The following is a 57,671-nucleotide window of genomic DNA, read 5'->3' on the forward strand; positions in this document are numbered from 1 at the left end:
ACATAGGGGTCATTCCACGCCTCTCGGCAACCGAAACTGCAAGATCGCGGGGGCGCGGGGCGAAGCGCGGGCCGGCCGGGCTCCCTCGCGGGGGAGCCCGGCCGGTGCGGTCGAGGCCGTCGGCGGGCTGTCCGGCCGGCAGTCGGGGGGTGCTGCGGCGGGAGAGGTACGGACGGCGCGACCGCGCTCCGCGCGGTGGTTCACCTGCTCAGCTCGGCAGGCGGCCCCGCGTGGAGACGAAGTGGTACGACATGACGGCGAACCCGGGGTCACGCAGCAGCCGCCGGAACGCGTTCAGTTGCTGGGGCGACAGCCCGGCGGCCAGCAGGTCCGGTTCCAACTGGCGGGAGTTGGTCTCGTACAGCGACGTTCCGGTCGACCCGCCGGCCCAGCTCTGCGAGTGGGTGATGGTGTCCAGGTCGGTCAGACCGGCGAGGGCCATCTCGGTGTGCACGTCCTGCGCCCAACCCAGGTCGGCGCCGTGCTCCTCCAGGACACCCATCATGGCGTCCATGACCTGCGCGAAGAGCTTCGCGGCGTCGTCGGTCGGTGCGGTGAGCACCCGCTGCGGTGCGGTGCAGTCGAACTCCTCGACCACCAGCCACCCGCCCGGCGCCAGCGCGCCGGTGAGGGTGCGCAGGACCCGGCGGCGATCGGGGAGGTGCAGCAGCACCAGCCGGGCGTGGATCAGGTCGAACGCGTCACCGGGTGGCGGTTCGGTGCGCACGTCATGCCGGCGTACCCGCAGGTTGCCCTCGGCCACCAGGTGGGTGGGGTCGATGTCGGTGGCCAGCACGTGACCGTCGTCGCCGACCGCGCGGGCGATCCGTCGGGCCATCGAGCCGCCGCCCGCCCCGACCTCCCAGCACCTCGCGCCCTGTCGCAGCACCGGGCCGGCCAGCCGGCGCGTGGTGATCGGATCCAGGAAGGACTCCAGCGCGTGCATCTGCGCGACGGCGTCCGGTGCGCCGTTGTCGAACGTGTACGTGTCATCGCTCGTGACGGTTGTCATCGGTGTCCATCTCTCCGAGAAGGGTCGGGTGACTCGAGCACTGTCGGGTGCCTACGGGGTGTCGGCCCACAGCCGAGGGGTCGGTCGGTTGGGTGGGGGCGGCGCGACGGCGGCGATGCTCACCATCGCCGCCAGCGGGGCCGGATCGCGGCGGGCCTCCACTGTCGGCCGGTCGTAGACCATCCGGCCGTACTCCAGCACCGCCACCCGGTCGGCGATCTCGATGGCGTGTTGGAGTTGCTGCTCCACCAGCAGCACGGTCAGGCCGTCGGCGGCGAGATTGTTGACCAGCTCGCGGACCCGCGCCGCCAGATCGGGCGAGAGGCCCTCGCACGGTTCGTCGAGCAGCAGCACCCGGGGCTGGCCGAGCAGCGCACGGGCTATCGCCAGCATCTGCTGCTCGCCGCCGGAGAGTTCGCAGCCGCGGTGTCGCAGCCGCGCCGCCAGCCTCGGCAGGAGGTCCAGGGTCCGGGCGACCGTCCAGCCCTCGCCGCCGGAGGTGCGGGCCCGCCACGGCGCGGCCGCCAGGTGCAGGTGCTCGGCCACCGTCAACCGGGAGAAGACCCGCCGGCCCTGCGGTACGAGACCGACGCCGGCCTGGGCGATGCGGTGCGGTTGCCGGCCGGCGACGTGCACCCCGCCGACCTCGATGCGACCGCTGGACGGGCGGACCAGCCCGGCGATGGTGTGCACGAGCGTGCTCTTGCCCGCCCCGTTGCGGCCCACCACGGCCTGGATGCTGCCCTGGCGCACCCGCAGGGTGACCTCGTGCAGGACGGTTCCCCCGCCGTAGCCGGCGCAGAGACGATCCACAGTGAGCATCACGCCACCCCGTCCGCGTAGGCCTGCCGCACCAGCGGCGAGGTACGGATCTCGTCAGGTGTGCCGGCGGCCAGGGTCCGACCGTCGCGCAGCACCGTGACCGTGTCGGAGAGGGCGTACACCAGGTCCAGTCGATGTTCGACGAGCAGCACGGCGACGGCCCGGGGCAACGCCTGGAGCAGCTCGACCAGTCGGCCGACCTCGACGGCGGACAACCCGGCCGCCGGTTCGTCGAGGAGCAGCAGGCGGGGGCGACCGGCCAGGGCCATGGCGATCTCCAACTGGCGTCGTTGCCCGTGCGCGAGGTGCCCGGCGGGCACCGCCGCGACGGCGGTGAGCCCCATCTGTTCCAGCAGCGGACCGGCCAGCTGCTGCGCGGCGCGCCGACGTCCGGCCGGCCACCACCGGCGGCGGGGGATGACCCGTGGCAGCGCGGCCACCACCACGTTCTCCGCCGCGGTCAGCGTCGCGAAGACCGCCGGTCGTTGGTGGATGCGGTTGATGCCCCGCCGCGCCCGGCCCGCCGGGCCGAGCCGACCGATGTCCCGTCCGGCGAACCGCACCGTGCCGCGCTGCGGCCGCGTGGACCCACCGAGCACGTCGAGCAGGGTGCTCTTGCCGGCCCCGTTCGGGCCGATCAGCGCGTGCCGCTGACCGTCGTGGACGCACAGGTCCACGCCGTCGAGCGCGGCGAGTGAGCCGTACCGCACGCTCACCTCCTGGGCGTCGAGCAGGCCGGTCATCGGCCCACCTCCCCGACGGTGGCCCGCTCCTGGGCGGCGGGCGGGTCCGGCTGTGGCGCAGCGGCCTCCGACAGCCGAGACCGGGCCCGGTTGACCCCGGTGGGCAGCAGGTAGACAGTCGCCACGAACAGTGCGCCCAGCACCAGTGGCGCGTGGCCGGGCAGCACCCCGAACAACCAGTCCCGGACGGCGATGACCAGCGCCGCGCCCACCAGGGCGCCGCCCACCGAGGCGGTGCCCCCGATGACCACACCGAGCAGCAGCAGCGCCGACGTGTCGAAGCCGAAATCGGCGGGGGAGATGTACTGCTGGGCGACGACCAGGACCGACCCGGCGGCTCCGGCGATCGCCCCGGCCGCGATGTGCGCGCCGGACAGGTGCACCGCCACCCGGTGACCGCTGGCGCGCAACCGCGTCTCGTCGTCGCGGCCGGCCCGCAGTACCAGCCCGGCGCGGGTACGCAGCAGCACCAGCACCGCGCCGACAAGCGTGGCCACGACGACCAGGGCGTACAGGTAGCGACCCTGGTCGCTGGCGAGCGCCGGGAGCCCCCAGAACGGGCGGACCGCGGGGACACCGGCCAGCCCGTCCGTGCCACCGGTCACCGACCGCCAGCGCCCGAGGACGACGACCACGAGTTCGCCGATGGCCAGGGTGATCATCAGGACGATCACCCCCCGGGCGTGCACGACGAGCGGCACGATGAGCGCGGCCAACAGCGCCCCGGCGCCCGCCGCGACGACGAGCTGCACCACGCCGACGTCGGAGACCCGGCTGCCGACCACGGCGCAGGCGTAGGCGCCCGCCGCGTACGGTGCGGTCTGCCCGAGGGTGGGCATGCCGGCGACGCCGGTGAGCAGCGCCACGCTCACCCCGACCAGGGCCAGCGCCAGCGTCCGGGCGAGCAGCGCCGTGGTGTAGTCGTCGACCACCCAGGGCGCCACGACCAGGCCCACCAGGACGAGCGCCGCGACGGCACCGCGTGCCCGTCGGATCACCTCGCCGCTCATGCCGTCCGCCACCTGACGGCCAGGCCGCGCGCCCGCGCCGCCAGCACCGCCGCCATGGCGGCGAACAGCAGGAACGGTGCGGCGGCCGGCAGCAACGCCACGCCCAGCGTCTGGATCTCGCCGATCGCGAGCGCGGCCAGCAGGGTGCCGGCCATCGACCCGAGACCACCGAGGACGACGACCACCAGGGAGAGCAGCAGCACGGTGTCGGCGGTGTCCGTGCCGGGGCCGATGATGGGCGCGCCGAGGACCCCGGCCGCGCCGGCCAGCGCACCGGCGGCGGCGAGCACACCGGCCCGGATCCGCGCCGGGCTCACGCCCAGACAGGCGACCATCTCCGGGTCGTCGACGGCCGCCCGGACCAGCATCCCGGCCCTGGTGCGTCGCACCACCAGGTAGAGCGCGGCGGCGAGCACCGCCGCGACGACGATGAACACCAACCGGTACGCGGCGTAGCGGTGACCGGCGACCATCACCGACCCCTCCAGCGTGGCGGGCACCTGGACCTGCGGGTCGTCGGGCCCGAAGCCGGCGACGAGCAGGCTGCCGCCGGCCAGCGCCACCCCGAACGTCAGCAGCGCCTGACTCAGGTGACTGCCGGTGGCGACCGGTGTGAGCAGACCGGCCAACAGAACCCCCGCCGCGGCGGCGGCCAGCACCCCGACCGCCAACGCCAACGCCAGGCTCGCCCAACCACCGTCGAGCAGCGCCGCGGCGGTGTACCCGCCGATCGCGTAGAGCAGGCCGTGCGCCAGGTTGAGGATGTTGGCGACGCCGAAACAGAGGACCAGGCCCGACGCCGCGACGAAGACCAGCAGCCCGTAGGCGACTCCGTCCAACGCCGGGATCAGGTACGGGTCGATCCGGTTCGTGCCGACCGCCACCGCTGTCACCGGCCGACGGTCGCGAGGTCACCCACGACGGTGTTGGACAGCGCCCGGCCGTCCTGGCGGACCTGCCGCAGGTACCACTTCTGCACCGGGGAGTGCGTGGTGGTGGAGAACTGCCAGGTGCCGCGCGGGCTGGCGATCTGGCCGAGTTGGCCGATGGCCGTGTTGATGGCCTCGGGGGTCGGGTCGCTTCCGGCCGCGCCGATCGCCCGGTCCAGCACCGCCGCCGCGTCGTACGAGGCGAGCGCGTAGGTCGTCGGTGAACCGTCGTGCTTCGCCTTCCACGCCGCCACGAAGGCGCGGTTCTCCGCGTTGTCCAGGTCCGGCGAGTAGTTGAGCACCGAGTAGATGTCCCGGGCGGCGTCGCCCTGCGCGTTGAGCACCCCGCCCTCGGTGAGGAACCCGGCCGCGTACAACGGGATGTCCTTGATCTCGGACTGCGCGTACTGCTTGACGAAGTCGACGGCGGCGCTGCCGGCGTAGAAGGTGTAGACGGCCGCCGCGCCGGAGGCCTTGATGCGGGCGAAGTACGGGAGGAAGTTCGTGGTGGCCGGGAACGGCGTGAAGGTCGTCTTGCCGTCGGCGTTCGCGAGCTTCCCGCCGATCTTGCTGAACGCGTCGGTGAAACCGCGCAGCTCGTCCCAACCACCCTGGTAGTCCGGGCCGATCGCGTACACGGAGCCCTTCACGTTGTCGCGGACGTGCTGGGCGATCGCCGCCCCGGGCTCGTCGGACAGGTACGAGGTGTGCCAGATGCGGGAGACGTCCTTGAGTTCCGGCCGACCGTTCGAGCCGACCAGTGGCACCTTGGTCTCGTTGAGCACCGGGGTGACTCCGGCGACCGAGCCGCCGCCGACGATGCCGGTGAGCGCCGACACCCGGTCCTGCTTGAGCAGCTTGGTCGCCGCCGGGACGGCCGTCTGGGCGCCGTTGCCCTCGTCGGCGACGATGAGGTCGACCTGCCGGCCGCCCAACTTGCCGTCGTGGGTGTCCAGGTAGAGCTGGAAGCCGTCGCGGATCTCCGTACCGACGGCCTGGTACGTCCCGGACAGCGACGCGAGCAGGCCGATCTTTATCGAGCCGCCGGCGCTCGGGCCCGGCGCGTCGTCGCCGCAGGCCGTACCGGTGGTCAGCACGGCCGCGAGCAGCGCGGCGGTGAGGGCACGGCTGCGCCAAGGCGTGGTGAGAGGCATGTCTGACTCCAGAGGAAGGGGAAGGGTCTCCGGCGTGGGGGTGCCGGGGTGGTCAGCGAGTGCGGGCGAGCGCCGCTCGGGCAGCCGGGGTCAGTGCGTCCCCGATCCGGTTGGCCAGCTCGGTCATCTCGTAGGAGACCTTGCCCACGTCGCACTCGGGGGCGGCGAGCACCAGCAGCGAGGCGCCGTCGTTGAAAGCCATCGAGAACATGAACCCGCCCTCGAGCTGCGTGACGTTGGAGATCACCGCGCCGGCGTCGAAGAAGGCCGCCGCCCCGCGCAGCAGGCTGACCAGCCCGCTACCCGTGGCGGCCAACTGGTCGGCCCGGTCCGGTGGCAGGTCGCGGGTGGCGGCCACCATCAGGCCGTCGCTGGAAATGGCGATCGCGTGGCTGACCTCGGCCGCGCGCGCCGCGAAGTTGTCCAGCAGCCAGCCGAGATCCTGTTGGTCGCTCACGTGCTCTCCTGTCGCGTCATGAGTTGCCGCTGTTGATCGGGGTGCGCCGTCGGTTCGCCACGCCCCGCGCGTACGCGGCCATCGCTGTCGCCACCTGCGCCGGGTCGCGGTACTCGGACCGTTGCTGCTGCTGGGGCACTGTCACACCGCCGGGCACGAGGTGCCGTTGCGGCTGCCGTTTGGGCAGGCCGGAGTTGGTGGTGGTGGCGACCTCGGGGGTCTGCGCCTGGGCGGCGGTACGCCAGGCGTCGTCGGCGGGGCTGGACCACTGCCGGCCGTTCTGACCGTTCGGGACGTCGACGACGTCGCTCTGGAACCAGTGGTTGACCTGTTCGAAGATGAGGAGCTCCTCGGTGGGTGCGTCACCCCGGTCCGGCGGTGGGGGAGTCGACCGGAACACCGGCGCCGCCGGCAGGGTCCGCTCCGCCGCCGGGCGTCCGGCGGTGGGTTCGGGGCGCGGCTGGTACGGCGGCGGCGGGTTGGCCGTGCGCGCCGCTCGCCGCGACAGGCGTCCGGGTGCGAGCAGGTACTCCTCCGGTGGCAGGGACCGGATGATCGCCGCGGGCAGTGTCGCCTCGGCGAGGACGCCGCGTCGGGGACCGCGTCGCAGTTGGACGGTGGCGCCCAGCCGGGCCGCGAGCTGACCCACCACGACCAGCCCCATCGCCCGTACGGCGGCGACGTCGATGGCCGGTGGGTGGGCCAGCAGCTCGTTGAGTTGCTGCATCCGCTGTGCGGACAGCCCCACGCCCTCGTCGCTGATCTGGACGATGACGCGGTCGCCCAGGCTCCGACCGCTCACCCAGGTCTCACTGCCCGGTGGCGAGTACGTCGTGGCGTTGTCCATGAGTTCGGCGAGCAGGTGCACGACCTCGTCGACGGTCTTGGCGGCCACCGCGACGTCCCCGTCGATCATGCCGAGCCGGACCCGCGCGTAGTGCTCGATCTGGGACAGCGCCGCCTGGAGCACCTGTTGCAGCGGGACGTCGCGCTGGCGTACACGACCCACGCCGACACCGCCGAGCACCAGCAGGCTGGCGTTGATCCGGCCCATCCGGGTCGCCAGGTTGTCCAGCGTGTACAGCTGGTCGAGCCGGTCGGGGTCGGTCTCGTCCCGCTCCACCAGGTCGACCTGGGCCAGGACGGCGTCGACCAGCCGCTGTTCGCGGCGGCTCAGGTGGATGAAGATGTCGGCGGTGTTGGCGCGCATGACGGCCTGTTCGGCGGCGGTCCGCACAGCCGCCTGGTGCACGGCGTTGAAGGCCTGGCCCAGCTCGCCGATCTCGTCGTCGCTGGACGGTTCGAGGGCGGCACTGGACTGCTGGTGGGCCAGCTTCTGCGGGTCGACGGTGGCGCTGCCGGGCTGTTGGAGCTGGGCCACCACGGCGGGAAGCTGTTCGAACGCCACGGCGTTTGCCGCGTCCCGTAGGCGGCGTAGCCGTCGGGTGATCTGCCGGGCGACGGCCCAGGTCACCAACGCGGTCAGGATCAGGGCCAGGATGACGCCGGCCGCCTCGGCCACGGCCCGACGGCGCTGGTCGGCGTGCGCGGCCCGGACGTCGTCGCGGACCGCGTCGTCGACCCGGGCGCGCAGGTCGGCCAGGCGGGTGGCGCGCGTCTGGGTGGTGGACACCCAGTCGTCGGTCTCCAGTTTCAGCTGCGAACCCGGCTGTGCCCGGGACACCTCGTCCTGCATCCGTTGCAGGGCGAGCGCCTCCTTGCCGGTGCCGGCCTGCTCCCACCAGAGGCTCCACTCGGGTGGGGCCAGCGCCAGAAACGACAGGCTCGACTCGGTGTAGCTGGTGCGGGCCGCGGTGATGTCCTGCTGCATGGCCGGGGTCAGCTCGCCGCCCGCGACGGCGCGCAGCACCGCCACCTGCTGCTGACCGATGGCCTCGGCCGTCTTCGACAGTGCTGCCGAGGCGCGGATCCCGTCGGCGAGTTGGGCGTCCACCACGCCGTGGGAGACGTTCTCCCGCAGGTTGATGAGGTCGGCGATGGCGATGCGGTAGCTGAAGGTCATCGCGGACACCGACGCGTGGGTGGCGGTGCGGACCTGGGTGCGCAGCGGGGCGAGGCCGTTCAGCGCCGCGTCGATGCGCCGCATCAGCTCGGGGTTGGCGTCGTTGTCGGCGGACAGCCGGCCTCGCTGCGCGCGGTAGCGGGCGACGGCTTCGTCGGTGGCGGCCACCTCCGCGACGAAGGCGTCCTGCTGCTCCGGCCGGGCGTAGGTGAGCAGGTCGGCGGCGGCGATGCGTTCGCGTTGCAGCCGGTGGGCCAGGTCGCCGGCCTCGGCACCGACCTGTGTCAGGAGCTGGAGGTCGCTGGCACGGGCCGTCTGGCGTGCGCTCTCGGTCAGTGCGAGACCGGCGAAGCCGATCACCGCGATGAGCGGGGCTGCCACGATGAGGCGCATCCGACCGGCTATCTTCCAGCCGCGTCGGCGCGTCGGGTAGGGTCTGGCCGCGTGGGACCGGGTGCTCGACGCCAAGATTGACTCCCACGACTCGTCGATGACGGTCTATCCGCACGTTGCCGAATGCAAGTCCCATTCGGCCGGAAGCCGCGCTCGTAGACCAGACCTGGCCGTGGTACAAACTGCCCGTACCAGCATCTGTACCCAACGTCAGCGACCGGTGACGCCGCGCGGTCGTGGCGGATCCGCCGGGTCAGCGCTGGTTGTCGGGGGGCCCGACCGGTGGGTGCCGCCGCTGCGGGTCGTCCGGTTCGGGTTGGCCGTTGAGCACCTGGCCGATCAGTTCGCGCAACTCGTCGATCGCGTCCACGACGGCCTCCGGGTCCCGCGCGTCGCGCCGCCCACGCTGACGCGGCACCCGCCGATCCAGCCGGGCCGGCTCCGGCCCGCGCGGGCCCCGGCGACCGTCGGCTGCCAACTGCTCGGCCGCGACCTGCGGCCAGAGCGCGGCCAGTCGTCCGCCGGTGCCGAGCACGTCGTCGCAGCGCAGCGCGAACTCGTGGCTGCCGAACCGGCGACCTGACTCGACCGCGGCGACCGTCTCCCGGCTGAACCGCACCAGATCCGCCAGGGCCCGTTGGGTCAGGCCCCGTTTGACGCGACAGTTGCGCAACTCCCACCGGAACCGTTGACTGGCCGCGGAGTGAGCCGAGCTCGACGGGGACGTGTGCTCCATGCGCTCACCTTCGTGGAACGGACATTCAGCGACCGATGAGGGATCGAGGCCGGCCAATGAGCGGGACATTCGCAGAGAGCAATTCTTAACCCATGATGCGGTGGGTGTGAAGACGTTCACCGGCATGGATCGTCGGGCAAAGCGCGAACGGCGCGGGCCGGACCGGTGCCGGCACGGAGATGCGCCGGGCGGAGCGGACAACCCTCGCACGTCCCCACCCCTCGACCCGTCGGTAGGTCGACATCGCCGGCGCTCAGCCGGCGCGCACTTCGGCCGTCGCGCCACCGCGTGCCACCGGCTCGTCCGAGGACGCCGGGATATCGATTGTCGCGAGCAGTCTGCGGTGCGCACGAAACGCGACATTGGGTTTGTATGAACGATGTTGCTCCGGCGACAGTCGGAGGCCGGGAATGGTTTGGGCGAGTCGGCTGATGGCGATGCCGGCCTCAAGTCGTGCCAATCCCGCGCCGATGCAGAAATGTGGACCGTGACCGAACGACAGGTGGTTGCCCACATCGGGTCGGTGTGGGTCGAACCGGTCCGGGTCCTGGAATGCCGCCGGGTCCCGGTTCGCCGCGCCGATCAACAGCAGGCAGCGTGCCCCGGCGGGGATCGTCACCGCACCCACTGTGACGTCGCGGGTGGTCACCCGGAGCCAGCCGTCGATGGCCGGCGCGAACCGGAGCGTCTCGGCCACGAAGGCGGGGACGAGCCCCGGATCCGCGGCGATCGCCGACCACCGCCGGGGATCGGACAGGGCTTGGTCGAGAGCGTGAGCGAGCAACCCGGCGGTGGTCTCGTGCCCCGCGACCAGGAGGTTGAAGGCAAGGCTCGCCACCTCGGGCACCGTCAGGACGCTGTCGTCGTCGTCGCGGTAGGTCAGGGCCCGGCTGATGAAGTCGTCGCCCTGCTGTCCACTGTCCACCCGTCGGCGGACCAGCTCTTCGCAGTAGTGCCAGAACTCCAGCAGGCCCTGCGCCAGGCGTACCTGCTCGGCCGGGTCGGGCTGCCCCCAGATGAGGGCGATCTGACCGTCCGCCCAGCTCCGGATCCGCCCGATGTCCGCGTCGGGCACCCCGAGGATGTCCAGGACCACCAGCAGGGGAAGCTCGGTCGCGAAGTCCGGGACCAGGTCGACCTGCTCGCCCTGGCGGGCGGCGAGACGGGACACCAGCTGCTCGACCCTTCGCCGGACGATCGCCCCGTACTCGGCCTCGACCCGCTCGGCGGTGTTCGCGAAGGTCGCCCGCAGGGCCCGGCGGGTGCGTGGGTGCGTCGGTGGGTCCGCGGCGGCCGTCGTGGGTGGCGCGTCGATCTGCATGATCACGCTCAGTGCCGCCGGGCAGACCTCGTAGACCGGAACGAGGGTGAGGGCATTGGCGAATGTCGCGGCGTCGGCGAGGGCCCGCCGGACGTGTGCGTGTCTGCTGATCAACCACAGGTCCAGATCTTCGGCGTAGTGCGCGCCGCCGGGATCGTCGAGAATGCGCCGCCACACGCCAGCCGGGTCGGTGAGATAGACCCTACTGAAGGGATTCAGACGCATGGAAAGCCTCCTGACGCACGCGGCGCGAAACCGGCAGCGCCCCCATTTGGCGATCCACTTCGGCGATGCCGATAATGGCGCTCATCTGCCTCTGGCCCTTTACGGTGCGCTGGCCAGGCGTACAAGTCAAGATTGGTTTTCGTCTATTTATTGCTCGGCCTGATTGCGTGTTGCAACAGCCGGGCGAACCTGGCGGGATGCAACTTGCGGCACGGCCCTTGCCCGGAATAGCCGACCCGGTCGGACGGTGCAATCGACTCGCCGATTCCCCTCATGACCGGGGAAACGACCCCCGGGACGACGAGTGACGCCGCCGGGCCGGTGACAACGGTGCGGGGGGTTCCAGCCCAGGCCGGACCCCCCGCACGTCGGGTCGTGACGACCCGGTCAGGGCGCCCATGGAGCGGCGATGCTCCAGGTGCTGTCGGCGGTCCACAACGTCGGCGTGTTGTACGCGTCGCCGCCGGTGCCGTTGCTGAGCCAGACCTCCGCGTTGTAGTGCCGCAGGTACTTACCTCGGAAGTTGTACGACTCCAGCGACACACCGGTGCCGGTCAGCCCGGTACGGGCGCACCAGGTGGCGTCGGCGCGCAGCAACGCGGAGCCGTCGTCCGGCGAGTTGCGGACCCGGGAGTTCTGGTGGCGCAGGTACTGCCCGGGGAAGTTGACCGACTCGAACGAGTAGCAACCCGTGCCGGCCAGGCCGGGGCGGATGGTGTACGTGGCGTCGGCCTTGAGCAGGCTGGGGCTCGCGGCGTCGACCACCTCGGTGTAGGCCAGGCCGTCCTGGTGGCGCAGGTATCGGTTGGTGAAGCCGGGCGTGGTCACCTGCAACGATCGGCGGGTGTTGGTCGGCAGGGCGACGGGCCCCGAACTGCCGATGGTCTTCGAGGCGTTGATCAGTGCGGTGTTGGCGGCGCGCACCCGCGCCTGGTCCATCTTGATCACCCGCCGGTCGTAGGTGAGGAAGCCGTTCAGCTCACCCTCCAGGTCGGTGATCTCGGTGTAGATGGAGGCGCTGAGCCCCTTGCCGAGCATCAGGTTCTGGCTGCCCTGCACCAGCCCCACGTAGCGGTCCGTGAGCGCTGTCGAGTTGGCCTGCCACTCGTAGGCGAAGAACTGACCGTTCGGGCTGTACTCGTGCCCCGGCGTGTGCAGGCCCAGGCCGCCGAACTCACCGAGCACGGCGATCCGGGTGCTCGACGGTACGGGGGAGTCCGGCCCGAGGTAGACGTGCCAGTCGTCGATGTCGCCGTTGCCGGGGTTGCCGAGGGACTGGCAGCAGTTGTGGCCGCTGTGCGGGTTGACCAGACGCGTCGGGTCCTGGTTCTTGATGTTCTGCGCGACCCGCCGGGTGTCGGCGAGGGACCGCTCGCCCCAGCCCTCGTTGTACGGCGTGTACGCGATCACGGCGGGTGAGCTGCGGTGCTCGTCGACGATCTCGCGCGCCTCGGCCTCGAACTGCGCCTGCTGCGCGTCGGTGGGGTCGACGTCCTGTGCGGTCAGCGACGGGATGTCCTGCCAGACCAGCAGGCCGAGCCGGTCGGCGTGGTAGAACCAGCGCTGCGGTTCGACCTTGATGTGCTTGCGCACCATGTTGAAGCCCAGGTCCTTGTGCTTCTGCAGGTCGAAGGCGAGCGCGGCGTCGGTCGGCGCGGTGTAGAGCCCGTCCGGCCAGAAGCCCTGGTCGAGGGTGCCGACCTGGAACACGAACTGGCCGTTGAGCTTGGGGCGCAGCACCCCGTTGACGAGACCGGTGGTGATCTCCCGCATGCCGAAGTAGTGCGTGGTCCGGTCCACCACGGCGCCGGCGGCGTTGCGCACCGTCACCCGGAGGTTGTAGAGGAACGGGTCATCGGGTGACCAGCGGCGCGCGTTGGGCACGGGCACGGTGAACTCGGTGAAGCCGCCGGTGGCCGAGCCGACCACAGTGGCGCCGTTCAGCGCCTCGGCGAGCACGCTGTGGCCGCTCACGTCGCCCCTGGTGAAGACCCGGACCCGCACGGTGTTGGTGCTCAGGTTCGGGTAGAGGTCCACGCTGCTGATCGAGGCGGCGGGCACCGGCTCCATCCACACCGTCTGCCAGATGCCGGAGCTGGGGGTGTAGAAGATCCCGCCGGGTGTCTTGGTCTGCTTGCCGATGGCGGGCAGGCTGCCGTTCTGCCGGGTGTCGGTGGGGTCCCAGACCTTCACGACGATCTCGTTCGCCCCGGCGGTGAGCTGGGCAGTCACGTCGAAGGTGAAGGCGTCGTAGCCACCGGTGTGCGCACCGACCCGGACACCGTTGACCCAGACGGTGCTCTGCCAGTCGACGGCGCCGAAGTGCAGCAGGGTCCGCCGGCCCGACCAGTTGGCCGGGATGGTGACGGTGCGTCGGTAGAACAGGTAGTTGCGGTTGTCGTTGGCGGCCCGTTGGATGCCGGACAGGGCGCTCTCCACCGGGAACGGCACGTTGACCCGCTCGGGCAGGTTGGTGCCGAACTGCGGGGCGTCGTCGGTGGTCGACTGGCGTAGCTGCCACTCGCCGTTGAGGTTGAGCCAGTCCGGCCGCGTCATCTGCGGTCGCGGGTACTCGGGCAGTGGGGTGCCGGCGAGGGCCTGGCTGGTCCAGGGGGTGGTCAGTGGCGGCGTCTTGGCCGGTGCGGCGGACGCCGACGAGGAGGGCGCGGCGAGAAAGCCGGCCACCACCGCGAGGACGAGCAGCAGGGGCAGGGCGGGGCGGATGGGGACGTGACGTGTCATGCCGTCTCCGAGGGGGGCGGGTTGCCACGGGCGGTGCAGCCAGGCCCGAAGCGCGTGGGTGGTGGGCATCGGGTGGTCATTGACGGGGGACGGGCGTCAGCGACGGACGTCGGGTGGGATCTCCACCCGCCGACGGTGGTCGGCATATTGACATCTGTCTTCGCCTGTATAACGTTATAGAGCCGCGCTGGGCGTCCCGTCAATGCTTGTTCGTCGATGCCCGGCCGGCCCGCCGGTCGACGTCGCGAAAGGGTGGTGGATGGGCGTCAGCCTGAAGGACATCGCCCAGCGCGCCGGTGTCTCGCTGGCTACTGTCTCGAACGTGGTGAACGGGTACCGCCCGGTGGGGGAGCGGACCCGACAACGGGTGCAGCAGGCGATCGACGAACTCGGTTACAGCCCCAACCTCGGTGCCCGGCACCTGCGCCGCGGTCGCACCGGCCTGATCGCCCTGGCTGTCCCGGAGCTGACCAACCCCTACTTCGCCGAACTCGCCGAGATCGCCATCTCCGAGGCCGCCGGGCTCGGCTACACCCTCGTCATGGAGAACACCGCCGCCGACCGGGAGGCGGAGCTGGCGCTCCTCGACGGCACCCGGCAGCGCGTCATCGACGGCCTGATCCTCAGCCCGGTGCGCATCGGCCGGGAGGAGGTGCTGGCCCGCACCGCCGGCGGGCCGCTCGTGCTGATCGGTGAGGGCGTCTACGACGTGCCGCACGACCACATCGCCATCGACAACGTCGCGGCCAGCCACGCGGCGATCCGGCATCTCGTGGCGATCGGCCGTCGCCGGATCGCGTTCATCGGCGCCACCGCTGGCGGCGACCGGCAGTCGGCCCACCTGCGGGTCCGGGGCTACCGGGAGGCCCTGGCGGCGGCCGGCCTGCCGTACCGACCGCTGTTGGTCGCCCGCACCGACGCGTTCGGCCGGCTCGACGGCAGGCGGGCCATGCACGACCTCCTCGCTCGCGGTGACCGGCCGGACGCGGTGTTCGCCTACAACGACCTGGTCGCCATCGGCGCGCTGCGGGCGCTGGCCGAGGCCGGCCACCGGGTTCCCGAGGACGTCGCGGTGGTCGGCATCGACGACATCGAGGACGGGCGGTTCAGCGCACCGACCCTCACCACCATCGCCCCGGACAAGAGGGAGATCGGCCGTCTCGCGGTACGCCGTCTCGTCGCCCGCATCGAGGGCGCGGAGGTCGCGGGGCCGCTGAGCGTGCAGACACCGTTCCGCCTCATCCGCCGGGAGAGCACGGGCACCCCGGGCGGCTGACAACCGGTCGCACCGGCGCACCGGGCGAGATCCATAACGCCGGTGGTACGACCCAGAGAGGATGACCCGCGAGATCCATAACTCTCAATATGATGACCGCTATCTCGACTGCGGTGCGCTCACGAGGCGCGCCACCCTGATGCGGAGGAATGCATGGTTCGCTGGCGTACCCTCACTGGCCTGCTGGCCACCGCGTTGGCCGCGGTGACCGCGGCCAGCCTCACCCTCACCGCGCCGGCCGCCGCGGCCGACAGCCCCGTGACGCCGACCGTCGTCGGCGGCACCCGCGCCGCGCAGGGCGAGTTCCCGTTCATGGTGCGTCTCTCGATGGGCTGCGGCGGGGCGCTGTACAGCCCCCGGCTGGTGCTCACCGCGGCGCACTGCGTGGGCTCGACCGGCACCAACACCAGCATCACCGCGACGCTCGGGACGGTCGACCTCCAGTCGTCCAGCCGGATCACCGTCCGGTCCAACTACGTCTACCGGGCCCCCGGCTACAACGGCGCGGGCCGTGACTGGGCGCTGATCCGCCTGGCCAGCCCCGTCACCGGGCTGAGCACGCTGCCGATCGCCACCACCACCGCGTACGACAGCGGCACCTTCACCGTCGCCGGCTGGGGTGCCGCGCGGGAGGGCGGCGGCCAGCAGCGGTACCTGCTCAAGGCGACGGTGCCGTTCGTCAGCGACTCCGTGTGCAACGCCAACTACGGCGGCGACCTCATCCCCGCCCAGGAGATCTGCGCCGGCTACGCCAGCGGCGGCACCGACACCTGCCAGGGCGACTCGGGTGGTCCGATGTTCCGCCGCGACGCCAACAACGCCTGGATCCAGGTCGGCATCGTCAGTTGGGGCAACGGCTGCGCCCGGCCCAACTACCCCGGCGTCTACACCCAGGTGAGCTACTTCGCCTCGTCGATCGCCTCGGCCGCGGCCAGCCTCGGCGGCTGACCGTACGACCGCGGCCAGCCTCGGCGGCTGACCGTACGACCGCGGTCAGCCTCGGCGGCTGACCGCACGCCCACTCGGGCGGTCCGGACGGCACGGTCCGGGCCGCCCGTTCGCGTCGTGCCCACGGGCGGGCGGCGAGTGGGCCACCCGACAGAAACGGCGGGCCGTCAGTGCGACGCCGGCCGCAGCGGCGATGATGGGCCGGTGAAGATCCTGTCCATCCAGTCGTCGGTCGCCTACGGCCACGTCGGCAACTCGGCGGCGGCCTTTCCGCTGCAACGCCTCGGGCACGAGGTCTGGCCGGTCCTGACCGTGCACTTCTCCAACCACACCGGGTACGGCGCGTGGCGGGGCCCGACGCTCCCCGCGGCGGACGTGGCGGAGGTGATCGCCGGAATCGGGGACCGCGGGGTCCTCGGCGACGCCGACGCGGTGCTCTCCGGCTACCAGGGCGACCCGGCGGTGGGCGCGGTGATCCTGGACGCGGTGGCGACGGTGAAGGCCGCCAACCCGGACGCCGTGTACTGCTGCGACCCGGTGATGGGCGACGCCGGCCGGGGCATGTTCGTCCGGCCCGGAATTCCGGAGTACCTCCGCGACACCGTCGTGCCCCGTGCGGACATCATCACGCCGAACCACTTCGAGCTGGACTTCCTCGCCGGCCGCACGACGACATCGCTGGCCGAGGTGCTCGACGCTGTCGACGTGGTGCGCGCGAACGGGCCACGGCACGTCCTGGTGACCAGCGTGCTGCACGGCGACCTGCCGCCGGACTCGCTGGAGGTGGTGGCGGTCTCCGACGAGGGCGCCTGGGCGGTGACCACACCGCTGCTGCCGATCAACCCGAACGGTGGGGGCGACGTCACCGCGGCGCTGTACCTCGCGCACCTGTGCACGACCGGCTCACCCGCGACCGCGCTGGAACGCACCATCGCCTCCGTCTACGCCGTGCTCGAGGCGACTGTCGCGGCCGGCACCCGGGAGATCCAGCTGATCGCGGCGCAGGACGTGATCGCCGACCCGCCGACCCGCTTCGCCGCCCGCCGGCTGCGCTGACGGCGGGTCGGGCCGCACGGGTCGGCGACGGTCAGCGGCCCTCGGGGACGGCCATCTCACCGAGCAGCGACCAGTCCTCCTGCGGCACCGTGGCGTTCACGATGCGCGGGGTCTCGGCGAGGTGCGGCGGAAGGGTCTCCTGGGCCGCGCGGAAATGGGCGGACTGCACGTGGGCCGCACCGGCCTGGTCGTCGCGGAACGCCTCGACCAGCACGTACTCGGTCGGGTCGTCCACACTGCGGGACCAGTCGAACCACAGGCAGCCCGGCTCGGCGCGGGTCGCCTCGGTGAACTCGGCGGCGATCTGCGGCCACCGGTCGGCGTGCTCGGGCCGGATCCGGAACTTGGCGGTAATGAAGATCATGGCCTCAGGCTACCCAGCCGGGCGGGCCCGGGCGACGACCTCCTCGGGGGTCAACGGCGCCTTCGGGTGGTGGGTCAGGCACAGCGGGGTGCGGACCTTGACGAACGAGAATCCCTCCCCGGCGGCGTAGAACTCACCGCTGTTGAGCAGGCCGATGTCCGGCAGCCGTCCACCCTTGGCCTCGGCGAGCTGCCGGGCCGCGTCGATCTGCGCCGGCGCGTTGAGCAGCCCGAAGAACTGCGTGGTCGCGTTGCCGGAGATCTGGTTGTGCAGACCCTTGGGCGCCTGCGTGGCGAAGACCAACCCGAGCCCGTACTTGCGGGCCTGCGAGGCCAGCGCGATCGTGCTGGCGGTGCAGGCCGTGGTGGCGGTCGAGGGCGCGAGCGTCTGCGCCTCGTCCATCACGAACAACCCACCCAGCGGTCGGTCACCGGCGGGGTGCCGTTTGATCCACGCGAAGAGCGCCATCTGCAACTGGTTGACGAAGCTCTGCCGCTCCTGATCGGAGGTGAGGCCGACGAAGCTGATCACCGACACCCGGGCCCGTCGCCCGGCCGACGGTGTCAGCAGCAGCCCTGGATCGGCAGGTGCGCCCACCCCGCCGAAGAGGGGATCGGTGACCATCGCCGCCTTGAGCGCCTCGGCCAACTCCTCGGCGAGCTTCCCGGCGCGGGCCAGCCGACTGACCCCGTCGGGCAGGTCGGTGAGGAACTCGGTGAAGCCGGGCAGGCCCACCATCCCGCTTCGCGCGTACGCCTGGAGGGCCTCGGTGAGGACGGCCTTGCCCTGCTGGGCGAGCCGGCTGGAGCGGTCCACGCCGGCCCGAGGCGCGAGCGCTTCCACGGCGGAGCGGACGGCCTGGTCGAACTCGTCCGGCCAGTCCCGCAGGGAGGTGAAGTCGGGCAGCGGTTGGAAGCTCAGCGGCCGACCGGCGGTGACCCGGGGCGTCCAGACCACCACCTCGGTGTGCGCGAGGTAGTCGGTGGCCCGTTCGGCGTCGCCGGGGCCCCAGCCGTCGGGCGGGTCGGGCCAGGCGTCACCGAGCCGGGCCAGGTCGTTGTTGGGGTCGAGAACGATCGCGGAGACACCCGCGCGGGCGCACTCCTCGACCAGCCGACGGATGAGCACGGTCTTGCCCGAGCCCGAGCCGGCGAACACCACGGCGTGCCGGCGCAGCGACTCCAGGGGCACCGTGAACGGGTGACCACCGTCGACGGTCCGCCCCAGCCCGACGGCCCGACCGTCCTCGTCGACAGCGGGGTCGACCGGGTCCGCGGGCGCCGAGCTGCTCGACTGACCGGCTGCCACCTCGCCGACCGGCGTGTCCGCGGCGTCGGGACCGGGGCCACCCGACGGTGGCTCGCCGTCGTCGGGCGTCGTCGACCCGGCCGCACCGCGCGTCCCGTCGGGCCCGGGCAGGACCGTCCGGAACAGCTCGGTGCCGCTGGCCGGACGGCGGGCCACCAGCCACTCCTGCAACGCCGTGGACGGCTCGGCCGCCATCACCCGCAGTGCCGCGAAGACCCGCAGGTCCGCCTCCGGCACGGCGCACCGCAGACCGCCGGCCGCGTCGAAACCGGTCAACACCTCGGTCGTACGCTTCCCGGTCGGCCACGGACCGTTGCGCAGCAGGACCAACCGCCGTTGGGGCAGGTCCCGGTCCAACCCGGCCAGGGTGCACGCCGCCTTGACCCGGGCGGTCACGGCGATGGCATTCGGGTGCGCGATGGCCCGGAAGCACCAGTGCGCCTCGTTCTCGGTGGCCTCGTCGAGCACCTCGATCAGCCGCCCGTGCAGCGCGGGCTTGCGACCGGGCGGCGGATCGTACTTGTAGGTGGCGCCGGTCGGCGCCTGCTCGGCGATCCACGCGGCCAGGCCGGCGGCGAGCAGCGGCGGCATGTGCACGTCCTCGCCGGCCGGGTCGACGGCGGCCGACACGTCCGCGGCCGCGACCAGATCGGCGAACCGTGCGTCCAACTCGTGCAGGCGGCGCTCGTCAGTCGTCGGGTCACCGGAAGCGGCACGGACGGCGCTCACCGCCGGCGTGGACTCGGCGCCGTCGATGAGCCGGTCCAGCTCGACCACCTCGTCGCGGTCCCGGCACCAGGCGAGGTGGCGGTCCACCCGGCGAAGCAGCGCGCGTGGGGTCAGGGTGGGTGCGTCGGCGAAGGCGGCGGGTGCGATCGGCCAGGTGGGGTGCGGTGGCACGAAGCGTGGGCCGGCGAAGGCGGCGGCGAGACGCTTCGCCACGATCGCCTGCCCGATCTCCGGGGTGGGGATCCGGTCCGGCAGGGTCGCCGTGCGGAAGCGGTCGCCGACCGGGGTGGGCGCGGTGCGGGTCATCAGCACCCAGGTGTCCGGCAGGCACGAGACCACGACAAGCGTGCGGCGGGTGATGTCGCGGAGCTTGAGCAGGCCGTCGGCAATCGGGCCGAGCATCTTGGCCTGGCCGTCCTCCAGCCCCTGGTGCTGGTTGAGCAGTGACGTGCTGGTCTGGGCGAACAGCGTGTCGAGCTGGTCCACGGCGATGACCGTCGGGTCCAGGGTCAGCGCCATCAGCCGGGAGATGTCCTGCACGACCTGCTGCGGCGTGCGGATCGCGGCGCTCAAGCCCCACGCCGCCCGCGCCGCCGGGTCACCCGGTTCGGAGATCAGGTGGGCGTAACCGACGTCCTGCGCCTCGAAGTCGACAGCACCGTGCAGGACGAGCGCCCGAGCGGTGTCCTGGGCGTCCCGCCCGACCTCCCGATCGCGCTCACGCAGCGCCCAGATGAAGGTGTCGAGCTGGGCGCGGGTCACCGGCCGGGCCCCGGCGACCGCGTCGCGGACCTCCACCGGCAGGCCGAGCTGCGGGGTGAGCCGACGGAGGAAGGTCTTCAGCTGGGTGCCCCAGCCGACATGGGCGCGGCCCATCCCCTCCACCAGGGCCAGGGCCACACTTTCCCAGAACGTCTTGCCACTGACCATGTCGACCAGGAAGAAGTAGCCACCGTCGCGCTGGATCCGTTCGCGCACCGCCCCGAGCAGGTGCGTCTTGCCGGCGCCCGCGCGGCCCTGCATGGCCACCCCGAGCGGCATGCTCGTGTCGTCGGTGCGGGCCCGCGCCACCCCGCGCAGGATCTCGGCCGCCACCTTCTCGTGCAGCTCCGGCACGTTGTGCGGGCTGGGTCGCCAGACGTCGTCCGGGGTGACCGCCGGGTTGAGACTCACCGCTTCCAGCGCGGCCCGCTGGTCGTCGGAGATCATGCCGGGCCGATCGCCAGGGCGTGGTTGTCCTCGTTCCCGATGCGGACGGCCGCGGCCCGGTCCCGTGCGGTCAGCGACTTGGTGTTCGCCACCGGAATGATGCGGACGTCCTCCCGACCGACCATCGCCCGCAGCGCGGCGTCCAGGGCATCCCGGTCGGTGTCGGCGAGCTGCTCGCGGACGTCGGCGAGGCCGACCCAGGCGCCCGGGGCGGTGGCCAGATCACGGTACGCCGACCGGACCAGCGCCTCGACCTCCGCTGCGGGCACCGGTGTGACCGCAGCGGGGGCCGGTGCCTCGTGCCGAGGCTCACTGGCCGCCAGCGCCGGTGCCCCGGTCTGCTTGAAGAAGTCGCCGTGGCTGACCCGCAGCCGGTCCAGCGAACGGTGCAGGTTGGACAGCACGACGAAGAGCGACCGCGTGGTCGAGCCGCCCTGCTTGGGCGGCGCGGAGCTGTGCAGCTGACGGGCCACCCGCCAGCCCTCGTCGGTCAGCTCGTGGGCGAACGGTCGGTGCGTCCGATCGGTGTCGACCAGGCCCAGGTCGACGAGCTTCGTGTTGTCCTTACCGGTCAGCGTGAAACCGGCCAGCTCTTTCAGCTCGACGTTGGTGAGTCGGCGCGCCTCGACCATCAGCACCACGAGGGCGTTGATCTGGTTCGGCGTCAGGTGCGGGACGTCCGCCGGGCTCGTCATGATGTCTCATCTCCGTGGGGGTGCGTGCCGCCCGCGCGTCGCCGGGCCAGCAGCCGACGGATCCCGTCGACCACCGCCGGCGCGTCGGTGAGGACCTGCTCGTTGGTGAAGCGGAGCACGTCCAGCCCGAGGAGTTGCAGCTGCACGTCCCTCCGCCGATCGTTGGCGAAAGCGATTCGCCCACGATGCTCCGGGCCGTCCACCTCGACCGCAAGACCCTCCGTGGGCCAAAACAGATCCAGTCGGTACGCCGTACCCAGGACATGCCACTCGTAGGTCTGGTTCCACCGCCGGCCGCGGGCCCAGTCGTGCGGTGCGAGCGCGCGTTCCAACGCCTGCTCGGCGGCGCTGTCGCCGCGCGGCACGCCCGCGATCGGCGGCCAGGCCAACACCGTCGACCCCGGCTCGGCGGGGGTGGCCGGAAGCCGTTCGATAGTGCTGGTCAGCTCGGCGAATCGTGGCGGCAGCAGCAGCGGCACCGACCGCACCCGGTCGGCATGGCGCAGTGGCCCGCCGGCCAACCAGACCGTGACGTCGCCGTGCCGCACCAGCCACTCGGCGGCGGCCACCAGTGTCCGCTCGGCGTCCGCCTCCAGATCGGGCAGGGCCACGATGAGCAGGCAACTCTCCCGGTGGTACGCCTCGGCGATCACGCGCGCGAGCCCGGCGGCGCGTACCCCGGGGGCGAAGCGGGACCGGCCGGCGGGGTGGCGCGGACCGCGCAGCCCTCGCTCGGCGAGGTCGGCCAGGAACGGGCCGAAGTGTCGGGAGCGGGCGGCGGTGCGGGCCGCGAGGGCGCGCACCGCCGCCATGCCGAGGCTGCCCTCGCTGTCGACATGGTCGGCCCCGGTCAGCCAGCGGGGGAACATCGTGAGGGCCGCGGTGTCGAGTTGGTCGAGCAGGGCGTCCACGAGGTCGCCGAGCGGACCCACCAGCGTGGGCCGGTAGTGCACGATCGCGGGCGCCGCCGCCGGCAACGGGTCGAGTGCCACCCGCAGCAACTCCGGGTCGACGCCCGGCAGGTGACTCACCCGCCGCGTCGGTGGGGCTGCCCACCAGGCACCGATGGCGTCGCCGTTGGCCCGGACGGGGTGCGCCATGCCGGCACCCTACGACAGAGGCGGGCCCGACCGGGCCCCCTCGGTGTGCTCGCCGTCAGCGCAGCCGGCGGATGTCGCCGTACGCGCGGTAGTAGCCACCGCGGCTGGACTCCCGCACCTCGGTCACCAGGTAGCGGGCGCCCGGCTCGCGGATCCCCTTGGGGAACTGCACGGACCAGTCGCGCCGGTAACCGTCGGACAGCACCTGAACCCGCAGCCGCCCCCGATCGTCCAGGCACTGCACCACGACGCCCGCGCCCGCGTCGCTGGTCACCTCGACCATCGTCGGTTGCACCGGCTGGGGCGCCTGACGGGGGGCCTTGATGTCGCGCACCTGCGGCACGTCCCCGGCCTGCGCCGCGCGGATCGCCGGCTCACTCGCGTCGATGCAGGCCAGGTGCCCACCGGTGGTGACGACGTAGAGCCGGTCGTCGTGGTACTGCATGGAGTACGCCGAGCCGCAGCCGGTGCCGAGCTTCCACAGCCGGGTGCCCGCCGAGTCGAAGCAGTAGATCGAGGACTGGCTGTCACCGGCGAAGACGTACCGGCCGCCCTCGGCGGTGGCGCAGGAGAAGACCGGGGCGTCGCAGCGGTAGGTGCGCTCGTGCCGACCCGACTTGGACAGCCGCACCACCTCGCGGGTGCCCGTCCCGGCGAACACACTGCCCTGCTCCTGCCAGCCGAAGAGCACCGAGCCGGTTCTGGTGTGCCACAGCTCCCCGCCGGTACGCCACTCGTAGCCGGTCACGCCCTGCGAATGGCCGTGGTAGATGGCGTTGTCGTCGCAGCGCACCATCCAGGCCGAACGCCCCCGCCCGGGGCGTCGCCACAGGAACTCGTCCTCGTGGTCGACGGCGGTGATCCCGCCGTCGGCGTCGGAGACGCCGAGGACGCCGTCGTGGATGTCGAGCCAGTAGATGTCGATCTCCGGGGCGATCGCGTACGCCACCCGGGGCACCTTGCCGGACAGGTCGTAGACGTTGCCGTCGTCGCAGCCGGCGTAGATCCAGGCGTCGTCGGCGACGATGCACTTCACCCCGTCGGGCAGGCGGACCTGGCCGCGCACCTGGGCGTCGTGGCCGAGCGTGGTGATGACGCCGTGCTCGTTGCCGACCATGCAGTGCTGCCCGTCGACGAAGATGCCGAAGGCGGGAGCGCCGGAGTCGTAGCGCCAGAGCACCGGGGCGGTGTGAGCGGTGGAGCGGGTGCTCACGATCTGCCGCCGTGACACGGTGCGCTTCTGACGGACGCCGGGGACGGCCGGCGCGTAGCCCTTGCGGATCTTCTCCCCGATCTTCTTCGCCGCGGCGGCCCGGGCCCGGGCGTTGTCCGGATAGGCGCTCGCCTTGACCTGCCCCTGGTCGCCGATCCGGCCGTAGCGCACCGTCAGCGTGGCGTTGTCGACGATGACCTCGTAGAACTTGTGCGCACCGTCCACTTCGGACAGTTCGAGGTAGGTCGTCTCCTGGGACATGGGGGGCCTCCGAGGGTCAGCGAGCGGCCAGATCCGGCCGGCGCGGCGACAGTGACCACACGTTAACGGCGACCTCCGACAGAATCGGCGTGCGGAAATCGCAGCGCGTCGTCGCGGAGGACGGCGTGCGCGCCGACGGTCTGGTTGACGATCTGCGTCACCCGTACGTCGACAGCGATGCTGGCCAGCGCCACCGCGTCCGCGCGGCTGAGGCCGTGCAGCCGCTGCATCAGTGTCAGCATCGACTCCAGGGCGGTGAAGGTGGCGTCGTCGAGGGAGGCACCGACGCCCAGGGTCAGCCACGCGTCGGGGGTGCGGGCCACCGGACCGGTGACCGGGAAGTCGTCGCGTACGTCGAAGGTCAACGTCACCTCGTCCATCGGGCACTCGATCGCGGTGCCGCCGACCTCGCCGTCACCCTGTGCGGCGTGACCGTCCCCGACGGAGAACAGCGCGTCGTCCACCGGGATCGGCAGCAGCAGGGTGCTGCCGGCGGTGAGGTCCCGGCAGTCCAGATTGCCGCCGTAGGGGCGCGGCGGGATCGTCGAGTGTCGTCCCGGCTCGGCGGGTGGCATGCCGAGCACTCCCATGAAGGGCCGCAGCGCGACCGAGTGGCCATGCTGGTTGCGGCCGGTCATCGTCTCCGGGTCCAGCGTCCAGGCGTGCACCACAGGTTGTTCCTGCACGCCGTAGCGCTGGTTGAACACGCTCGGCCAGCCGCCGGCCACCGTGGTTCCCCAGGTGGCCGGGGTGATCGCGTCGATGCGTACCGCGAGGGTCTGGCCGGCGCGCGCACCGCGGACCGCGACCGGACCGATCAGGGCGTGTCCGTGGTCGGGCCGGTGCTGCGCGACCCGGGGGGCGGTCCCGGTTCGGCCCGCCGGGGTACGGGCCGGCGGACCACCAGCAGTCCAGCGTGCGGTAGGTGACGGTGTCGCCGGGGTCGATGGTGAGCACCGGCGGGAGATCGGGGGAGAAGTGGCCGTGCAGGCTGTCATCTGAGGGGATGAGGGTGTGTCGCATCAGTGCAGGCTAGTGGCGGCTGGTCCGCGCGCCGGGCCGCCAGGTGCGCGGTGGGTGCCGGGCGCACCCACCGCGCACGTCTCAACCTGGGCGATGTCAACCCGAGGTGCAGGAGCGGATCTGTGGGCGGGCGCTGCTGTTGCCGTTGGTCATCGTGGTGAAGCCGAAGGTGTTGCCGCTGCCGTTGGACCGCATCGTCATGACGGTGCCGCTGCTGTCCCAGGTGGCGGTGCCGTTCCAGACGGTGGAGATCCGTTGGGGTGAGGTGATGGCCACGACGACGGTCCACGTGTTGGCGCCGCTGACAGTGACCGACGTGTTGTACCGGTCGCCCCAGACGTTCGTGGTCGCGGCGGTCGCGGTGCAGGTGCCGCCGGCGGGCGGCGGGGTGGTGGTGGGCGGCGGCGTGGTGCCGTCCGGCGCGACGGCGCGGCCGGTGGACGGCGAGATCATGCCGGGGCACAGGTTGCGGCTGGTCAGGTTGGCCATGATCTGGGGGATCGCGTCGCGGGTGTTCTGGATCCCGTCGTGCATCAGGATGACCTGACCGGCCTGGAGCCGGCTCGCGTTGGCCACGATCTGGCTGACGCTGGCGCCGTTCCAGTCCTGGGAGTCCACGTCCCAGATCACCTGACGCATGCCCAGTGACGACGCGACGGACTGCAGGGTGGAGTTGGTCTCGCCGTAGGGCGGCCGGAACAGAACCGGTCGGCTGCCGGTCGCCGACTGGATCGCCGAGCTGGTCTGGGACAGGTCCGACTGCATCTGCGCCTGGGACATCGAGGTCATGTGGGCGTGGTTCCAGCTGTGGTTGGCGACCCACATGCCGGCGGACACCTGGGCCTGCGCGGCCGACGGGTTGTTCTGGACGTTCTGCCCGACGTTGAACATCGTGGCCCGTACGCCGTTGGCGCGCAGCACGTTCAGCAGCGCGCTGGTGCTGCCGGTCGGACCGTCGTCGAAGGTGAGGCCGACGTAGCCGTTGCAGGTGGCGGCGCTCGACGGGGTCGAGGTGGCCGCGAGGACGACACCGCACATGGCGACCGCGGTGGCGAGGACGGCGAGCGCCGCGCGCAACCGCCGGGACCACAGCGCCGTGCGAGGGAAGAGCCTGCTCATCTGGTGCCCCTTCGCGCAGACCCGGACACGCCCTGGATGTGGGCAGCACAGTCCGGACAGGTGTGGATGGGTGGGTAGCTGGAGCCGATACCGCAGCGAAGCCGATCGCATTGACCTCAGTGGATCGGAGTATTACAGCGAGAATTCCAGCACGTCAACAACTTCCGGAAAATCACCGGAACAACTCAGGCACGCATCCGGGTGTTGGCCAGGCATGCCGTGATCGGGCCCGAGTTCTCGCGGCATCCCGGTCTCGCGGGCCGACGCGGTCAGGGGTGCTGTGCTCCGGAAAGTGCCTGGAAGTACCGGTCACCGGTCGCCGGGCCCGCACTCACCCGGCCACCACCGCAATAGTAAAGAGTGTGAACAGAAGATGTTACAGTCATCCCGGTCGATGTCCGTCCGGATTTCGGCCAGTGAGGTCCCAGAAAGGAGTGATCACATGACAAGACTGCGCGCGCTGGTCGCGCTGGTGGCACTGATCGTCGCCGGTGGACTGGTTGCGGTCATCCCGGCCACCGCCGCGTCGGCAGCGGCCTGCTCGGCATCGTGGCAGGCCTCGGCCGTCTACTGGGGAGACGCACAGGTCTCCCACAACGGCCGCAACTACCGGGCGAAGTGGTGGACCCAGAACGAGGCCCCGCCGGGTACGACAGGCGTCTGGGAGGACCTCGGAGTGTGCGGCGGAGGCACCACGCCACCCACCGGGGGGACCTGCAGCTACCCGAACTGGACGGCCGGAACCTGGTACGCCGCCGGGGCGATCGTGCGGTACACCAACGGTCTCTACTACATCGCCGAGCACGACAATCCCGGGTACGACCCGATCGTCAGCACCTGGTACTGGGAGCCCTACACCTGCGGCGGCCAGCCCCCGACCACCCCGCCGCCCACCAACCCGGGCGGCTTCGTGGTGACCGAGGCCCAGTTCAACCAGATGTTCCCGGGCCGCAACTCGTTCTACACGTACTCCGGACTCGTCGCCGCGCTCAGCGCCTACCCGGCGTTCGCGCGCACCGGCAGTGCCACCGTCCAGCGGCAGGAGGCCGCCGCCTTCCTGGCCAACGTTTACCACGAGACCGGCGGGCTGGTGCACATCGTCGAGCAGAACACCGCCAACTACCCGCACTACTGCGATCCCGGCCAGTCGTACGGCTGCCCCGCCGGGCAGGCCGCCTACTACGGGCGGGGGCCGATCCAGCTCAGTTGGAACTTCAACTACAACGCCGCCGGTAACGCCCTCAACCTGCCGCTGTTGACCAACCCGTGGCTGGTGCAGACCGACGCCGCGGTGGCCTGGAAGACTGGTATCTGGTACTGGATGACCCAGAACGGGCCGGGCACCATGACCGCCCACAACGCGATGGTCAACGGCGCCGGGTTCGGGCAGACGATCCGCAGCATCAACGGCTCGATCGAGTGCAACAACGGAAACCCCGCCCAGGTGCAGAGCCGTGTCACCAGGTACCAGCAGTTCGTCGGCATCCTCGGCGTGCCCGCCGGAGCCAACCTCTACTGCTGATTCGTGCCCGGGCCTCGGCGTACGTCCTCGGACGGCGTCGAGGCCCGGCACGTCGGCCGCCGGGCCCGGTGCGGGCGGTGGCCGTTTCGACCCGGTCAACCCGTTGACACGGCCGTGTTGCGCCCGGAACTATCAGCGGCAGTCCACTGCCCCGATCTTGTTGCTCACGAACTCTGATGACAACGATGTCAGGGCCTGACCCCCACTCGCTCCACACTGCCCAGACGTTCGACGTACTCGACCCCGTTCGAGTCGAAAGGCCCCGTCCCTCATGTCGCACAGACCACTTGCGAGCCCCCGCTCGCCCCCCTGATCGCGGCGACGACAGCCGCCCTGCTACCGCTGGGCCTGCTCGTCGCCGCGCCCCTGGCCAACGCCGCGACCCCGGCAACGCCGGGCGACTTCGCGTCCTCGTTCGAGTCCGCCGACCCCAAGCCCGCCACCGGCACCGTCGAGGTCGGCGCGAACGGACAGCCGATCCAGGGCAACCTGAGCGGCAACGTCTCGACGCTGCCCGGCAGCCAGCTCGGCCAGGTCACCGCCGTGACCGCGAGCGACGAGCACCTGCCGAGGGAGATCGCCGCTAACCTCACCGACGAGGAGCCGTCGACCAAGTGGCTCACGTTCGCGAAGACCGGTTGGGTGACCTACCAGCTCGCCAAGCCGACGACGGTGGTCCGCTACTCGCTGACCGCCGCCAACGACGCACCAGGGCGAGACCCCAGGGACTTCGTCATCCAGGGGTCGAACGACGGCAGCACCTGGACCGATCTGGACAAGCGCACCGGCGAGAAGTTCCGCGGGCGCTTCGCGACGAACAAGTACAGCTTCACCAACACGACCGCGTACGGCTTCTACCGGCTGAACGTCACCGCCAACTCCGGTGACACGCTCGTGCAGCTCGGCGACTGGAACATCAGCGACGGCTCGGATGTCCGCCCGCCGACCACGCCCATGGTCAGCGTGGTCAGCGCCGGTCCGTACGACGGGTACACCACGAAGCCGGACGCCGGCTTCACCGGGCTCGCCGCGCTGCGCTACGCCGGCGGCGCCCTGGCCGGTGGCCGCTCGTACGGGACCAACAAGCTCTTCGACGTGAACATCCCGGTCGGGCCGAAGACCCGACTGTCGTACAAGATCTTCCCTGAGTTCACCGATGGGGACGGTCAGTACCCGTCCACCTACGCCGCGCTCGACCTGCACTTCACCGACGGCAGCTACCTGAGTGGGCGCTCACCCGTCGACCAGCACGGCAACCTGCTCACCGGCCCCGGTCAGGCTGCCTCGAAGGCACTCTTCGCCGACCAGTGGAACCTGGTGCAGACCGACCTCGGCACCATCGCGCGCGGCAAGACGATCGACCGCATCCTGCTCGCGTACGACCACCCCAAGGCCACCGGGGAGACCCGCTTCCAGGGCTGGCTCGACGATGTCGAGGTGGAGGCCAACCCGGCGTCCATCGACGGCTCGAAGCTGACCAACTACGTCGACACCCGACGGGGCACCAACTCGACGAGCGGTTTCTCGCGCGGCAACAACCTGCCGATCACCGCGGTGCCGAACGGCTTCAACTTCTTCACCCCGGTGACCGACGCGGACTCCGACTCCTGGGAGTACGAGTACCACCGGATCAACAACGCGGCCAATCTGCCGATGCTGCAGGGCCTCGCGATCTCCCACGAGCCGAGCCCGTGGATGGGTGACCGCAACCAGATGTCGGTCATGCCGGTCGCCGGCGACCGGTCACTCACCGGTGATCCCGCCAGCCGCGCCCTCGCCTTCAGCCACGACGACGAGACCGCGCAGCCGGACCTCTACCGGGTGAAGCTGGAGAACGGCCTGATCGCCGAGGTGTCGCCCACCGACCACGCCGGGATCATGCGGTTCACCTTCCCCGCCGGGCAGGCGACCGGAAGCCTCGTCTTCCACAACGGCACCTTCACCATCGGCACGGACGGCACGTTCACCGGGTGGGTGGACAACGCCAGCGGCCTGTCGGCCGGCCAGACCCGGATGTTCGTCTCCGGCGCGTTCGACCGGGCGCCGACGGCGAGCGCCGCGACGTCCGCCACCTTCGACGTCACCAGGAGCCGGGAGGTGACGATGCGTCTCGCGACGTCGTTCCTCTCCGTCGACCAGGCGCGCAGGAACCTCGACCTGGAGGTCACCGGCAAGAGCTTCGACCAGATCCACGCCGCCGCCACCGCCGCGTGGAAGGACCGGCTGGGCCGCGTCGAGGTGCGGGGCGCCACCGAGGCGCAGCTGGTCTCGATGTACTCGAACCTGTACCGGCTGAACCTCTACCCGAACTCGCAGTCGGAGAACACCGGCACCGCCGCCGCGCCGCGCTGGCAGTACGCGAGCCCGGTATCGGCCCCGACCGGCACGTCGACAGCCACCCACACCGGCGCGAAGATCGTCGACGGCCAGATCTACGTCAACAACGGTTTCTGGGACACCTACCGCACCGTGTGGCCCGCCTACTCGCTGCTCTACCCGGACATCGCCGCGAAGATTTCCGACGGGTTCGTCCAGCACTACCGCGACGGCGGCTGGATCGCCCGCTGGTCCTCGCCCGGTTACTCCGACCTGATGACCGGCACCAGCGCCAACGTGGCCCTGGCCCAGGCGTACCTCACCGGGGTCAAGCTGCCCGACCCGCTCGCCGCGTACGACGCCGCCGTCAAGGACGCGACCGTCGCGTCCGGGCGTCCCGAGGTCGGCCGCAAGGGCATCGAGAACTCCCTGTTCCTCGGCTACACGCCGACCTCCACTGCGGAGTCGGTGTCGTGGGCGCTGGAGGGCTACATCAACGACTTCGGCATCGGCAACATGGGTGCGGCCCTGGCCAAGGACCCGGCCACGCCGAAGTCGGAGCGCACCCGGCTCAAGGAGGAGTCGCGCTACTTCCTGGAGCGTGCCCGCAACTACGTTCACCTGTTCGACTCGAAGACGAAGCTCTTCCAGGGCCGGAACGCCGCTGGCACCTTCCGTGCCGACGACCCACTGGACTGGGGTGGCGTCTACACCGAGACGAACGGGTGGAACTTCGCCTTCACCGCGCAGCAGGACGGTCAGGGTCTGGTTAACCTGCTCGGCGGGCAGAAGGCGTTGCGCGACAAGCTCGACACCTACTTCTCCACCCCGGAGAACGCCGACCGCCCCGGCGGTTACGGCGGCATCATCCACGAGATGGTGGAGGCCCGGGCGGTACGGATGGGGCAGCTCGGCATGAGCAACCAGCCGTCGCACCACATCCCGTACATGTACAACTTCGCCGGCGCGCCGTCGAAGACCCAGGAGGCGGTCCGGGAGATCCTGCGCCGTCTCTACGTCGGCAGCGAGATCGGCCAGGGCTACCTGGGCGACGAGGACAACGGCGAGATGTCGTCCTGGTACGTCCTCAGCTCGCTGGGCATCTACCCGCTGCAGGCCGGGTCGTCCGAGTGGACGATCGGCTCTCCGCAGTTCACCAGAATGACAGTGCACCGCAGCACCGGCGACATCGTCGTCAACGCCCCGAACAACAGCGTCGCGAACGTGTACGTGCAGGACGTCAAGGTCAACGGCAAGAAGCAGCGCGGCCTCTCCCTGGACGTGTCCGCGTTCGCCAAGGGCGGCACCATCGACTTCCAGATGGGCCCCAAGCCGTCGTCGTGGGGCAGCGGCAAGAACGACGCGCCGCCATCGCTGACCAAGGGTGGCGAGGCGCCGAAGCCGTTGCAGGACGTCACCGGCCCCGGTCTCGGCACCGCGACCGCCACCGGCGGTCAGGACGCGTCGAAGCTCTTCGACGACTCGTCCACCTCGCAGCTGACCTTCACCTCGGCGACCCCCCAGATCACCTGGGCGTTCCGCGGTGGCAGGCAGAAGCCGACGTCCTACACGGTCACCTCCGGGGCCGGCGCGGGCGACCCGGCGGACTGGCGCCTGCAGGGCTCCAACGACGGCCTCACCTGGACCACTGTGGACTCCCGCACGGACCAGGTGTTCCCGTGGCGCAACCAGACCCGCCCGTACTCGATCGACAAGCCGGGACGGTTCGCGCAGTTCCGCCTCGCCGTGACGAAGACCGTCGGTGCCGCGCAGACCAACCTCGCCGAGGTGGAGCTGCTCGCCGGGGGTGACCTCGACCTCGCGGGCGGCGACATCACCGTCACGGCCACCCAGGGCGTGCACGCGACCGCCGGCGTGCCCGTCTCGGTGCCGCTGGCCACCGTCACCGGCGGTGACGCCAACGGCTACCAGGCCACCATCGACTGGGGTGACGGCACGCCGGCCACCGCCGGCACCGTGACGGTGAACTCGCGGGCCGTCTACCGCATCGATGGGTCGCACACCTACAGCACGCCGGGCTACCACCAGGCGAACGTCACGGTGACCGACGGCGAGAGCCAGAGCTCCGCGACGGTCGGCGTCGAGGTGGCGTACGCCCCGCCCTCCGGTCTCACCGCCGCGTTCGACAACCTCTGCATCGGTGACGAAGGGGTCCTCGCGGCGGACTGCGACGCCAAGTCGTGGGCGTACTCGCGGGCCGCCCTGGTGGCCGGCGGTGTGACCCAGGGCCAGCCGCAGCAGGTCCCCGGAACCGCGCTGCGGTTCACAGTGCCGGTGATCCCGGCCGGGCGGCCGGACAACGCCACCGGTAACGGGGCGACTGTCGTGCTCGACCTTCCGCAGGACGCGAAGAGCATCTCGTTCATCGGCGCCGGCACGCAGGGCAACCAGAGCACCACCGGCACGGCGACGTTCAGCGACGGCAGCACGGCCAGCGTTCCGATCCAGTTCAGCGACTGGACGCTGGGCGGCAACGCCAACGGCACCCCGTCCTACGGCAACGTCATCGTCGCCCGGACGGCGTACCGCCTGCAGGGCACCAGCCGGGACGGCGCCCAGCCGTTCCTGTTCGCCACCGCGCCGTACCAGATTCCGGCGGGCAAGACGTTGGTGTCGGTGACCCTGCCGACGCAGACCGGCGACCCTCGCTCGGCGGGTCGGATCCACGTGTTCGCCGTGGCCAACGACGGCACGCCCGCCCCGGCGCTGGCGACCGTCGCCGGGAAGGACCAGACGGCGAGCGCCGGTCAGGCCCTCGCGGCGAACCTCGGCACGGTGACCGGCGGTGTTCCCGGTACGACGGGCTACCGGGCTCGCGTCCAGTGGGGTGACGGCACCGTTCCGCAGGACGTGACGATCGGCGCGTCCGGCGCGATGAGCGGCACGCACACCTACGCCCGGGAGGGCACCTACACGGTGCGCGTCACCGCGTGGGACACCCTGTCGAGCAGCACCGGGTCCTTCACTGTGACAGTGGCCCGGGGCGGGTCGCAGCCGGCGATCGCGCTCTCCGCGTCCGGCACCGTGAGCACCGGTGGCGCGATCACCGTCGAGGGCAGCGGCTTCGCCGCCGGCGAGCAGGTGATCGTCAGTGTCGGCACCGACCCGGGTCGGACCACGAAGGTCGCGGCCTCCGCGACCGGAAAGGTTCGCGCCTCGGTGCCGACCTCCGGTGACGCCGAGCCCGGCCGGTACGCCGTCACCGCGACGGGCGCGTCCTCGCGTACGCCGGCCACGGCCACCGTCCAGGTGACCGAGCGGGCGCAGGCGCGGACCTACCGGCCGAGGGTGGCGCTCCTGACCACCTCCGGGCCGCGCGGCACGTCGATCATGGTCGACGGTTCCGGGTTCGCTCCGAACGAGACGGTCACCATCACCCTCGGCGACGGGCTCGCGGTCAGCACCGTGCGCGCGAACGGTGACGGCGTCATCTCCGGCGCGACGGTCAGCGTCGCGGGTGCGGCGAAGGCGGGCGCGACCAGCGTCACGCTGAACGGCGCCACGTCGGCGACGAAGGTGTCCCGACCGTTCACCGTCACCGGCTAGCACCGAGCCGGAGACAGCGCAGCAAAGTGGGGCGGGCCGTGATCACGGCCCGCCCCACCCCACTGTCAGCGTCGTCTGTCATGGTCGATCACGCGCTGCTCGTCTCGGGGCGCGACGCCGATGTCTTCGCGCTCGACGAGTCGCGGGTGCTGCGCCGCTACCGCCGGGGCGGGGAGACCGCCCCGGAGGCGGAGGTGATGGCGTACGTCGCGACGGCGGGTTACCCGGTGCCCTTGGCTGGCAGGTGCTGCTCTCCACGGTGCTCACCGGCGCGGGCATCGGTCTGGCGTTCGCCGCGATGTCCAACGCTTCTGGGTGTGCGCGGGCGTCGCCGTCCTGGCCGTCTTCGCGGCACTCGCTCTGCCGTCGGCGCGTCGCCGCCACGAACAAGCCGTCGCCGCCGGTGTCGACGACCTTCCGCCCGAGCCGGTCGAACTGCACCTGCTGCGCCGGCACCACTGAACAGTCGACTGACCTCCGCAGGCCGTGTCCACCTTCTGGTGGGCGCGGCCCGCGCGGTTGCCGTCGGCTCACGCTGCCGGCGCGGCCAGTCGGAGTTGCCAGCGGGTGCCCTGGCTGGTGAGCCGGACGATCGCCAGCGGCTCCACGTCCACCTGCCGGTACGCCGCCGTCGGCAGGCCGAGGGCGTGCACCACCGCGACCCGGATCACCAGCGGGTGGGTGACGGCGACGATGCGTCGACCGACGTCGCGCTGCCCGTCCAGCCAACGACCGACCCGGTCCCGCACCGCCGTGACGGACTCGCCGCCGTGCGGCGCGCTGTCCGGTGTGGACAGCCAGTCGCGCAGCGCCCGCTGTCGCGTGCCGGCGATCTCCTCGAGCGAACGGCCGGACCAGTCGCCGTAGTCACAGTCGGCCAACGCCGCCTCGATCGTCGGCAGCAGACCGAGGGCGTCGGCGGTCTGCCGGGCCGCCGCCGCCGGGCTGGACAGGCAGGTGTCGGTCACGCCGAGGTGCCCACGCCGCTCCGGGCCGACCTGGGCGAGAGCGGCCCGCAGGCCGCCCTCGTCCAGGCCGTCGTCGGCGCCGCCGAAGCGGGCGCGGCGCAGCGCGGCGGTGTGACCGTGGGCGACCAGCCGAAGGCTGGTCGCCCTCACGTGCCCGGCAGCGCGGTGGCGGCCCGGCGACGCCGCTCGTGGTGCATCAGGGCCGCGAAGAGCAGGCCGATGCCGGTCCAGAGCACGACCTGGGTGCCGAGCGAGGCCAACCGGAAGTTCCACAGCAGGGTCGCGGGGAAGGTCGACGGAACCTCCTCGAAGGACGGCATCACCACGTATGCCACTGCCGTGACCAGCAGGAATCCACCCACTGCCGCAGCGGCGCGCAGCCACGGCGGGGCCTGCGCGCCGACCGACCGGTAGCCCAGCGAGCCGGCCCACACGGCCACCAGGCCGAGCACCACCATCAACAGGTAGGTGACGGTCCGTTGGTTGATGGTGGCCGGGTCGCCGACCGCCGGCGGGTTCGCCGGGTACTTGAGGAACGGCACGATCACCACACCGAGCAGCGCCGCGCCGGCCAGCAGCAGACCCGACCGCCCGTCGTCCTCGGCGCGCCGCCGACGGGACAGCAGAACGTACGCCGTGGCCAGCAGGCCACCCATCGCGGCCCCGAACAGGCCGGTGGCCAGGAACAGACCGCCGCGCTGACCCGTCCGGCTGACCAGGGCGTCCCCGTGATCGTGGGCACCCGTCGCGGGCTCGGCGTGCGTCGCGGCCTCCTCGATCGCGATGGCCGCCTCGACGTGTGGCTCGCCGGCCACGTACGCGAACCCCCCGGCGAGCAGGCCGGCGATCAGACCGGCGAACAGCCCGCGGACGAGGACGGCGAGGAACGGGGGAGTGGTGGTGGGGGTCAGTGGCACGGGACGCCCAGCAGGTGCCGGCCGTCGTGCATCAGCTCGTGCAGGTACGTCCCGCTGCGCGACACCGCTCCCTGGTCGAAGGCGACGAGGTAGGTCAGCAGGGCGAGCACGACAACGGTTGCCAGGGCCGTCCACAGCAGACGGGTACTGCCGGCGGGGTGCACCACCGGCTGGCTGGACGCGGAGCTGGACATGAATACACGAACCTCCCCGGGGATGACGCGTCCCCATCGCAAGGCTGCGGACGACCGAGCGTCCTGGCTCGCGGCCCCCGTCGGGGAACCGCTCACAGTGGCGCGACCGCGCCGGATTCACACCGGCTTCCCTCGCGTCGCCGCAGATAGTGGCTCGACGGTATCGGTGCGGCCTCGGACGGTCAACCCGGACCCCGGGCACCGACGACGTCCGCCCACCGTGGTGTCGGTGGGTCCGAGAGGTAGCGGCGGGCAGCGGGATTCGTCAGACCAAAAGACGACAGTGTCGGGAGCCGGCCGCGCCGCGCGTTCCGCCATCTATGAACAGTCTGTTACCGCTAACATGGTCAACCTGCCAGATCGGTGGTGTCTCCGGGTTGACCCGGTGGGGTTCGATCAGTGGCTGGGGCGGGGTGTGGGGTGGACGTGACGGCGCCGGGACGGGTCCGATGACGACGGGCGGGCTCGCGCGACAACCCGGCATCGTCGACGCGCACCACCACCTCTGGGTCCGGGCGCGGCACCCGCAGCAGTGGATCGATCCGCACACCATGGCCGCTATCGACGGCGACTTCACGCCGGTCGAACTCGCCCCGGCGGCCCGGGCCGCCGGGGTGACGCAGACCGTGGTCGTGCAGTCCGTCGCCGTCCGGTCGGAGACTCCCGAGCTGCTCGGCATCGCGGCCGACGACCCCCTCGTCGCCGGGGTCGTCGGCTGGGTCGACCTCACCGCTGCCGACGTCGGTCGTCGCCTCGACCGGCTACGCCGGGCGCGCGGCGGTGAACGGCTGGTCGGCATCCGCCACCTGGTCCAGTCCGAACCCGACCCGACCTATCTCGACCGTCCCGAGGTGCGGCGGGGTGTCGCCGCGGTCGGTGCCGCCGGTCTCGCGTTCGACCTCCTGGTGCGTCCGCACCAGCTGCCGGCGGCCACCCGGCTCGTCCGCGACCTGCCGCAGGTGCGGTTCGTCCTCGACCACCTCGGCAAGCCCTCGCTCGGGCGGGCCGACCTCGGTGACTGGCGCCGCGACCTGCGGGCGCTGGCGGCCGAGCCCAACACGACGGCGAAGCTCTCCGGCCTGGTGACCGAGGTGGAGGGTGGTTCCTGGACGGCCGCCGACCTGCGACCCGCCGTCGAGCACGCTCTCGACGTGTTCGGGCCGGACCGGCTGATGTTCGGCTCGGACTGGCCGGTGTGCCTGCTCGTCACCTCGTACGTCCGCTGGGTCGCGGTCCTCGGCGACCTGTTGGCCCCGCTGTCCGACGACGAGCGGGCGGCGATCTGGCAGTGGACCGCCTCCCGGGTGTACCGGTTGCCCCCGTCCTGAGCGGGCAGTGGCCGCCGAGCTGGCGACATAGTGTGTTATCGATAACATGCCAACGGTGGCGGCCGATATCCGGTGGTCTGATGTATGCCTCCGATGGTGCAGGTAACGATGGCAAAACATGCCCGCAAGACCTTGGCAACATACGTGAATGCGTGGCAAGGTAACGCCTGATCGTGGGAAACATCCGACCTATCTCTGAGGTCGTGCGGGCGCCTGGCCGCACTGACAGCTGAGCGGGTTGGTCGCTCACAGGCGTTCGGCTCGTCGGCGGGGTCCTCGTCGGGTGCTGGCGCCACGCTTGGGGAGGTCAGGTCCGACGATGAGTAGCGTCGAGGCAACCGCCGGCACGCAGCGCGGCGAGCTCAGCGACTGGTTTCGCGAACGCATTTCCCACGCCGTCTCCGAGTTCACCGCCGCCACCGCGTTGGTCGTCCTGTTCATCGCCCTGACCTTCGCGAGCCCCTACTTCCTGACTGCTGACAACCTCTTCAACATCGGGGCGCAGACGGCGGTGATCGCCATCATCGCCACGGCCCAGACGATGGTCATCATCACGAAGGGCATCGACCTGTCCGTCGGGTCGGTCGCCGCGCTCGCCGGCGTGGTGGGCGCGATGGTCGTGCGTGACCTCGGCTTCTCGATCTGGGCGGCCACGGCGGTCGCGATCGGCGTCGGCGCGCTGGCCGGGCTGTTGAACGGGCTGCTGGTGACGGTGGCCCGGATCCCGCCGTTCATCGCGACGTTGGGAACGATGTCCGTGGGCCGCGGCCTCGTCTTCATCATCACCGGAGCGGTCGGCGTCTACGGCCTGCCCCGATCCTTCCAACTGCTCGGCAACGGGGAGATCCTCGGGATTCCGTTCGCCGTGGTGATCACCATCCTGGTCGCGGTCGGGGTCGCCTTCCTGCTCTCCCAGACCCGCTTCGGTCAGTACACGTACGCGATGGGCTCCAATCTGGAGGCGGCCCGCCGCTCCGGCATCCGGGTGGGGCGGCAGCTGACCGGGGTGTACGTGCTGGCGGGTGTGCTGGTCGGGCTGGGCGGCATGATCGCCGCGTCCCGGGTCAACTCCGGCCAGCCCAACTACGGCATCTCGCTGGAGCTCGACGTCATCGCCGCCGCGGTCATCGGCGGAGCCAGCCTGTTCGGCGGGCAGGGCCGGATCGTCGGGACCATCATCGGCGCGTTCCTCATCGCCCTGGTCCGCAACGGCGCCGTCCTGCTCGACATCAGCATCCACTACCAGCAGGTGATCGTCGGTCTGATCATCTGGGCCGCCGTCTACTTCGACCAGTACCGCCGCCGGCGGCTGGAATCACGGGGTTGACATGCCATTTCGAGAGTCCGAACGAGGAAGGACACACACCATGGCACACACCACCACCAGCCGGCGGACGCGAGGACCACTCCTGCGCGCGCAGGCGATCCTGGCCGTGGCCGCGGCGACCGCTCTGCTCAGCGCCTGCGGCGGGGTCGAGGTCCGCGACGGCGGTGACGGCGCGACCAAGGACGCGAGCGGTCCGTTGAAGCTCGCCGTCGTACCCAAGGCGGTCGGGGCCGACTACTGGAACACGGTCAAGGCGGGCGCGGAGTGCGCCGCGCAGCGCGCGGGGGACGTCACCGTCCAGTGGGACGGGGTGACCACCGAGACCGACGTCGAGGGCCAGGTCAACCTGATCCAGAACTTCGTCACCAAGAAGGTCGACGGCATCGTCTACGCGGCGACCGACTCCAGCGCGCTGGCACCGGTGACCGACAAGGCGCTCGCCGCCAACATCCCGGTCACCATGATCGACTCCGGCACCAGCCCGCAACCGCCGAGTGTGCCCCTCTTCGCCACCGACAACCGGGCGTCGGCCACCGAGGCGGCGAAGCTGCTCGCCACCGAACTCGGCCCCGGCAACCACGAGGTGGCGCTCGTCGAGTTCCAGCCCGGGTCGCAGACCAACACCGAGCGGGTCGACGGCTTCAAGGCCGGCCTGGCCCAGTACCCCAACCTGAAGCTGGTCGGCCAGCAGCCGAGCAAGAGCGACGTCAACGAGGCCCGCCGGGTCACCGAGAACATCCTCACCGCCAACCCCAAACTGGCTGGCGTCTTCGCCGCCAACGAGCCGAGCGTGCTCGGCGCCGCGCAGGCCATCCAGGCGGCCGGCAAGTCCGGCAAGGTGGTCATCATCGGCTGGGACGCGGCCCCGGACGAGATCGCCGGGGTGCGCAACGGCCAGATCTCGGCGCTGGTCGTGCAGAACCCGTTCAAGATGGGCTACTTCGGCGTCGACAAGATGGTCAAGCACCTCCGGGACAAGGCGCCGCTGGCGTCGGCCGACACCGGCGTCACGTTCGTCACCAAGGAGAACATCGACTCGGCGGAGATCAAGGCGGTGCTCGAGCCCAGCTGCGCCAACCCGCCGGTGCAGTGATGGGAGGCATTCCCACGGCCACCGCCGACAACGCCCAGCAACCCACCGACGAGGAACCGCCGGTCCTCGAGGCCCGCGGCATCGTCAAGCGGTTCGGGCACGTCGAGGCGTTGCGGGGGGCCGACTTCACCGTCCGCCGGGGCGAGGTCGTCGCGTTGATCGGTGACAACGGTGCCGGAAAGAGCACCCTGATCAAGACCCTGTCCGGTGTGCATCCGCCGGACGAGGGCGAGATCCTGATCGGCGGCCGTCCCGTCCGGTTCTCCACCCCGGTCGATGCCCGCCGGGCCGGGGTGGAGACCGTCTACCAGGATCTCGCCGTCGCCGACGACCTGAGCGTGGCCGCCAACCTGTATCTCGGCCGGGAGATCCTGCGCTCCGGGCCGCTCGGTCGGCTCGGCCTGCTGGACAAGCGCGCCATGCGGCAGGGTGCCGCCGCCGCCCTCGACGAACTGGGCGTACGGATTCCCCGGGTGACCACCCCGATCGCCATGCTCTCCGGTGGGCAGCGGCAGTGCGTGGCGGTCGCCCGCGCCATCATCTGGGCGACCAACGTGGTCATCCTCGACGAGCCCACCGCGGCGCTGGGCGTGGTCCAGACCGGGCGGGTGCTCGACGTGGTCCGGCGAGCCCGCGACGCCTGCATGTCGGTGGTGCTGGTGAGCCACAACATGCCGCAGGTGCTCGACATCGCCGACCGTGTCGAGGTGCTGCGCCTCGGTCAGCGGGCCGCCCAGCTGCGCGCCGACGAGGTCACCACCGACGACCTGGTCGCGGCGATGACCGGCAGCACCAGTGTGGATCGGCGTGAGCGGTGACGGCGGCCGTGCGCCGGGGTGCGCGCGGTCGCACCCGTTGGGCGGGCTGGGCCGCCGGCGGGTCGCCGCTGCGGCTGAGCCCGCTGGGCTTCGGTGCCGCGCAGGGCGGCAACCTGTACCGGGCGACGTCGGATGAGCAGTTCGCCGCCGCAGTGGACACCGCCTGGGCGGGCGGCATCCGGTACTTCGACACGGCGCCGCACTACGGGCTGGGCCTGTCGGAGCGGCGGTTGGGTGCCGCCCTGCGCTCCCGCCCGCGCGACGAGTACGTGGTGTCGACGAAGGTCGGCCGGCTGCTCGTGCCGTCACCGGAGGCGGCGCACCGACGGGACCCGGAGGGTTTCGACGTTCCGGCCGATCATCGCCGGGTCTGGGACTTCAGCCGCGACGGCGTGCGCCGTTCGTTGGAGGCGAGCCTTCGGCGCACCGGCCTGGACCGGATCGACGTGGTGTATCTGCATGATCCGGACGAGCACTGGAAGCAGGCCGCGTACAAGGCGGTTCCGGCGTTGGTGGAGCTGCGCGAGCAGGGCGTGATCGGTGCCGTCGGTGCCGGCATGAACCAGTCCGCGATGCTGGCCCGGTTCGTGGCGGAGACCGACGTGGACGTGGTGATGTGCGCCGGCCGGTACACGCTGCTGGAGCAGGGCGCGTTGACCGACCTGCTGCCCGCCGCGCAGGAACGCCACGTCGATGTGGTGGTCGCCGGGGTCTACAACTCCGGGTTGCTGGCCCGGGACATGCCGCCGACCGACGCCGTCTACGACTACCGGCAGGCGCCGGCGGAGGTGATCGACCAGGCCCGTCGGATAGCGCGGGTCTGCCAGGCGTACGGCGTCACGTTGCCCCAGGCGGCGTTGGCGTTCGTCCGTCGCCACCCGGCCGTGGTGTCGACGGTGGTCGGCATGCGTGACGAGGCCCAGGTGACCGAGACCCTGCGCCGAGCCGACGTCGACGTCCCCGATCAGCTCTGGGCGGCCCTGTACGACGAAGGGCTGCTCGACGTGCAGTCGTGAGCGGTCACGAGCGGGCCGTCTCGATGTTCGCGTCGGCGTCGTCGGGCAACCCCTGCAACGACTCCTCCACACCGATCAGGTGGTTGGCCATCCGGGTGCGGGCCCGCTCCGGGTCGCGCGCCACGAGGGCCTTCAGGATCGCCACATGTTCGTCGTGGGTCCGCAGGTCCGCGCCCTCCTCGTGCAGGCTGCGCCAGAGCCGGCCGCGGATCGTGCGCCCGGCGAAGGCCTCGATCAGGCCGACGAGCACCGGATTCTCGGCGTGCACCGCGATGATCCGGTGGAAGGCGATGTCGATCTCCATGATCCGCTCGTGGTCCTGCGGCGACTGGCCGACCAGCCGGGCCGCCTCGTCGAGCAGGTCCCCCGCCTGAGCCAACGCCTCGTCGGTGATCCTGGTGGCCGCCAAGCGGGCGGCCTCGCACTCCAGCAGTCGCCGGACGGTGTGGATGTGCCGCGGGTCGCCCTGGCCCTGGAAGTCGACCACGAAACCCATCGGGGCCAGCAGTTGCGGGGCGTCGAGGTTGGTGACGTAGGTGCCGTCGCCCTGGCGGATGTTGACGATGCCGAGGATCGACAGCGCGGACATCCCCTCGCGCAGCGAGCCCCGTGAGACGCCGAGCGACTCGGCGAGGTCCTTCTCGACGGGCAGCCGGTCACCGGGCCTGAACTGCCCTTCGAGGATCATCCGTTTGATGCCGTTGACCACTTCGTCTGTGCGAGACATGCTTCCCCTAGCGGCCGACGGGGGTGGCCTGTCCACCCGCGATCACGTACGCCTCCGGAGATGACACGGTAGTCGGGTCTGCCGCGGCCCAGTAGTGGCCGTCGGGAAACCGGTAGAGCGTGACCGACTCCTGACGCATCCGGGTGGAGTAGCCGGGCTGGCTGGGCAGGACGTATCCGCTTCCCGAGCCGGTGTCACGGATGATGCACGGGTCGGTGAAGTGTTCGTGCAGGTGGTCGACGAACTCGGTGACCCGGTTGGTGAGATCCCCCGAGATCGCCACGTAGTCGAGCACCGAGACGTGTTGGACCATCTCGCACAGCCCGACTCCGCCGGCGTGGGGGCACACCGGGATGTCGAACTTCGCGGCGAGCAGCAGCACGGCGACGATCTCGTTGATGCTGGCCAACCTGCCGGTGTCGAGCTGGCAGAAATCGATGGCCTCGGCCTGGAACAGCTGCTTGAACATCACCCGGTTGTGGCAGTGCTCGCCGGTGGCCACGCCGATCGGAGCGACGGCACGGCGGACGGCGGCGTGGCCGAGGATGTCGTCGGGGCTGGTCGGCTCCTCGATCCAGAGCGGCTTGAACCGGGCGAGGGCGCTGACCCACTCGATGGCCTGGCCGACATCCCACACCTGGTTGGCGTCGATCATCAGGTTGCGGTCCGGGCCGAGGATCTCCCGGGCGATCGCGCAGCGGCGGATGTCGTCGTCGAGGTTGGCGCCGACCTTGAGCTTGACGTAGCCGTAGCCGCTGTCCACCGCCTCCTGGCACAGCCGGCGCAGCTTGTCGTCGCCGTAGCCGAGCCAGCCCGCCGAGGTGGTGTAGGCGGGGTAGCCGGTCCGGTCGAGTTCGGCGAGGCGGGCGGCCTTCGTGCTCTCCTTGGCGCGCAGGATGGCCAGCGCCTCGTCCCGGGTCAGGGCGTCGGAGAGGTAGCGCAGGTCCGCGATGTCGACGAGTTGCTCGGGGGACATGTCGACGAGCAGTCGCCACAGTGGCTTGTCGGCGACCCGGGCGGCCAGGTCCCACGACGCGTTCAGCACGGCCGCCAGCGACAGGTGGACGACGCCCTTCTCGGGGCCGAGCCAGCGCAGCTGCGAGTCGGAGGTCAGGAGGCGGTAGACAGCGCCCATGTCCGCCGCCATCGTCGCCACGTCCAGGCCCACGAGGCGCTGTGCCTGGTGGACCGCCGCCGCCGCGACGATGTCGTTGCCACGGCCGATGGTGAAGGTCAGCCCGTGCCCCGCGAGCGGCGCGCCCGCGCCGTCGACGCCGTCGGTGTGCAGCACGACGTAGGCCGCCGAGTAGTCGCCGTCCTTGTTCATGGCGTCTGACCCGTCAGCGGTCAGGGAGGTGGGGAAGCGGACGTCCTCGACGGTGACGGCAGTGATCTGCGGCATGCGCTCCTCGCCCGGCTAGGCTAAAGATCAGATGATCACTGGGAGTATACGGACGGCTCGTTGAGCGCGTCAACGTTGTCGATCACTAGGGACACCCAGACATATGATGTTTGTGTCGGCTGTCGACCCACTGGCCACTGTCGACACCGGCGCGGAGAATGGTGCCTCCGTTGCCGGCGCCCTGCGGCGTGGCGCGCGCGGTCCGGGTGGTGACGGTGGTCACCGCGCTGGCCGCCGACACGCCCGAAACCGACATGTGGGGTGTGACAACGGCTCCGTCCCTATATATGGTGTCGAGCGCAGCTGGTTCGGCCGCTCATCCGGCGCGGTCGAGGCAACAGGGAACCCGGTGGAAATCCGGGACTGTCCCGCAGCGGTGAGTGGGAACGACCGCCGTCATCAGCACTGGGCCACCCATCGGCCTGGGAAGCGACGGCCACTAGGAGACCGGCGAGCCCGGTAGTGCCCGCGAGTCCGAAGACCTGCCAGCGCGCCGCGTACCCGAACCCGGGTGCGCGGCGGTCCGAGGCCGCGTGGGACGGCTGACGCCACCTGATCCCACGCCGCGCCGGCGTGGCGTCCGTCGGTGTCTGTCTCCTCGCGTCCGGGCCACCAGGTCTCGAACTCCGAGGAGCGAGTGGTGACAGTCACCCAGGTAGTCCCGGCCGGCGCCGACACGCCCGCGCGGCGGACGCCCATGCGGGTCCGCAAGCGCGACGGCGCGACCGAACCCGTGGACGTGAACAAGATCGTCCGGGCGGTGGAGCGGTGGGCCGACGACCTGACCGACGTCGACCCGATGCGGGTGGCCACCCGCACCATCAGCGGCCTCTACGACGGCGCCACCACCGCCGAACTGGACCGGCTCTCCATCCAGACCGCCGCTGAGATGATCGGTGAGGAGCCGCAGTACTCCCGCCTTGCCGCGCGGCTGCTGGCCGGCTACGTCGACAAGGAGGTACGCCGGCAGGGCATCACCTCGTTCAGCGCGGCGATCCGGGTCAGCCACGCCGAGGGTCTGATCGGTGACGACACCGCCGTGTTCGTCGCCGCACACGCCACGACCCTCGATGCCGCCGTCGACCCGGACGGCGACCGCCGGTTCGAGTACTTCGGCCTGCGCACCGTGTACGACAGGTACCTGCTGCGCCACCCCACCAGCCGACTGGTGCTGGAGACCCCGCAGTACTGGCTGCTGCGGGTGGCCTGCGGCCTGTCCCGTACGGCGGACGAGGCGGTCGGCTTCTACCGACTGATGTCCAGCCTGGCCTACCTGCCCAGCTCACCGACCCTGTTCAACTCCGGGACCCGGCACACCCAGATGTCCTCCTGCTACCTGGTCGACTCCCCGCTCGACGAGTTGGACTCGATCTACGCCCGGTACGCCCAGGTCGCCAACCTTTCCAAGTTCGCCGGTGGCATCGGCATCGCGTACTCCCGGGTCCGCTCCCGCGGCGCGCTGATCCGGGGCACCAACGGGCAGTCCAACGGGATCGTGCCGTGGCTGCGCACCCTGGACGCGAGCGTGGCGGCGGTCAACCAGGGCGGCCGGCGCAAGGGCGCGGCCTGCGTCTACCTGGAGCCGTGGCACCCGGACATCGAGGAGTTCCTGCACCTGCGGGACAACACCGGCGAGGATGCCCGGCGCACCCACAACCTGAACCTGGCCAACTGGATCCCGGACGAGTTCATGCGCCGGGTCGAGGCCGACGAGATGTGGTCGCTGTTCGACCCGCACGAGGTGCCCGAGCTGCCCGACCTGTGGGGGGAGCGGTTCGACGCCGCGTACCGGGAGGCCGAGGCGCAGGGCCGGTACGTGCGGCAGGTCCCGGCGCGGGAGCTGTACGGCACGATGATGCGCACCCTGGCCCAGACCGGCAACGGCTGGATGACCTTCAAGGACGCGTCGAACCGGCTGTGCAACCAGACCGCCGAGCCGGGCAACGTGGTGCACCTGTCCAACCTCTGCACCGAGATCGTCGAGGTGTCCAGCGACGCCGAGACCGCCGTGTGCAACCTGGGCTCGGTGAACCTCGCCGCCCACCTCGGCGACGGCGGCATCGACTGGGAGCGGCTGCGCGCCACGGTGCGGACCGCGGTGACCTTCCTCGACCGGGTCATCGACATCAACTACTACCCGACCGCGCAGGCGGCGGCGAGCAACCCCCGCTGGCGGCCGGTCGGGCTCGGGCTGATGGGCCTGCAGGACGTCTTCTTCGCACTGCGGCTGCCCTTCGACTCGCCGGCCGCCCGGGAGCTGTCCACCCGGATCAGCGAGGAGCTGTACCTGACCGCGCTGGAGACCTCCGCCGACCTGGCCCGCGACTTCGGCGCGCACCCGGCGTACCCGCAGACCCGGGCCGCGCGGGGCCAGCTCCAGCCCGACCTGTGGGGTGTCGAGGGTACGCAGACGGCCCGCTGGGATGCCCTGCGCGAGCGGGTCGAGGCGCACGGGCTGCGTAACTCGCTGCTGGTGGCGGTCGCGCCGACCGCGACCATCGCCTCGATCGCCGGGTGCTACGAGTGCATCGAGCCGCAGGTGTCCAACCTGTTCAAGCGCGAAACCCTGTCGGGGGAGTTCCTCCAGGTCAACACCGCTCTGGTACGCGAGCTGAAGGCCCGCGGCCTGTGGACCGAGCGGATCCGTTCGGCGATCAAGCGGGCCGAGGGGTCGGTGCAGGACATCGCCGAGCTGCCGGCCGGCGTACGGGAGTTGTTCCGCACCGCGTGGGAGCTGCCGCAGCGGGCGTTGATCGACCTGGCCGCCGCCCGCGCCCCGTTCATCGACCAGTCCCAGTCGCTGAACCTGTTCCTGGCCGCACCGACCATCGGCAAGCTCTCCTCGATGTACCTGTACGCCTGGAAGGCCGGCCTGAAGACCACGTACTACCTGCGCTCGCGCCCCGCCACCCGGATCCAGCAGGCCACCGTCGGCGCTGTCGCGCCTGTCGCCGTCGACGCGGAGGCGTTGGCCTGCTCGCTGGAGAACCCCGAGTCGTGCGAGGCCTGCCAGTGAACCCCGCCGACGCCACCACCACCGACACGAGGACCACGCACATGCTGCTCGACCCCGGGATGGACCTCACCCTGCGCCCGATGCGCTACCCGCACTTCTTCGACCGGTTCCGCGACGCCATCCGCAACACCTGGACCGTGGAGGAGGTCGACCTGCACGCCGACCTCGCCGACCTGGACAAACTGTCGCCGGCCGAACGGCACCTGGTCAGCCGCCTGGTGGCGTTCTTCGCCACCGGCGACACGATCGTCGCCAACAACCTGGTGCTCAACCTCTACCAGCACGTCAACAGCCCCGAGGGCCGCCTCTACCTGTCCCGGCAGCTGTTCGAGGAGGCGGTGCACGTCCAGTTCTACCTCAACCTGCTCGACACGTACGTGCCCGACGAGACGGAGCGCTTCGAGGCCTTCGCGGCCATCGAGAACATCCCCTCGATCCGGCGCAAGGCCGAGTTCTGCTTCCGCTGGATCGACTCGCTGGGCGACCTGCGGGAGCTGCGGACCCGCGACGACCGGCGGACGTTCCTGCTGAACCTGATCTGCTTCGCCGCCTGCATCGAAGGGTTGTTCTTCTACGGCGCGTTCGCCTACGTCTACTTCCTGCGCTCGCGCGGCCTGTTGCACGGCCTCGCCTCCGGCACCAACTGGGTGTTCCGCGACGAGTCCATGCACATGGCGTTCGCGTTCGACGTCGTCGACACCGTCCGTGCCGAGGAGCCGGACCTGTTCGACGACGACCTCGCCGACCAGGTCCGGCAGATGCTCACCGAGGCCGTCGAGTGTGAGGTGCAGTTCGCCGAGGACCTGTTGGGTCGCGGCGTGCCCGGTCTGACCCTGGTCGACATGCGGGAGTATCTCCAGCACGTCGCCGACCGCCGCCTCGCCCAGCTCGGCATCCCGGCGCACTACGGGTCGAGCAACCCGTTCGGGTTCATGGAGTTGCAGGACGTGCAGGAGCTGTCCAACTTCTTCGAGCGGCGGGTGTCGGCGTACCAGGTCGGGGTGAGCGGCGCCGTCGCCTTCGACGACGATTTTTAGGCGGCAACCGATCCGGGGGCCTGGCGTCGCTTGGTGAGCCACCGCATCACGTGCAGGGGGTGCGACGCCGGGTCCTGGATCGGGTGGAAGACGTGTTCGACAACGCCGTCGGCAATGATCAACGTCAGCCGCTCGTAGAGTGTCATGTCGCCAGCGGTACGGGTCGGCAGGCGCAGCGCGGCGGCCAGGGTCAGCCTCGGGTCGGGGATCAGCGGGTAGGGCAGCCGCAGCCGGTGCGCGAGTTCCCGCTGGTAGCCGGTCGACTGCGCGGACAGGCCGTACACCCGGGCGGCGCCGGCCGCGCGGAGTTCCGCGTGGTGGTCGCGGAACCAGGCGGCCTGCTCGGTGCTGCCGCGGGCACCGTGGATCTCCAGCAGCCCGTTGGGCAGGTCGACGCCGGGCCGCCCGGTCAGTGGGTAGACGAAGATGACGCTGCGCCCGGCGCCGAGCGCGCCGAGATCGACCGGGCGGCCGTCGGTGCCGTAGAAGGACAGCGGTGGCAGTCTGACGCCGACCAGCGCGGTGGGGTCGGCGCCCTCGGCGCGACTGCCGGGTACGACCTGGGTCGCGGCGGCGTCCAGGCGGGCGTCCAGCGCGTCCCGCTGGGCGGTCAACCTGCCGATCCGTTCCTGCAGGTTGCCGATGGTGCTGCGGTAGGTGGCCACCGCCGCCGCGCACACGTCGGTGTCGTCGGCACCACCGGCGATCGACTCGACGAACGGGCGGGTCTCCTCCACGGTCAGGCCGAGCGCCATCAGCTCGCGGATCTGGGCCACCAGCCGTACGGCGATCGGGTCGTACTCCCGGTAGCCGTTACTCAGCCGCCGGGGCACGACCAGGCCGGCCGACTCGTAGTACCGCAGTGCCCGGACCGTGGTTCCGGTCCGCCGTGCCAACTCACCCACCCGCATCCCGCGACCTTAAACCCGCACCCCGGGGTACGGGTCAACGTGTCCATCGTCGCGGTGTCAGAGCCGCCGTTTCCTGCCAGTCTGGCTGCGAACAGGCAGCTTGAGCAGGGAGTGTGTGATGACGGCAATCAGTCGGGTGCGGGCTCGGCAGATCCTCGACAGCAGGGGCAACCCGACAGTGGAGGCCGACGTGGTCCTCGCCGACGGGTCGACCGGTCGGGCGGCCGTGCCGTCCGGAGCGTCGACGGGGGCGAACGAGGCGGTCGAGCTGCGCGACGGGGACCGGACGCGTTTTCACGGCAAGGGGGTCGGCAGTGCCGTCGCCGCGGTCAACGGCGAGATCGCCGACGCGGTGCTCGGGCTCGACGCGGAGGACCAGGCCCTGATCGACGAGACGATGATCGACCTCGACGGTTCCAAGGACAAGGGTCGACTGGGTGCCAACGCGATCCTGGCGGTGTCCCTGGCGACCGCGAAGGCGGCGGCGTCGGCCCACCGGCAGCCTCTGTACCGCTACGTCGGTGGCGTCGGCGCCCGCCTGCTCCCGGTGCCGATGATGAACATCATCAACGGCGGCGCCCATGCCGACAATCCGCTCGACTTCCAGGAGTTCATGATCGCCCCGGTCGGCGCGCAGACCTTCGCCGAGGCGGTCCGGATGGGCTCGGAGGTCTTCCACACGCTGAAGGCCTCCCTGGCCGCGGCCGGGCACAGCACCAACGTCGGTGACGAGGGCGGCTTCGCGCCGAACGTCACGGACGCCGACGAGGCACTGCGGTTCGTGCTGCACGCCATCGAGGACACCGGTTACCAGCCTGGCGCCGACGTGCGGATCTGCCTCGACCCGGCCAGCTCGGAGTTCTTCCACGACGGCGTCTACGACTACGTCGGCGAGGGACGCCGGCGCACCGTCGAGGAGCACATCGACTACCTGCTCGACCTGGTCTCCCGGTACCCGATCAGCTCGATCGAGGACCCGATGGCCGAGGACGACATCACCGGCTGGAAGCGGCTGACGGCGGCGGCGGGGGAGCGCGTGCAGTTGGTCGGCGACGACGTGTTCTGCACCGACGTCGACCGGCTGCGCGACGGGATCGACGGCGGTTACGCCAACGCGATCCTGGTCAAGGTCAACCAGATCGGCACGCTCACCGAGACCCTGGCGACGGTGGACGCCGCCCACAAGGCCGGGTACCGGGTGGTGATGTCGCACCGCTCCGGCGAGACCGAGGACACCACCATCGCCGACCTGGCCGTCGGCGTCGGTTGCGGGCAGATCAAGACCGGTTCCCTGTCGCGCTCGGACCGCACCGCCAAGTACAACCAGCTCATCCGCATCGAGGAGGAGCTCGGCGAGCGCGCCCGCTACGCCGGTGGCCGCTGACGGCGGTGCGACTACCGTCGACTGGCGCACACCACACAGGTACGCGCTGACGGGCGGGCGGCGAGACGCTCGGCGGGAATGGGACGCAGACACCGTTCGCACACCCCGTAGCTGCCGTCGTCCACCCGTCGCAGCGCGACGTCCAGCTCGGCCAGGCGTCGGCGGGTGGCGTCCAGGACGGCGATGAGCTGCGCGCGTTCGAAGGCGATCGTGGTGCCCTCGGGGTCGTGTTCGTCGTCGGCGTTGGACGACCGGGACGCCTCGAAGAGGCTCCGCAGGTCGCCCTCCAGGGCGGTGGCCTGAGCCTCGGTCTGCGCGCGCAGCCGTTGCAGTTCCTCACGCGGGTCACTGGTCATCGCCGTTCCACGGTACTGCTACATGACGTTGCGGGTGTGCAGCGCGGAGAGCGCCGCCGCCTCGTCGGGCCGGAAACCCAGCCGGACGAGGCGGCGCTGGCGGCCCTGGTCCATGGCGTGTTGCAGACCCCGCACCCGGTCGAAGCCGGCGGACACGTCGTCCGGACGCCACCCACCCGCCGCGAGCGTCGGATCACCGTCCGGTGCGGGCGTTGTCCCGGTGCGGTCGGCTGTGCCCGTCGTCCCGGTCGATGCGCAGCTCACGTTCCAATTCGGTGATGACCGCCCGTAGGTCGTCCAGCCGTTGGGTGAGCGCGATCCGGTCCACCTCGTCCGGTACGCCGTCGCCGTCCTCGTCGTACCCGGGCGCCAGTCGCTCGGTCATCTCCAACCGGCGGGCCTCCTCCATCGAGTTGACGATGACCGCGATGAGGATGTTGAGCAGCAGGTTGACGGTGATGACCACGTAGCTGACGTAGTAGAGCAGCGTCCATGGTGAGATCGCCATGCCCTGCTCGATGAGGTCCGGAAGCGTCTCCAGCGACAACAGCACGAACAACGTCAGCAGCGATCGGCCGATGTCGCCGTACTCCTCCGGATACCGGTTGCCGAAGATCAGCCAGCCGGCCATGCCGTACACGTAGAGCGTCACCACGGCCAGGGCCAGGAACCCGGTGACACCCGGCAGGCTGCGCCACAGCGCGGAGACGATGGTCCGCAGGCCCGGCGAGAACCGCACCAGGCGGACCATGCGGGCGACCCGCACGACCCGCAGCAGCGCCGGGTCGCCGTGCAGGCCCGGGATGAAGATCGCGGCGATCACCACGAAGTCGAAGACGTTCCAGCCGTGCCGGAAGAAGTCCTGCGGGCGCTTGCCGTACGCGGCCAGCCGGATGGCGATCTCGACGACGAAGACGGCCCGGAAGAGCACCTCCAGCCAGTGCAGCGCGGCGCCCGCCGGGCTCAGGTTGTCGTAGGTCTCCAGGCCGAGAACGATGCCGTTGGCGAGGATGACCACGACGATGGCGATCTCGAAGGGGCGGGACCGGGCGAGTCGGTCGCAACGGTCGGCCCAACCCGGCTGGTGCCGCTGTGGGGTGGCCGGTCCACCCCGTGGGGCGGGCACGGGTGCGTCGCTCACCAGGTGGCCGGCTCGATCGGGCGCGCCGAGCAGGTGGCCCACCTCCGGCCGTCGTCATGGCGGTGCCGATGGTGTGCGGGCATGCCCACCAGCCTAGCCAAGATCAATGACAGTGGTCGACCACGCCGCCTCGCGGCGACGACCCGACTGGCGAACGGCGATTGCCGTTTAGTGTGGATCGGTGAGTGACGTACCGCCGCGCGTCGGCGACGGCGACCCCGACCGGCAGCCGATCTGGAGCAGGCCCGAACGGGGCAGCCGTGGCCCCGCTCCGGCGCGCAGCCGGGACAGCATCGTCGCCGCCGCCATCGCGCTGGCCGACGCCGAAGGGCTGGCCGCGGTGTCGATGCGCGCCGTGGCCGCCGCGCTCGGCACCGGCGCCGGCTCCCTCTACCGCTACCTGTCGTCCCGCGACGACCTGCTGGACCTGATGACCGACCGGGCGGTGCGGGAGTTGCGCCCGTACCCGCGGGTGGAGGGCGACTGGCTGGCGACGATGGTGCTGTTGGGCCGCCGGCAGTTGGCGCTGTTCGGCGCCCATCCGTGGTTGCTCGACGTGTTCCACCGGCCGTCCGGCATCGGCCCGGAGACCCTGGCCTGGTTCGACAACTGCATCGAAGTCCTGGAACCCGTGCGCTGCCCGGTGGCCGCCAAGTTCGAGGCCATCGCGATGATGACCGGCGTGGCCAGCCTCTTCGCCCGTCAGGAGTCCGCCGCCGGGGCGTTCAGCTTCGCCGGGGTGGACCTGGCGGCGTACCCGCACCTGGTCGCGGCGTTCGGTCAGCCCTCCGGGCCGACGCCCCGGGCGGACCTCGTCGAGCGGACCCTGCGCGGTCTGCTGACCGGCCTGCTGCTCGCCGAGCCGACCGAGGCGGGGTGACCGGGTCACGCAGCGGTGGTGAGGTACCGGCGGTAGCCGAGGGCGGACTGCGTGAAACCGACTGACGCGTAGAACTGGTGGGCGTCGGTGCGCGCGGCGTTCGACACCAGTTGGACCTTGTAGCAGCCGGCCGCCGTCGCGTCGTCGAGCGCCGCCAGCACGAGGGCCCGGGCGACGCCACGACGGCGCCATCCGGGCGCGACCACCACGTTCTCCACCACCATGTACGGTCGCGCGCCGTGGGTGAGGTTGGGGGCGACGAGGGTGTCCAGGGTCCCCACGAAGGTGTCCCCGGCGACGGCCAGCAGGAGGCGGCGGCCAGCCTGCGCGTGCAGGTCGCGCCAGGCGCTGGCCAGCCGGGAGGAGTCCGGCCGCGGGTCGCCGGGGGCGAGCTGCCACAGCACGTCGAAGACCCGCTCGGGGTCGTCCTGCTCGACGGCGGCGCGGACGACGACGTCGCCGCTCACCGGACCGACCCACAACGGTCCAGGTTGGACAGCGCGGGATCCCGGCGTGGCGACCCGGCGTGTCGGCGGACCCGGTCATTGACGTGCCTGAGCATGCCGCCGAGGATACCCGGGCAGCAGCTGCCCGGGTGGCGACGGCGACCGGGCCCCGCCGCCCTCCTCGCTGCTGAACCCCGTCAGCCCCGCGCGGCCCGGATGGCGTCGCGCAGCGGAGTGCTCGGCCGGCCGAGTAGCCGGCTGAGGTCGTCGCTGTCGGTCGCCAACTCGCCGTCGGCGATCGACTGGTCGAGCGCGGCGACGAACCCGGCGGTGCCGGCGTCCAGGCCGACGTTCTCCAGGGCCGAGGCCAGCTCGGCCGCGGACATGTCCTGGTGCACGACGGTGGTGCCGGTCACCTCGGTGACGGCGTCGGCCAGTTCGTCGAACGTGAACGCGGCACCGCCCAGTTCGTAGACGGCGTTGCCGTCCTGCTCCCCGGTCAGCGCCGCCACGGCGGCCCCCGCGTAGTCGGCCCGGGTCGCGGCGGAGATCTTGCTGCCGCCGCTGGCGCCGAGGATCGTGCCGGAGCCCAGGTACTGCGGCAGCTGGTCGGTGTAGTTCTCGGTGTACCAGCCGTTGCGCAGCACTGTGTAGGTCAGCCCGGACGCGGCGAGGACCTCCTCGGTGGCCTTGTGCTCCGGGGCGAGCGGGTTCGCTGTGGTGTCGGCCTTCAGGATGCTGGTGTAGACGAGACGCTCCACACCGGCGAGCTTGGCCGCGTCGATGACCGCCGTGTGCTGCGCGACGCGCTGACCGGGAGCGTCGCCGGAGATGAGCAGCAGACGGCGTACGCCGGCCACGGCGCCGGGCAGCGTCGACGGGTCGTCGTAGTTGGCAGTGCGGATCTCGACGCCCCGCGCGGCCAGAGCGGCGGCCTTCTCCGGGCTGCGGACGATGGCGGCGATCTCGGCGGCGGGTACGCGGCTGTCGAGCAGTTGCTCGATCACCAGGCGGCCCAGTCGGCCGGTGGCGCCGGTGACGGCGTAGGTGGGCATGCGAACCTCCGAGGCTGGTGGCTTACCTGCAAGCACTTACTAATCTATAGCACTTATCATAGGTAAGCGTAGGTTAGGCTGGTGAGGTGAGCGACAGGCCGGCCCAGGACCCGGCGGGGCCTACCCAGGAATTCGTCAGCGATGTCTTCGCGCGGGGCTGCACCTCCCGTGCCGCCTTCGAGGACGTCACCTCGAAGTGGGCCTCGCTGGCCCTGTTGGCGCTCGGCGAGGGCCGCTACCGGTTCAACGCGCTGCGGCGACGCATCGACGGGGTCAGCGAGCGGATGCTCTCCCAGACCCTGCAGACCCTCGAACGCGACGGAATGCTCACCCGCGAGGTGCTCACCGCGATCCCACCGCGGGTCGAATACTCGTTGACCCCCCTCGGTGCCCGGGTCGCCGAGCAACTTCGTGGCCTCGCCGACCTGCTGGAGGCCTCGGTGCCCGAGTTGCAGACCGCCCGCGACAGAAACGACCGCGACCGAGGCTGACTCTCAGGTGTTCAGCGTCTCGCGCGGCGGCACGCCGTAGCTGGCGTGGTACCGCGCGGTGAACCTGCTGTGGCTGGCGAACCCCCACCGGCTGGCGATCGCCGAGACCGTCTCCTGGCGCGGGTCGGCGCGTACCAGGTCGTGGTGTGCCCGAACGAGCCGGATCCGACGCAGGTAGGCCATGGGGGTGGTGCCGAGATGACGGCGGAAGGCGAGTTGCACCGCCCGCAGGGAGACGCCGGCCGCACCGGCGATGTCGACCGCGCTGATGTCCCGATCGGCGTGCTCCTCCAGAAACGCGATGGCCCGGCGCAGCGTGGCGGTGGTGGCGTCGTTCCGGTCCGCGGCGGTCGGCTCGGTGAACGCGGTGTTGGGGAAGACCGCGAGCGCCGCCGCCGCCAGCATCCGGGCGGCGTTGCCGATCACCAGCGATTGCGCCCCGTCGGCTGGGCTGTTCAACACGACGTCGCGGACGAAGCTCGTGGTGTTGCGCCACTGCCGGGCGAGGGCCGTACCGGCGGCACCCAGCTCGGTGAACTCGATCCGACCGGGCCGGCGGGCCGGCGCGGTGGTGGCCACCTGCGCCAGCACCGACAGATCCAGTACGCACAGCTCCACCTCACCGGGATGCCACTGGACTGTGCACGGCTCGTCCGGCCTGGTGACGAGGAAGACCTCGCCGGGGCCGAACCGGTGGGTCGATCCCGCGCAGGAGCGACTGCCGCGCGCGGTGTTGGCGCGACCGATGACCAGCCCGCCGAGGGCGCTGGCATCGATTTCGAGGTGCCCGGTCTGTCGGGTGGTCGCGAGGGCGAAGGGAGCGGTGTCGACGCGCTGGTGGGTGAGCCGGTATCCGTTCCGGCTCTGAATGCGCAGCTTCGGGTCGTAGGTGGCGGACAGGAATTCCTGGATGGCCGACGGGTCACTGCTGTCGAACCGGTGGGTCTGCACTGGCGATGACGTCATCCGCTGTCTCCGTCCGGTGAAGGTGCCGCCGGGTGGTGGAACGCGTGTCGACGGCAGGATCGGGACGTGCCGGGGTGCGCGGCGGTGACCCGGCACGTCGGTGGCCGGCGGTGCGGTGGAACGTCGCGAGCGGGACGGCAGCGACCGGTTGAGGGCGTCGGATCTGGTCTGACGATTCGTGACGCTGGGATGCAATATCCGTGGATGGGAATGTCACCATACGACAATCACTCGCTCGCCGTCCCGCCAATCACCTCGGTGTGTCGGCAGCTCGACTTCGTTTTCCGGCTAGCCCGTCGAACGGTTCTACGTCTGCTGTCCTAGCCACCCTCGCGGCCGACAGCGAAATCTTGTTCATGATTCGTCGGAGGATGATCGTGGCACCGCCGGGAGACCGGCCCACGAAGGGGGGAAGCGTTGGACAGTACTGATCCTGACCGCGTCGTTCGGCTGGCCGTGGGCGAGGCGCTGGCCCGGGTGGCGGACGAGGACAGCCTGGGCCTGGGCGAGGGGGACGCGCTGGAGCGGCTCGGGGGTGGGCTGCGCGCGGTGCTGCGCCGCGCACTCGACGACCGGGTGCCGCTGACCACGCCGGACTTCGTCGACCTCTGCCGCGACCTGGGCCTGAACCGTGACGCCTTCGACCTGCTGGGGCACTACCTGATGACCGCGTTGCTGACCCAGCAGGTCGGACCGGACGCCCTGATTCGCGTCGGCGTGCTCTTCGGCACCGTCGGGCGCTACCTGCCCGGCGCCCGTCCGCCAGCCCACCGCAACGAGGGTCCCGCGATGCGGCGGCGCGACGTGCGTTCGGACAACAGTGTCGTCGGTCGGTACCGCCGCGCCAAGCTGCCGGAGCACCTCCCCAACCCGCCGAGCTGGACCTGCACCGGCTGCGGCCGCGAGTGGCCCTGCGCCACCAAGCAGAGCCAACTGCTCGCCGAGTTCGGTGGAGCGCGCGCCTCCCTCGCGGTCTACCTCGGCTCCTGCCTTGTCGCCGCCGCCGAGGACCTGCCCACGCTGCCGCTGCCTCGGGTCCGGCACCGGTTCCTCGGCTGGTTGCCGCGCGCCCGGATCTGACCGGCCCGCTGCCACCGCCCGGCTCCCCACCGGTCGGAGCAGGGTGTTCATCGTGAGCACCGGCTGCGTACGGCGGGTGTTCACCGGCCTCTTCAAGGCTCCTTGATCGAAAGAGCATTCTCTTGATCGAGGAGAGGCAACACGTGTCAGACAGGCATTCCGAAGAGACCGAGCACCCGCAGCTGTCCCGGCGCAAGCTGGTCAAGTACGCGGGCGTCGGCGCGACGCTGGCCGCGGCCAGTCCCCTGGTCGGTGCCAGCGCGGCGTGGGCCGAGGAGGACCGCCGGCCGGGCGACGACGACAAGGCCGACCGGGGCAACTCCAGGAACCGGGCGTGGCGCGCGGGCGACCACCACATCCACTCCGAGTACAGCGGCGAGTTCGACACCACGAAGTCCCCGATCGTCTTCCACAAGGGCGCGGACGCGGTCTACCCGATCGTCACCAACGCCATCATGGCGAAGAACTTCGGCCTGACCTGGGCGATGTGCACCGACCACGGTGGACCGACCCACTCAAAGGTGAACATCGAGCAGGCGTATCCCGACCTGCTGCGTTCCCGCAAGCTCGTCCCCGAGGTGCTCCAGTTCTGGGGCATGGAGTTCGACGCGCCCTCGCTGGACCACCACACGCTGATGATCCCGCGCCACGACGACGAGGCGAAGCAGCTCTTCGAGTTGGAGAGCCGGTTCGCCAAGTACGACGCGTTCCCCACCGACCCGACCCGGGACACCGAGGCGAAGATGGTGGAGTTCCTCAAGGTCGCCCGGGGCATGCCGCACAAGCCGCTGGTGATCGCCCACCACGCGTCCCGTTCGGCGCCGGGCCTCGGCGTCTACGGCCAGGACACCCCGCGCGAGTTCCGCAACGGCAACAACGCCGCGCCGGACGTCTACATCGGCTTCGAGGGCGCACCCGGGCACCAGGCCGGCCCGCTCAATGGCGGGGCGCGCGGCGGGTACGGCAACCACCCCACCTACGGCGGCTTCGACCAGATGACCGCCCGGGTCGGTGGGCTGTGGGACTCACTGCTCGGCGAGGGCCGGCGCTGGTGGATCACCGCCACCTCGGACTCGCACGTGCACTGGACCCGTGGTGGGTCCGACTTCTGGCCGGGGGAGTACAGCAAGACCTACGTGCACGCCCGCCAGGACTACGGCGACATCATGGACGGCCTGCGCAACGGCCGGATCTGGGTCACCACCGGTGACCTGATCCGCAGCCTCGACGTCACCGCCACGTCCCAGGGCAAGACCGCCGAGGTGGGCGAGACGATCACGGTGAGCCGTCGGAGCCGTACCGACGTCGACATCGAGATCACCTTCCGCCCGCTGGGTGGGGTGAACGCGAACGGCGACCGGCCCGAGGTCCGCCGGGTCGACCTGATCGTCGGCCAGATCACCGGCCCGAGCGCCAGCCTGGACGCCGACACCAACCCCACCACCAAGGTGGTGGCCCGGTTCGGCCCGCGCGACTGGCGTCGGCAGGGCGACAGCTACGTCATCCGGCACACCCTGCGCAACGTCGAGGCGGACACCTACGCGCGGGTGCGTGGCACCAGCACGGACGAGGCCGAGCCGCTCGCCGACGGCCTGGAGAGCCCGTGGGACGACCTGTGGTTCTACTCGAACCCGGTGTTCGTGCACGTGCGCTGACCGGGCGGGTTGACGACACCGCGGGTCACTCGGCACCGCTCGACAAAGGACGTCGGGCGGTGCCGGGCGGCCCGTCGGTCAGCTGTCCGAGCCGGTGCTTCGGCGGGTTCGGGGGGAGGCGGCTCGTCCGCTTCGCGCCGCCGCGGCACCGGTCCGGCGGGCAGTGGGCGACGCCGGCTCGGGGTGCACC

General features: G+C 71.2%; 49 protein-coding genes and 2 riboswitches (1 of these 51 running past the window's edge). Of the genes, 18 read left to right on the plus strand and 31 right to left on the minus strand.

Going from position 1 to position 57,671, the window contains the following annotated elements; all coding sequences use genetic code 11:
• Positions 1–208: 208 nt before the first annotated feature.
• From IF22_RS0125565 to IF22_RS0125610, 11 genes are all read right to left on the minus strand, one after another.
• Complete coding sequence (locus tag IF22_RS0125565) at positions 209–1,012, minus strand: class I SAM-dependent methyltransferase (protein ID WP_030336252.1); 804 nt, start codon at positions 1,010–1,012, stop codon at positions 209–211.
• Between the two features lie 51 nt (positions 1,013–1,063).
• Positions 1,064–1,834 carry an ABC transporter ATP-binding protein gene (locus IF22_RS0125570; RefSeq protein ID WP_030336254.1) on the minus strand — a complete coding sequence of 257 codons (771 nt, stop codon included), beginning with the start codon at positions 1,832–1,834 and terminating at the stop codon, positions 1,064–1,066.
• Positions 1,834–2,577, minus strand: a complete 744-nt coding sequence (locus IF22_RS0125575) for an ABC transporter ATP-binding protein (RefSeq protein WP_036412301.1) — start codon at positions 2,575–2,577, stop codon at positions 1,834–1,836. Before IF22_RS0125575 ends, IF22_RS0125570 begins: the two co-directional genes overlap by 1 nt.
• Complete coding sequence (locus IF22_RS34005; RefSeq protein ID WP_156057879.1) at positions 2,574–3,587, minus strand: branched-chain amino acid ABC transporter permease; 1,014 nt, start codon at positions 3,585–3,587, stop codon at positions 2,574–2,576. The genes IF22_RS0125575 and IF22_RS34005 overlap by 4 nt, the downstream gene beginning before the upstream one ends.
• Positions 3,584–4,480 carry an ABC transporter permease subunit gene (locus IF22_RS34010; RefSeq protein WP_051708784.1) on the minus strand — a complete coding sequence of 299 codons (897 nt, stop codon included), beginning with the start codon at positions 4,478–4,480 and terminating at the stop codon, positions 3,584–3,586. The genes IF22_RS34005 and IF22_RS34010 overlap by 4 nt, the downstream gene beginning before the upstream one ends.
• Positions 4,477–5,670: an ABC transporter substrate-binding protein gene (locus IF22_RS0125585; RefSeq protein WP_030336258.1), complete on the minus strand. Its 1,194-nt coding sequence runs from the start codon at positions 5,668–5,670 to the stop codon at positions 4,477–4,479. The genes IF22_RS34010 and IF22_RS0125585 overlap by 4 nt, the downstream gene beginning before the upstream one ends.
• A gap of 52 nt (positions 5,671–5,722) precedes the next feature.
• Positions 5,723–6,127 carry a roadblock/LC7 domain-containing protein gene (locus IF22_RS0125590; RefSeq protein WP_030336260.1) on the minus strand — a complete coding sequence of 135 codons (405 nt, stop codon included), beginning with the start codon at positions 6,125–6,127 and terminating at the stop codon, positions 5,723–5,725.
• 16 nt (positions 6,128–6,143) lie between these two features.
• A complete protein-coding gene (locus IF22_RS0125595; RefSeq protein WP_051708785.1) occupies positions 6,144–8,543 on the minus strand; it encodes a sensor histidine kinase in 2,400 nt (799 codons plus the stop codon).
• Between the two features lie 253 nt (positions 8,544–8,796).
• Entirely contained in the window at positions 8,797–9,279 is a 483-nt protein-coding gene (locus IF22_RS35500; RefSeq protein ID WP_030336264.1) for a helix-turn-helix transcriptional regulator, read from the minus strand.
• 253 nt (positions 9,280–9,532) lie between these two features.
• The gene (locus IF22_RS0125605; protein WP_156057885.1) at positions 9,533–10,825 is read right to left on the minus strand and encodes a cytochrome P450; all 1,293 of its coding nucleotides are present in this window, start codon (positions 10,823–10,825) and stop codon (positions 9,533–9,535) included.
• Between the two features lie 387 nt (positions 10,826–11,212).
• Positions 11,213–13,567 (minus strand): AbfB domain-containing protein, encoded by a 2,355-nt coding sequence (locus tag IF22_RS0125610; RefSeq protein ID WP_030336267.1) that lies wholly within the window; start codon positions 13,565–13,567, stop codon positions 11,213–11,215.
• 259 nt (positions 13,568–13,826) lie between these two features.
• On the opposite strand from IF22_RS0125610, the gene IF22_RS0125615 reads away from it, so the two are divergent.
• From IF22_RS0125615 to pdxY, 3 genes are all read left to right on the plus strand, one after another.
• Positions 13,827–14,843: a LacI family DNA-binding transcriptional regulator gene (locus tag IF22_RS0125615; RefSeq protein WP_030336269.1), complete on the plus strand. Its 1,017-nt coding sequence runs from the start codon at positions 13,827–13,829 to the stop codon at positions 14,841–14,843.
• Positions 14,844–14,996: 153 nt separating this feature from the next.
• Positions 14,997–15,791 carry a S1 family peptidase gene (locus IF22_RS0125620; RefSeq protein ID WP_030336270.1) on the plus strand — a complete coding sequence of 265 codons (795 nt, stop codon included), beginning with the start codon at positions 14,997–14,999 and terminating at the stop codon, positions 15,789–15,791.
• Between the two features lie 204 nt (positions 15,792–15,995).
• Positions 15,996–16,847, plus strand: coding sequence for a pyridoxal kinase PdxY (gene pdxY, locus IF22_RS0125625; RefSeq protein ID WP_030336272.1), 852 nt, complete (start codon positions 15,996–15,998; stop codon positions 16,845–16,847).
• Positions 16,848–16,878: 31 nt separating this feature from the next.
• Here the strand turns inward: pdxY and IF22_RS0125630 are convergent, their stop codons facing one another.
• The 7 genes from IF22_RS0125630 to IF22_RS0125660 all read right to left on the minus strand — a co-directional run bounded on the left by IF22_RS0125630 (position 16,879) and on the right by IF22_RS0125660 (position 25,868).
• A complete protein-coding gene (locus IF22_RS0125630) occupies positions 16,879–17,211 on the minus strand; it encodes a putative quinol monooxygenase (protein WP_030336274.1) in 333 nt (110 codons plus the stop codon).
• A 9-nt stretch (positions 17,212–17,220) separates the two neighbouring features.
• A complete protein-coding gene (locus IF22_RS0125635; protein ID WP_030336275.1) occupies positions 17,221–20,457 on the minus strand; it encodes an ATP-binding protein in 3,237 nt (1,078 codons plus the stop codon).
• A complete protein-coding gene (locus IF22_RS0125640) occupies positions 20,454–21,152 on the minus strand; it encodes a hypothetical protein (RefSeq protein ID WP_030336277.1) in 699 nt (232 codons plus the stop codon). Before IF22_RS0125640 ends, IF22_RS0125635 begins: the two co-directional genes overlap by 4 nt.
• Positions 21,149–22,252, minus strand: coding sequence for an endonuclease domain-containing protein (locus tag IF22_RS0125645; RefSeq protein WP_051708786.1), 1,104 nt, complete (start codon positions 22,250–22,252; stop codon positions 21,149–21,151). The genes IF22_RS0125640 and IF22_RS0125645 overlap by 4 nt, the downstream gene beginning before the upstream one ends.
• A 55-nt stretch (positions 22,253–22,307) precedes the next feature.
• Entirely contained in the window at positions 22,308–23,726 is a 1,419-nt protein-coding gene (locus IF22_RS0125650) for a WGR domain-containing protein (protein ID WP_030336280.1), read from the minus strand.
• A 62-nt stretch (positions 23,727–23,788) separates the two neighbouring features.
• Complete coding sequence (locus IF22_RS0125655; protein WP_245233734.1) at positions 23,789–24,724, minus strand: acetamidase/formamidase family protein; 936 nt, start codon at positions 24,722–24,724, stop codon at positions 23,789–23,791.
• A 121-nt stretch (positions 24,725–24,845) separates the two neighbouring features.
• Positions 24,846–25,868, minus strand: coding sequence for a polysaccharide deacetylase family protein (locus IF22_RS0125660; RefSeq protein WP_030336283.1), 1,023 nt, complete (start codon positions 25,866–25,868; stop codon positions 24,846–24,848).
• Between the two features lie 442 nt (positions 25,869–26,310).
• On the opposite strand from IF22_RS0125660, the gene IF22_RS0125665 reads away from it, so the two are divergent.
• The 3 genes from IF22_RS0125665 to IF22_RS34700 all read left to right on the plus strand — a co-directional run bounded on the left by IF22_RS0125665 (position 26,311) and on the right by IF22_RS34700 (position 33,735).
• Positions 26,311–27,390 (plus strand): glycoside hydrolase family 19 protein, encoded by a 1,080-nt coding sequence (locus tag IF22_RS0125665; RefSeq protein WP_030336285.1) that lies wholly within the window; start codon positions 26,311–26,313, stop codon positions 27,388–27,390.
• 543 nt (positions 27,391–27,933) lie between these two features.
• The gene (locus IF22_RS0125675; protein WP_245233735.1) at positions 27,934–33,273 is read left to right on the plus strand and encodes a GH92 family glycosyl hydrolase; all 5,340 of its coding nucleotides are present in this window, start codon (positions 27,934–27,936) and stop codon (positions 33,271–33,273) included.
• 315 nt (positions 33,274–33,588) lie between these two features.
• Positions 33,589–33,735, plus strand: coding sequence for a hypothetical protein (locus tag IF22_RS34700; protein ID WP_245233736.1), 147 nt, complete (start codon positions 33,589–33,591; stop codon positions 33,733–33,735).
• A gap of 68 nt (positions 33,736–33,803) precedes the next feature.
• Here the strand turns inward: IF22_RS34700 and IF22_RS0125685 are convergent, their stop codons facing one another.
• The 3 genes from IF22_RS0125685 to IF22_RS0125695 are packed head-to-tail and all read right to left on the minus strand — an operon-like array spanning position 33,804 to position 35,352.
• Positions 33,804–34,391 (minus strand): histidine phosphatase family protein, encoded by a 588-nt coding sequence (locus IF22_RS0125685; protein ID WP_030336290.1) that lies wholly within the window; start codon positions 34,389–34,391, stop codon positions 33,804–33,806.
• Positions 34,388–35,158, minus strand: a complete 771-nt coding sequence (locus tag IF22_RS0125690; protein ID WP_030336292.1) for a CbtA family protein — start codon at positions 35,156–35,158, stop codon at positions 34,388–34,390. The genes IF22_RS0125685 and IF22_RS0125690 overlap by 4 nt, the downstream gene beginning before the upstream one ends.
• Entirely contained in the window at positions 35,149–35,352 is a 204-nt protein-coding gene (locus IF22_RS0125695; protein ID WP_030336294.1) for a CbtB domain-containing protein, read from the minus strand. The genes IF22_RS0125690 and IF22_RS0125695 overlap by 10 nt, the downstream gene beginning before the upstream one ends.
• A 58-nt stretch (positions 35,353–35,410) precedes the next feature.
• A riboswitch (cobalamin riboswitch) is annotated at positions 35,411–35,483 on the minus strand.
• Positions 35,484–35,801: 318 nt separating this feature from the next.
• Here IF22_RS0125695 and IF22_RS0125700 point away from each other — a divergent pair.
• The 5 genes from IF22_RS0125700 to IF22_RS0125720 all read left to right on the plus strand — a co-directional run bounded on the left by IF22_RS0125700 (position 35,802) and on the right by IF22_RS0125720 (position 40,934).
• Positions 35,802–36,680: an amidohydrolase family protein gene (locus IF22_RS0125700; protein ID WP_030336296.1), complete on the plus strand. Its 879-nt coding sequence runs from the start codon at positions 35,802–35,804 to the stop codon at positions 36,678–36,680.
• A gap of 319 nt (positions 36,681–36,999) precedes the next feature.
• On the plus strand, positions 37,000–38,007 hold the full coding sequence (locus IF22_RS0125705) for an ABC transporter permease (RefSeq protein WP_030336298.1): 1,008 nt from the start codon (positions 37,000–37,002) through the stop codon (positions 38,005–38,007).
• 40 nt (positions 38,008–38,047) lie between these two features.
• Positions 38,048–39,100, plus strand: a complete 1,053-nt coding sequence (locus IF22_RS0125710) for an ABC transporter substrate-binding protein (protein ID WP_081884008.1) — start codon at positions 38,048–38,050, stop codon at positions 39,098–39,100.
• Positions 39,100–39,918 (plus strand): ATP-binding cassette domain-containing protein, encoded by an 819-nt coding sequence (locus IF22_RS0125715; protein ID WP_051708788.1) that lies wholly within the window; start codon positions 39,100–39,102, stop codon positions 39,916–39,918. The genes IF22_RS0125710 and IF22_RS0125715 overlap by 1 nt, the downstream gene beginning before the upstream one ends.
• Positions 39,915–40,934, plus strand: a complete 1,020-nt coding sequence (locus IF22_RS0125720; RefSeq protein WP_167337340.1) for an aldo/keto reductase — start codon at positions 39,915–39,917, stop codon at positions 40,932–40,934. The genes IF22_RS0125715 and IF22_RS0125720 overlap by 4 nt, the downstream gene beginning before the upstream one ends.
• 4 nt (positions 40,935–40,938) lie before the next feature.
• On the opposite strand, the gene IF22_RS0125725 is transcribed toward IF22_RS0125720, so the two are convergent.
• Both IF22_RS0125725 and IF22_RS0125730 read right to left on the minus strand, forming a co-directional pair.
• Complete coding sequence (locus tag IF22_RS0125725) at positions 40,939–41,661, minus strand: FadR/GntR family transcriptional regulator (protein WP_030336306.1); 723 nt, start codon at positions 41,659–41,661, stop codon at positions 40,939–40,941.
• Between the two features lie 7 nt (positions 41,662–41,668).
• Complete coding sequence (locus tag IF22_RS0125730) at positions 41,669–43,063, minus strand: enolase C-terminal domain-like protein (protein WP_030336307.1); 1,395 nt, start codon at positions 43,061–43,063, stop codon at positions 41,669–41,671.
• Between the two features lie 287 nt (positions 43,064–43,350).
• Positions 43,351–43,567, plus strand: a riboswitch (cobalamin riboswitch).
• Between the two features lie 193 nt (positions 43,568–43,760).
• Between IF22_RS0125730 and IF22_RS0125735 the strand changes: the two genes are divergently transcribed.
• Together IF22_RS0125735 and IF22_RS0125740 are read left to right on the plus strand one after the other, a co-directional pair.
• Positions 43,761–46,079 carry a ribonucleoside-diphosphate reductase subunit alpha gene (locus IF22_RS0125735; protein ID WP_245233740.1) on the plus strand — a complete coding sequence of 773 codons (2,319 nt, stop codon included), beginning with the start codon at positions 43,761–43,763 and terminating at the stop codon, positions 46,077–46,079.
• 41 nt (positions 46,080–46,120) lie between these two features.
• Positions 46,121–47,116, plus strand: coding sequence for a ribonucleotide-diphosphate reductase subunit beta (locus tag IF22_RS0125740; protein WP_030336311.1), 996 nt, complete (start codon positions 46,121–46,123; stop codon positions 47,114–47,116).
• Here IF22_RS0125740 and IF22_RS0125745 read toward each other — a convergent pair.
• Positions 47,113–48,027 (minus strand): MerR family transcriptional regulator, encoded by a 915-nt coding sequence (locus IF22_RS0125745; RefSeq protein ID WP_036412304.1) that lies wholly within the window; start codon positions 48,025–48,027, stop codon positions 47,113–47,115. The two genes, IF22_RS0125740 and IF22_RS0125745, sit on opposite strands and share 4 nt — an antisense overlap.
• A gap of 118 nt (positions 48,028–48,145) precedes the next feature.
• Here IF22_RS0125745 and eno point away from each other — a divergent pair, with 118 nt between their 5' ends.
• Positions 48,146–49,411: a phosphopyruvate hydratase gene (eno, locus tag IF22_RS0125750; protein ID WP_030336315.1), complete on the plus strand. Its 1,266-nt coding sequence runs from the start codon at positions 48,146–48,148 to the stop codon at positions 49,409–49,411.
• An 11-nt stretch (positions 49,412–49,422) separates the two neighbouring features.
• Here eno and IF22_RS0125755 read toward each other — a convergent pair whose 3' ends face one another.
• Genes IF22_RS0125755 through IF22_RS0125765 form a run of 3 tightly spaced genes read right to left on the minus strand, consistent with a single transcriptional unit; the run spans position 49,423 to position 50,908 of the window.
• On the minus strand, positions 49,423–49,767 hold the full coding sequence (locus tag IF22_RS0125755; RefSeq protein ID WP_030336317.1) for a TraR/DksA family transcriptional regulator: 345 nt from the start codon (positions 49,765–49,767) through the stop codon (positions 49,423–49,425).
• An 18-nt stretch (positions 49,768–49,785) separates the two neighbouring features.
• Positions 49,786–49,923, minus strand: coding sequence for a hypothetical protein (locus IF22_RS34705; RefSeq protein WP_167337341.1), 138 nt, complete (start codon positions 49,921–49,923; stop codon positions 49,786–49,788).
• Positions 49,924–49,960: 37 nt separating this feature from the next.
• The gene (locus IF22_RS0125765) at positions 49,961–50,908 is read right to left on the minus strand and encodes an ion transporter (RefSeq protein ID WP_030336319.1); all 948 of its coding nucleotides are present in this window, start codon (positions 50,906–50,908) and stop codon (positions 49,961–49,963) included.
• A 181-nt stretch (positions 50,909–51,089) separates the two neighbouring features.
• On the opposite strand from IF22_RS0125765, the gene IF22_RS0125770 reads away from it, so the two are divergent.
• The gene (locus IF22_RS0125770; RefSeq protein ID WP_030336321.1) at positions 51,090–51,788 is read left to right on the plus strand and encodes a TetR/AcrR family transcriptional regulator; all 699 of its coding nucleotides are present in this window, start codon (positions 51,090–51,092) and stop codon (positions 51,786–51,788) included.
• A 5-nt stretch (positions 51,789–51,793) separates the two neighbouring features.
• On the opposite strand, the gene IF22_RS0125775 is transcribed toward IF22_RS0125770, so the two are convergent.
• Both IF22_RS0125775 and IF22_RS0125780 read right to left on the minus strand, forming a co-directional pair.
• Positions 51,794–52,255, minus strand: coding sequence for a GNAT family N-acetyltransferase (locus tag IF22_RS0125775; RefSeq protein WP_030336323.1), 462 nt, complete (start codon positions 52,253–52,255; stop codon positions 51,794–51,796).
• Between the two features lie 176 nt (positions 52,256–52,431).
• Positions 52,432–53,289, minus strand: a complete 858-nt coding sequence (locus tag IF22_RS0125780) for an SDR family oxidoreductase (RefSeq protein ID WP_030336324.1) — start codon at positions 53,287–53,289, stop codon at positions 52,432–52,434.
• Positions 53,290–53,375: 86 nt separating this feature from the next.
• Here IF22_RS0125780 and IF22_RS0125785 point away from each other — a divergent pair, with 86 nt between their 5' ends.
• Positions 53,376–53,780, plus strand: a complete 405-nt coding sequence (locus tag IF22_RS0125785) for a winged helix-turn-helix transcriptional regulator (protein ID WP_030336326.1) — start codon at positions 53,376–53,378, stop codon at positions 53,778–53,780.
• A gap of 3 nt (positions 53,781–53,783) precedes the next feature.
• Here IF22_RS0125785 and IF22_RS34015 read toward each other — a convergent pair whose 3' ends face one another.
• Positions 53,784–54,746, minus strand: a complete 963-nt coding sequence (locus IF22_RS34015; RefSeq protein ID WP_081884010.1) for a helix-turn-helix transcriptional regulator — start codon at positions 54,744–54,746, stop codon at positions 53,784–53,786.
• 417 nt (positions 54,747–55,163) lie between these two features.
• Here IF22_RS34015 and IF22_RS36050 point away from each other — a divergent pair, with 417 nt between their 5' ends.
• Together IF22_RS36050 and IF22_RS0125800 are read left to right on the plus strand one after the other, a co-directional pair.
• Positions 55,164–55,826: a hypothetical protein gene (locus IF22_RS36050; protein ID WP_245233737.1), complete on the plus strand. Its 663-nt coding sequence runs from the start codon at positions 55,164–55,166 to the stop codon at positions 55,824–55,826.
• 143 nt (positions 55,827–55,969) lie between these two features.
• Positions 55,970–57,481: a CehA/McbA family metallohydrolase domain-containing protein gene (locus IF22_RS0125800; protein WP_030336332.1), complete on the plus strand. Its 1,512-nt coding sequence runs from the start codon at positions 55,970–55,972 to the stop codon at positions 57,479–57,481.
• 78 nt (positions 57,482–57,559) lie between these two features.
• On the opposite strand, the gene IF22_RS0125805 is transcribed toward IF22_RS0125800, so the two are convergent.
• On the minus strand, positions 57,560–57,671 hold the 3' portion of the coding sequence (locus IF22_RS0125805; RefSeq protein ID WP_030336334.1) for a MarR family winged helix-turn-helix transcriptional regulator. 491 nt of this gene lie beyond the right edge of the window; the window shows 112 of its 603 coding nt (coding positions 492–603); its start codon lies beyond the right edge, outside the window; the stop codon is at positions 57,560–57,562.

The sequence above is a fragment of the Micromonospora parva genome (assembly GCF_000718515.1).
GTDB classification, from domain to species: Bacteria; Actinomycetota; Actinomycetes; order Mycobacteriales; family Micromonosporaceae; genus Micromonospora; species Micromonospora parva.

Coding starts and splice junctions, on each gene's coding strand:
- IF22_RS0125565 (WP_030336252.1), bottom strand. CDS start 1,012: ATGACAACCGTCACGAGCGATGACACGTACACGTTCGACAACGGCGCA.
- IF22_RS0125570 (WP_030336254.1), bottom strand. CDS start 1,834: ATGCTCACTGTGGATCGTCTCTGCGCCGGCTACGGCGGGGGAACCGTC.
- IF22_RS0125575 (WP_036412301.1), bottom strand. CDS start 2,577: ATGACCGGCCTGCTCGACGCCCAGGAGGTGAGCGTGCGGTACGGCTCA.
- IF22_RS34005 (WP_156057879.1), bottom strand. CDS start 3,587: ATGAGCGGCGAGGTGATCCGACGGGCACGCGGTGCCGTCGCGGCGCTC.
- IF22_RS0125585 (WP_030336258.1), bottom strand. CDS start 5,670: ATGCCTCTCACCACGCCTTGGCGCAGCCGTGCCCTCACCGCCGCGCTG.
- IF22_RS0125595 (WP_051708785.1), bottom strand. CDS start 8,543: ATGCGCCTCATCGTGGCAGCCCCGCTCATCGCGGTGATCGGCTTCGCC.
- IF22_RS35500 (WP_030336264.1), bottom strand. CDS start 9,279: ATGGAGCACACGTCCCCGTCGAGCTCGGCTCACTCCGCGGCCAGTCAA.
- IF22_RS0125605 (WP_156057885.1), bottom strand. CDS start 10,825: ATGCGTCTGAATCCCTTCAGTAGGGTCTATCTCACCGACCCGGCTGGC.
- IF22_RS0125610 (WP_030336267.1), bottom strand. CDS start 13,567: ATGACACGTCACGTCCCCATCCGCCCCGCCCTGCCCCTGCTGCTCGTC.
- IF22_RS0125615 (WP_030336269.1), top strand. CDS start 13,827: ATGGGCGTCAGCCTGAAGGACATCGCCCAGCGCGCCGGTGTCTCGCTG.
- IF22_RS0125620 (WP_030336270.1), top strand. CDS start 14,997: ATGGTTCGCTGGCGTACCCTCACTGGCCTGCTGGCCACCGCGTTGGCC.
- IF22_RS0125630 (WP_030336274.1), bottom strand. CDS start 17,211: ATGATCTTCATTACCGCCAAGTTCCGGATCCGGCCCGAGCACGCCGAC.
- IF22_RS0125635 (WP_030336275.1), bottom strand. CDS start 20,457: ATGATCTCCGACGACCAGCGGGCCGCGCTGGAAGCGGTGAGTCTCAAC.
- IF22_RS0125640 (WP_030336277.1), bottom strand. CDS start 21,152: ATGACGAGCCCGGCGGACGTCCCGCACCTGACGCCGAACCAGATCAAC.
- IF22_RS0125645 (WP_051708786.1), bottom strand. CDS start 22,252: ATGGCGCACCCCGTCCGGGCCAACGGCGACGCCATCGGTGCCTGGTGG.
- IF22_RS0125650 (WP_030336280.1), bottom strand. CDS start 23,726: ATGTCCCAGGAGACGACCTACCTCGAACTGTCCGAAGTGGACGGTGCG.
- IF22_RS0125655 (WP_245233734.1), bottom strand. CDS start 24,724: ATGACAGCCTGCACGGCCACTTCTCCCCCGATCTCCCGCCGGTGCTCA.
- IF22_RS0125660 (WP_030336283.1), bottom strand. CDS start 25,868: ATGAGCAGGCTCTTCCCTCGCACGGCGCTGTGGTCCCGGCGGTTGCGC.
- IF22_RS0125665 (WP_030336285.1), top strand. CDS start 26,311: ATGACAAGACTGCGCGCGCTGGTCGCGCTGGTGGCACTGATCGTCGCC.
- IF22_RS0125695 (WP_030336294.1), bottom strand. CDS start 35,352: ATGTCCAGCTCCGCGTCCAGCCAGCCGGTGGTGCACCCCGCCGGCAGT.
- IF22_RS0125700 (WP_030336296.1), top strand. CDS start 35,802: ATGACGACGGGCGGGCTCGCGCGACAACCCGGCATCGTCGACGCGCAC.
- IF22_RS0125705 (WP_030336298.1), top strand. CDS start 37,000: ATGAGTAGCGTCGAGGCAACCGCCGGCACGCAGCGCGGCGAGCTCAGC.
- IF22_RS0125710 (WP_081884008.1), top strand. CDS start 38,048: ATGGCACACACCACCACCAGCCGGCGGACGCGAGGACCACTCCTGCGC.
- IF22_RS0125715 (WP_051708788.1), top strand. CDS start 39,100: ATGGGAGGCATTCCCACGGCCACCGCCGACAACGCCCAGCAACCCACC.
- IF22_RS0125725 (WP_030336306.1), bottom strand. CDS start 41,661: ATGTCTCGCACAGACGAAGTGGTCAACGGCATCAAACGGATGATCCTC.
- IF22_RS0125730 (WP_030336307.1), bottom strand. CDS start 43,063: ATGCCGCAGATCACTGCCGTCACCGTCGAGGACGTCCGCTTCCCCACC.
- IF22_RS0125735 (WP_245233740.1), top strand. CDS start 43,761: ATGCGGGTCCGCAAGCGCGACGGCGCGACCGAACCCGTGGACGTGAAC.
- IF22_RS0125740 (WP_030336311.1), top strand. CDS start 46,121: ATGCTGCTCGACCCCGGGATGGACCTCACCCTGCGCCCGATGCGCTAC.
- IF22_RS0125745 (WP_036412304.1), bottom strand. CDS start 48,027: ATGCGGGTGGGTGAGTTGGCACGGCGGACCGGAACCACGGTCCGGGCA.
- eno (WP_030336315.1), top strand. CDS start 48,146: ATGACGGCAATCAGTCGGGTGCGGGCTCGGCAGATCCTCGACAGCAGG.
- IF22_RS0125755 (WP_030336317.1), bottom strand. CDS start 49,767: ATGACCAGTGACCCGCGTGAGGAACTGCAACGGCTGCGCGCGCAGACC.
- IF22_RS0125780 (WP_030336324.1), bottom strand. CDS start 53,289: ATGCCCACCTACGCCGTCACCGGCGCCACCGGCCGACTGGGCCGCCTG.
- IF22_RS34015 (WP_081884010.1), bottom strand. CDS start 54,746: ATGACGTCATCGCCAGTGCAGACCCACCGGTTCGACAGCAGTGACCCG.